The sequence below is a fragment of the Bradyrhizobium sp. JHI2711 genome (assembly GCF_056156565.1).
The window spans coordinates 56,152-111,611 of sequence record NZ_JBPZPT010000005.1; the positions used below are offsets into that span (position 1 = coordinate 56,152).

Annotated in this window: 52 protein-coding genes (2 of these 52 only partly in view); 35 read left to right on the plus strand and 17 right to left on the minus strand. The window is 65.0% G+C overall.

All coding sequences use genetic code 11. The annotated features are described in order from the left end of the window. The 4 genes from ahcY to ACTEK7_RS30940 all read left to right on the plus strand — a co-directional run. Positions 1 to 1,200, plus strand: the 3' portion of a protein-coding gene (ahcY, locus tag ACTEK7_RS30925) for an adenosylhomocysteinase (protein WP_036015760.1). 222 nt of this gene lie to the left of the window's left edge; only the last 1,200 of its 1,422 coding nucleotides appear in the window; the start codon falls outside the window, past its left edge; its stop codon occupies positions 1,198 to 1,200. Positions 1,201 to 1,359: 159 nt separating this feature from the next. After that, entirely contained in the window at positions 1,360 to 2,820 is a 1,461-nt protein-coding gene (locus ACTEK7_RS30930; RefSeq protein WP_225148274.1) for a flavin-containing monooxygenase, read from the plus strand. A gap of 142 nt (positions 2,821 to 2,962) precedes the next feature. Then, the gene (locus ACTEK7_RS30935; RefSeq protein ID WP_225148275.1) at positions 2,963 to 3,625 is read left to right on the plus strand and encodes a nucleotide-binding protein; all 663 of its coding nucleotides are present in this window, start codon (positions 2,963 to 2,965) and stop codon (positions 3,623 to 3,625) included. After that, the gene (locus ACTEK7_RS30940; protein WP_225148276.1) at positions 3,594 to 4,223 is read left to right on the plus strand and encodes a phasin family protein; all 630 of its coding nucleotides are present in this window, start codon (positions 3,594 to 3,596) and stop codon (positions 4,221 to 4,223) included. Before ACTEK7_RS30935 ends, ACTEK7_RS30940 begins: the two co-directional genes overlap by 32 nt. Before the next feature lie 121 nt (positions 4,224 to 4,344). Here the strand turns inward: ACTEK7_RS30940 and ACTEK7_RS30945 are convergent, their stop codons facing one another. Continuing rightward, complete coding sequence (locus tag ACTEK7_RS30945; protein WP_225148277.1) at positions 4,345 to 4,581, minus strand: tautomerase family protein; 237 nt, start codon at positions 4,579 to 4,581, stop codon at positions 4,345 to 4,347. A 15-nt stretch (positions 4,582 to 4,596) separates the two neighbouring features. Then, positions 4,597 to 5,307 carry an SDR family NAD(P)-dependent oxidoreductase gene (locus tag ACTEK7_RS30950; protein WP_036015767.1) on the minus strand — a complete coding sequence of 237 codons (711 nt, stop codon included), beginning with the start codon at positions 5,305 to 5,307 and terminating at the stop codon, positions 4,597 to 4,599. Positions 5,308 to 5,519: 212 nt separating this feature from the next. Here ACTEK7_RS30950 and ACTEK7_RS30955 point away from each other — a divergent pair, with 212 nt between their 5' ends. The 3 genes from ACTEK7_RS30955 (at position 5,520) to ACTEK7_RS30965 (ending at position 7,818) form a co-directional block, all read left to right on the plus strand. Beyond that, positions 5,520 to 6,443 carry a LysR family transcriptional regulator gene (locus ACTEK7_RS30955; protein ID WP_036029935.1) on the plus strand — a complete coding sequence of 308 codons (924 nt, stop codon included), beginning with the start codon at positions 5,520 to 5,522 and terminating at the stop codon, positions 6,441 to 6,443. A 146-nt stretch (positions 6,444 to 6,589) separates the two neighbouring features. Further along, the gene (locus ACTEK7_RS30960; protein ID WP_007612486.1) at positions 6,590 to 6,745 is read left to right on the plus strand and encodes a hypothetical protein; all 156 of its coding nucleotides are present in this window, start codon (positions 6,590 to 6,592) and stop codon (positions 6,743 to 6,745) included. A gap of 143 nt (positions 6,746 to 6,888) precedes the next feature. Next, the gene (locus ACTEK7_RS30965) at positions 6,889 to 7,818 is read left to right on the plus strand and encodes an aspartyl/asparaginyl beta-hydroxylase domain-containing protein (protein WP_036029938.1); all 930 of its coding nucleotides are present in this window, start codon (positions 6,889 to 6,891) and stop codon (positions 7,816 to 7,818) included. 93 nt (positions 7,819 to 7,911) lie between these two features. On the opposite strand, the gene ACTEK7_RS30970 is transcribed toward ACTEK7_RS30965, so the two are convergent. Further along, positions 7,912 to 8,460 (minus strand): Spy/CpxP family protein refolding chaperone, encoded by a 549-nt coding sequence (locus ACTEK7_RS30970; RefSeq protein ID WP_036015773.1) that lies wholly within the window; start codon positions 8,458 to 8,460, stop codon positions 7,912 to 7,914. Between the two features lie 166 nt (positions 8,461 to 8,626). Between ACTEK7_RS30970 and ACTEK7_RS30975 the strand changes: the two genes are divergently transcribed. Continuing rightward, a complete protein-coding gene (locus ACTEK7_RS30975; protein WP_036015790.1) occupies positions 8,627 to 9,085 on the plus strand; it encodes a YybH family protein in 459 nt (152 codons plus the stop codon). 72 nt (positions 9,086 to 9,157) lie between these two features. Here ACTEK7_RS30975 and ACTEK7_RS30980 read toward each other — a convergent pair whose 3' ends face one another. The 3 genes from ACTEK7_RS30980 to galE all read right to left on the minus strand — a co-directional run bounded on the left by ACTEK7_RS30980 (position 9,158) and on the right by galE (position 12,828). Continuing rightward, on the minus strand, positions 9,158 to 9,859 hold the full coding sequence (locus ACTEK7_RS30980; RefSeq protein WP_036029941.1) for a fumarylacetoacetate hydrolase family protein: 702 nt from the start codon (positions 9,857 to 9,859) through the stop codon (positions 9,158 to 9,160). 33 nt (positions 9,860 to 9,892) lie between these two features. Then, positions 9,893 to 11,695: an ABC transporter ATP-binding protein gene (locus ACTEK7_RS30985; protein ID WP_036015777.1), complete on the minus strand. Its 1,803-nt coding sequence runs from the start codon at positions 11,693 to 11,695 to the stop codon at positions 9,893 to 9,895. Positions 11,696 to 11,814: 119 nt separating this feature from the next. Further along, positions 11,815 to 12,828: a UDP-glucose 4-epimerase GalE gene (gene galE, locus ACTEK7_RS30990; RefSeq protein WP_036015779.1), complete on the minus strand. Its 1,014-nt coding sequence runs from the start codon at positions 12,826 to 12,828 to the stop codon at positions 11,815 to 11,817. 126 nt (positions 12,829 to 12,954) lie between these two features. Here galE and ACTEK7_RS30995 point away from each other — a divergent pair, with 126 nt between their 5' ends. Then, a complete protein-coding gene (locus ACTEK7_RS30995) occupies positions 12,955 to 13,992 on the plus strand; it encodes a glycosyltransferase family 4 protein (RefSeq protein WP_225148278.1) in 1,038 nt (345 codons plus the stop codon). 185 nt (positions 13,993 to 14,177) lie between these two features. On the opposite strand, the gene waaF is transcribed toward ACTEK7_RS30995, so the two are convergent. Continuing rightward, the gene (gene waaF, locus ACTEK7_RS31000; protein ID WP_036029947.1) at positions 14,178 to 15,239 is read right to left on the minus strand and encodes a lipopolysaccharide heptosyltransferase II; all 1,062 of its coding nucleotides are present in this window, start codon (positions 15,237 to 15,239) and stop codon (positions 14,178 to 14,180) included. A gap of 158 nt (positions 15,240 to 15,397) precedes the next feature. Between waaF and rfaD the strand changes: the two genes are divergently transcribed. From rfaD to ACTEK7_RS31025, 5 genes are all read left to right on the plus strand, one after another. After that, complete coding sequence (gene rfaD / locus ACTEK7_RS31005; protein WP_036029948.1) at positions 15,398 to 16,378, plus strand: ADP-glyceromanno-heptose 6-epimerase; 981 nt, start codon at positions 15,398 to 15,400, stop codon at positions 16,376 to 16,378. Between the two features lie 13 nt (positions 16,379 to 16,391). After that, positions 16,392 to 17,876: a D-glycero-beta-D-manno-heptose-7-phosphate kinase gene (gene rfaE1 / locus ACTEK7_RS31010; RefSeq protein WP_036029951.1), complete on the plus strand. Its 1,485-nt coding sequence runs from the start codon at positions 16,392 to 16,394 to the stop codon at positions 17,874 to 17,876. Further along, positions 17,873 to 19,159, plus strand: a complete 1,287-nt coding sequence (locus ACTEK7_RS31015; protein WP_225148279.1) for an O-antigen ligase family protein — start codon at positions 17,873 to 17,875, stop codon at positions 19,157 to 19,159. The genes rfaE1 and ACTEK7_RS31015 overlap by 4 nt, the downstream gene beginning before the upstream one ends. Positions 19,160 to 19,243: 84 nt before the next feature. Then, complete coding sequence (locus tag ACTEK7_RS31020) at positions 19,244 to 21,157, plus strand: SDR family NAD(P)-dependent oxidoreductase (RefSeq protein ID WP_225148280.1); 1,914 nt, start codon at positions 19,244 to 19,246, stop codon at positions 21,155 to 21,157. 35 nt (positions 21,158 to 21,192) lie between these two features. Continuing rightward, positions 21,193 to 22,140 carry an NAD-dependent epimerase/dehydratase family protein gene (locus ACTEK7_RS31025; RefSeq protein ID WP_225148281.1) on the plus strand — a complete coding sequence of 316 codons (948 nt, stop codon included), beginning with the start codon at positions 21,193 to 21,195 and terminating at the stop codon, positions 22,138 to 22,140. On the opposite strand, the gene ACTEK7_RS31030 is transcribed toward ACTEK7_RS31025, so the two are convergent. Further along, a complete protein-coding gene (locus ACTEK7_RS31030; RefSeq protein ID WP_225148282.1) occupies positions 22,128 to 23,147 on the minus strand; it encodes an MraY family glycosyltransferase in 1,020 nt (339 codons plus the stop codon). The two genes, ACTEK7_RS31025 and ACTEK7_RS31030, sit on opposite strands and share 13 nt — an antisense overlap. Beyond that, positions 23,144 to 24,103 (minus strand): lysylphosphatidylglycerol synthase transmembrane domain-containing protein, encoded by a 960-nt coding sequence (locus ACTEK7_RS31035; RefSeq protein WP_225148283.1) that lies wholly within the window; start codon positions 24,101 to 24,103, stop codon positions 23,144 to 23,146. Before ACTEK7_RS31035 ends, ACTEK7_RS31030 begins: the two co-directional genes overlap by 4 nt. A gap of 268 nt (positions 24,104 to 24,371) precedes the next feature. Here ACTEK7_RS31035 and ACTEK7_RS31040 point away from each other — a divergent pair, with 268 nt between their 5' ends. From ACTEK7_RS31040 to ACTEK7_RS31065, 6 genes are all read left to right on the plus strand, one after another. Then, positions 24,372 to 25,361 (plus strand): SDR family NAD(P)-dependent oxidoreductase, encoded by a 990-nt coding sequence (locus ACTEK7_RS31040; protein ID WP_225148284.1) that lies wholly within the window; start codon positions 24,372 to 24,374, stop codon positions 25,359 to 25,361. Positions 25,362 to 25,368: 7 nt separating this feature from the next. After that, positions 25,369 to 26,781 (plus strand): mannose-1-phosphate guanylyltransferase/mannose-6-phosphate isomerase, encoded by a 1,413-nt coding sequence (locus ACTEK7_RS31045; protein WP_225148285.1) that lies wholly within the window; start codon positions 25,369 to 25,371, stop codon positions 26,779 to 26,781. Between the two features lie 182 nt (positions 26,782 to 26,963). Beyond that, a complete protein-coding gene (locus ACTEK7_RS31050) occupies positions 26,964 to 27,968 on the plus strand; it encodes a Gfo/Idh/MocA family protein (RefSeq protein WP_036032059.1) in 1,005 nt (334 codons plus the stop codon). A gap of 38 nt (positions 27,969 to 28,006) precedes the next feature. Continuing rightward, positions 28,007 to 29,158 (plus strand): DegT/DnrJ/EryC1/StrS family aminotransferase, encoded by a 1,152-nt coding sequence (locus ACTEK7_RS31055; RefSeq protein ID WP_225148310.1) that lies wholly within the window; start codon positions 28,007 to 28,009, stop codon positions 29,156 to 29,158. A 215-nt stretch (positions 29,159 to 29,373) separates the two neighbouring features. After that, complete coding sequence (gene murJ / locus ACTEK7_RS31060; protein ID WP_225148286.1) at positions 29,374 to 30,900, plus strand: murein biosynthesis integral membrane protein MurJ; 1,527 nt, start codon at positions 29,374 to 29,376, stop codon at positions 30,898 to 30,900. 256 nt (positions 30,901 to 31,156) lie between these two features. Further along, positions 31,157 to 31,552, plus strand: a complete 396-nt coding sequence (locus ACTEK7_RS31065) for a YjiS-like domain-containing protein (protein ID WP_225148287.1) — start codon at positions 31,157 to 31,159, stop codon at positions 31,550 to 31,552. Positions 31,553 to 31,566: 14 nt separating this feature from the next. Here the strand turns inward: ACTEK7_RS31065 and ACTEK7_RS31070 are convergent, their stop codons facing one another. Further along, positions 31,567 to 32,031 (minus strand): hypothetical protein, encoded by a 465-nt coding sequence (locus tag ACTEK7_RS31070; protein ID WP_225142551.1) that lies wholly within the window; start codon positions 32,029 to 32,031, stop codon positions 31,567 to 31,569. Positions 32,032 to 32,299: 268 nt separating this feature from the next. On the opposite strand from ACTEK7_RS31070, the gene ACTEK7_RS31075 reads away from it, so the two are divergent. The 4 genes from ACTEK7_RS31075 (at position 32,300) to ACTEK7_RS31090 (ending at position 37,166) form a co-directional block, all read left to right on the plus strand. Then, positions 32,300 to 32,581 carry a hypothetical protein gene (locus ACTEK7_RS31075; protein ID WP_036015526.1) on the plus strand — a complete coding sequence of 94 codons (282 nt, stop codon included), beginning with the start codon at positions 32,300 to 32,302 and terminating at the stop codon, positions 32,579 to 32,581. Between the two features lie 183 nt (positions 32,582 to 32,764). Then, on the plus strand, positions 32,765 to 35,074 hold the full coding sequence (locus ACTEK7_RS31080; protein ID WP_225148288.1) for a xanthine dehydrogenase family protein molybdopterin-binding subunit: 2,310 nt from the start codon (positions 32,765 to 32,767) through the stop codon (positions 35,072 to 35,074). 129 nt (positions 35,075 to 35,203) lie between these two features. Then, on the plus strand, positions 35,204 to 35,653 hold the full coding sequence (locus ACTEK7_RS31085) for a cytochrome c (RefSeq protein ID WP_057028751.1): 450 nt from the start codon (positions 35,204 to 35,206) through the stop codon (positions 35,651 to 35,653). A gap of 229 nt (positions 35,654 to 35,882) precedes the next feature. Then, complete coding sequence (locus ACTEK7_RS31090; protein WP_109143142.1) at positions 35,883 to 37,166, plus strand: cystathionine gamma-synthase family protein; 1,284 nt, start codon at positions 35,883 to 35,885, stop codon at positions 37,164 to 37,166. Between the two features lie 212 nt (positions 37,167 to 37,378). On the opposite strand, the gene ACTEK7_RS31095 is transcribed toward ACTEK7_RS31090, so the two are convergent. Beyond that, a complete protein-coding gene (locus ACTEK7_RS31095) occupies positions 37,379 to 37,798 on the minus strand; it encodes a CHRD domain-containing protein (protein ID WP_036015536.1) in 420 nt (139 codons plus the stop codon). Between the two features lie 147 nt (positions 37,799 to 37,945). Here ACTEK7_RS31095 and ACTEK7_RS31100 point away from each other — a divergent pair, with 147 nt between their 5' ends. After that, positions 37,946 to 38,869: a c-type cytochrome gene (locus ACTEK7_RS31100; protein ID WP_036015538.1), complete on the plus strand. Its 924-nt coding sequence runs from the start codon at positions 37,946 to 37,948 to the stop codon at positions 38,867 to 38,869. A gap of 137 nt (positions 38,870 to 39,006) precedes the next feature. On the opposite strand, the gene ACTEK7_RS31105 is transcribed toward ACTEK7_RS31100, so the two are convergent. Next, on the minus strand, positions 39,007 to 39,252 hold the full coding sequence (locus tag ACTEK7_RS31105; protein ID WP_018642903.1) for an Lrp/AsnC ligand binding domain-containing protein: 246 nt from the start codon (positions 39,250 to 39,252) through the stop codon (positions 39,007 to 39,009). 102 nt (positions 39,253 to 39,354) lie between these two features. Then, positions 39,355 to 41,334 (minus strand): PAS domain S-box protein, encoded by a 1,980-nt coding sequence (locus ACTEK7_RS31110; protein WP_225148289.1) that lies wholly within the window; start codon positions 41,332 to 41,334, stop codon positions 39,355 to 39,357. Between the two features lie 320 nt (positions 41,335 to 41,654). Here ACTEK7_RS31110 and thiD point away from each other — a divergent pair, with 320 nt between their 5' ends. The 4 genes from thiD to ACTEK7_RS31130 all read left to right on the plus strand — a co-directional run bounded on the left by thiD (position 41,655) and on the right by ACTEK7_RS31130 (position 45,711). Further along, positions 41,655 to 42,455, plus strand: a complete 801-nt coding sequence (gene thiD, locus ACTEK7_RS31115; RefSeq protein WP_225148290.1) for a bifunctional hydroxymethylpyrimidine kinase/phosphomethylpyrimidine kinase — start codon at positions 41,655 to 41,657, stop codon at positions 42,453 to 42,455. A gap of 339 nt (positions 42,456 to 42,794) precedes the next feature. After that, the gene (locus ACTEK7_RS31120; RefSeq protein ID WP_109143147.1) at positions 42,795 to 43,607 is read left to right on the plus strand and encodes a UDP-2,3-diacylglucosamine diphosphatase; all 813 of its coding nucleotides are present in this window, start codon (positions 42,795 to 42,797) and stop codon (positions 43,605 to 43,607) included. 13 nt (positions 43,608 to 43,620) lie between these two features. Continuing rightward, positions 43,621 to 44,664, plus strand: a complete 1,044-nt coding sequence (locus ACTEK7_RS31125) for a glycosyltransferase family 4 protein (protein ID WP_225148291.1) — start codon at positions 43,621 to 43,623, stop codon at positions 44,662 to 44,664. A 63-nt stretch (positions 44,665 to 44,727) separates the two neighbouring features. Then, the gene (locus tag ACTEK7_RS31130) at positions 44,728 to 45,711 is read left to right on the plus strand and encodes a threonine/serine dehydratase (protein ID WP_225114178.1); all 984 of its coding nucleotides are present in this window, start codon (positions 44,728 to 44,730) and stop codon (positions 45,709 to 45,711) included. 187 nt (positions 45,712 to 45,898) lie between these two features. Here the strand turns inward: ACTEK7_RS31130 and ACTEK7_RS31135 are convergent, their stop codons facing one another. Beyond that, complete coding sequence (locus ACTEK7_RS31135) at positions 45,899 to 47,710, minus strand: caspase family protein (RefSeq protein ID WP_225148292.1); 1,812 nt, start codon at positions 47,708 to 47,710, stop codon at positions 45,899 to 45,901. Positions 47,711 to 47,875: 165 nt separating this feature from the next. On the opposite strand from ACTEK7_RS31135, the gene ACTEK7_RS31140 reads away from it, so the two are divergent. From ACTEK7_RS31140 to ACTEK7_RS31150, 3 genes are all read left to right on the plus strand, one after another. After that, the gene (locus ACTEK7_RS31140) at positions 47,876 to 48,319 is read left to right on the plus strand and encodes an RbsD/FucU family protein (RefSeq protein ID WP_036015548.1); all 444 of its coding nucleotides are present in this window, start codon (positions 47,876 to 47,878) and stop codon (positions 48,317 to 48,319) included. A 7-nt stretch (positions 48,320 to 48,326) separates the two neighbouring features. Beyond that, on the plus strand, positions 48,327 to 48,842 hold the full coding sequence (locus ACTEK7_RS31145) for a P-loop nucleotide/nucleoside kinase family protein (RefSeq protein ID WP_225148293.1): 516 nt from the start codon (positions 48,327 to 48,329) through the stop codon (positions 48,840 to 48,842). A gap of 85 nt (positions 48,843 to 48,927) precedes the next feature. Then, positions 48,928 to 49,287: a hypothetical protein gene (locus ACTEK7_RS31150; RefSeq protein ID WP_036015565.1), complete on the plus strand. Its 360-nt coding sequence runs from the start codon at positions 48,928 to 48,930 to the stop codon at positions 49,285 to 49,287. An 11-nt stretch (positions 49,288 to 49,298) separates the two neighbouring features. Here the strand turns inward: ACTEK7_RS31150 and ACTEK7_RS31155 are convergent, their stop codons facing one another. Then, positions 49,299 to 49,652 (minus strand): ADP-ribosylation/crystallin J1, encoded by a 354-nt coding sequence (locus ACTEK7_RS31155; RefSeq protein WP_225148294.1) that lies wholly within the window; start codon positions 49,650 to 49,652, stop codon positions 49,299 to 49,301. Between the two features lie 126 nt (positions 49,653 to 49,778). Beyond that, on the minus strand, positions 49,779 to 51,215 hold the full coding sequence (locus ACTEK7_RS31160) for a hypothetical protein (RefSeq protein WP_225148295.1): 1,437 nt from the start codon (positions 51,213 to 51,215) through the stop codon (positions 49,779 to 49,781). 75 nt (positions 51,216 to 51,290) lie between these two features. Here ACTEK7_RS31160 and ACTEK7_RS31165 point away from each other — a divergent pair, with 75 nt between their 5' ends. Continuing rightward, positions 51,291 to 52,487 carry an MFS transporter gene (locus tag ACTEK7_RS31165; protein WP_225148296.1) on the plus strand — a complete coding sequence of 399 codons (1,197 nt, stop codon included), beginning with the start codon at positions 51,291 to 51,293 and terminating at the stop codon, positions 52,485 to 52,487. On the opposite strand, the gene dgcA is transcribed toward ACTEK7_RS31165, so the two are convergent. Beyond that, positions 52,457 to 53,452, minus strand: coding sequence for an N-acetyl-D-Glu racemase DgcA (gene dgcA / locus ACTEK7_RS31170; protein ID WP_225148297.1), 996 nt, complete (start codon positions 53,450 to 53,452; stop codon positions 52,457 to 52,459). The two genes, ACTEK7_RS31165 and dgcA, sit on opposite strands and share 31 nt — an antisense overlap. A gap of 130 nt (positions 53,453 to 53,582) precedes the next feature. Between dgcA and ACTEK7_RS31175 the strand changes: the two genes are divergently transcribed. Then, on the plus strand, positions 53,583 to 54,716 hold the full coding sequence (locus ACTEK7_RS31175) for an MlaE family ABC transporter permease (RefSeq protein ID WP_225148298.1): 1,134 nt from the start codon (positions 53,583 to 53,585) through the stop codon (positions 54,714 to 54,716). A gap of 2 nt (positions 54,717 to 54,718) precedes the next feature. Beyond that, a protein-coding gene (locus tag ACTEK7_RS31180) for an ABC transporter ATP-binding protein (protein ID WP_225148299.1) crosses the window boundary here: on the plus strand, positions 54,719 to 55,460 show its 5' portion. It continues 41 nt past the right edge of the window; 742 of the gene's 783 nt are visible here — the first part of the coding sequence; the start codon lies at positions 54,719 to 54,721; its stop codon lies beyond the right edge, outside the window.

Here is a 55,460-nt window from a genome sequence, read left to right on the forward strand (position 1 = left end):
GCCGACATCCGCTGGGTCTCCTGCAACATCTATTCGACGCAGGATCACGCTGCCGCTGCGATCGCCGCCGCCGGCATTCCCGTCTTCGCCGTCAAAGGCGAGACGCTGACCGAGTACTGGGACTACACCGCCAAGCTGTTCGACTGGCACGGCGGCGGTCACCCGAACATGATCCTCGATGACGGCGGTGACGCCACCATGTATGTCCATCTCGGTCTGCGCGCCGAGAACGGCGACACCGCTTTCCTCGACAAGCCCGGCTCCGAGGAAGAGGAAGTGTTCTTCGCGCTTCTGAAGAAGCAGCTCAAGGAAAAGCCGAAGGGCTACTTCGCCGGGATCGCCAACAGCATCAAGGGCGTTTCCGAGGAGACCACGACGGGCGTGCATCGTCTCTATGACATGCAGAAGGCAGGCACGCTGCTGTGGCCGGCCATCAACGTCAACGACAGCGTCACCAAGTCGAAGTTCGACAACCTCTATGGCTGCCGTGAATCGCTGGTCGACGGCATCCGCCGCGGCACCGACGTGATGCTGTCGGGCAAGGTCGCGATGGTCGCCGGCTTCGGCGACGTCGGCAAGGGCTCGGCCGCCTCGCTGCGCCAGGCCGGCTGCCGCGTCATGGTCTCCGAGGTTGATCCGATCTGCGCGCTGCAGGCGGCGATGGAAGGCTACGAGGTCGTGACCATGGAAGACGCCGCGCCGCGGGCCGACATCTTCGTCACCGCCACCGGCAACAAGGACATCATCACCATCGAGCACATGCGCGCGATGAAGGATCGCGCCATCGTCTGCAACATCGGCCACTTTGACAACGAGATCCAGATCGCGTCTCTGCGCAATCTGAAGTGGACCAACATCAAGCCGCAGGTCGACGAGATCGAGTTCCCCGACAAGCACCGCATCATCCTGCTGTCGGAGGGCCGCCTCGTGAACCTCGGCAACGCGATGGGCCATCCGTCCTTCGTGATGTCGGCGTCCTTCACCAACCAGACGCTGGCGCAGATCGAGCTGTTCGCCAACAACAAGGACGGCAAGTACGAGAAGAAGGTCTACGTGCTGCCCAAGACGCTCGACGAGAAGGTCGCCCGCCTGCACCTCTCCAAGATCGGCGTCAAGCTCACCGAGCTCCGCAAGGACCAGGCCGACTATATCGGCGTGAAGCAGGAAGGCCCGTACAAATCGGACCACTACCGCTACTGAGCCACCGGTTCGACCAACCATCGACGCAAAGCCCCGGAGCGATCCGGGGCTTTGTTGTTTCGGGGCATGGAATTCAATTCGCTTTGCAGTTGCGGCACGTTGATTGCCGATTGACGGCCAGCAGCGGCAGGCGGACAATCCGCCCCGGCGGAGGAAACCATGCAACAAGAACATTTCGACGTGCTGATCGTCGGCGCCGGGCTATCAGGCATCGGCGCCGGCTATCATCTGCAGACCAAGTGTCCGGCCAAGAGCTACGTCATCCTCGAGGGACGCGATTGCATCGGCGGCACCTGGGACCTCTTCCGCTATCCCGGCATCCGCTCTGACAGCGACATGTTCACCCTCGGCTATTCGTTCAAGCCGTGGACCGATCCGAAGGCGATCGCCGACGGGCCGCAGATCCTGAACTACGTGCGCGAGACTGCTAGCGAGAACGGCATCGACAAGCACATCCGCTTCCACCACCGCGTCAAGCGCGCGGCGTGGTCGACGCCGGATGCGCGCTGGACCGTCGAGGCCGAGCGCATCACGGGCGAGGGCGCGACCGAGCTGGTGCGCTTCACCTGCAACTTTCTATTCATGTGCTCAGGCTATTACAAATACGAAGCGGGCTATACGCCGGAGTTCAAGGGCGTCGCTGATTTCGCCGGCCGCATCGTGCATCCGCAGAAATGGACCGAGGACATCGACTACGCGGGCAAGCGTGTCGTCGTGATCGGCTCGGGCGCGACAGCGGTAACGCTGGTGCCGGAGCTCGCCAAGCAGGCGGAGCAGGTCACCATGCTGCAGCGCTCGCCGACCTATGTGGTGTCGCGGCCGGCGCAGGATCCCGTCGCCAACAAGCTGCGCCGCAACCTGCCGGCGAAGTTCGCCTATCACCTGATCCGCTGGCGCAACGTGATGTGGGGGATGTTCTTCTTCCAGCTCAGCCGGCGCAGGCCGGCGAAGGTGAAGGATCTCATCCTCAAGGGCGTGAGGATCGCGCTCGGCCCGGACTACGACGTCGCGACCCACTTCACGCCGCGCTACAATCCCTGGGACCAGCGGCTGTGCCTCGTGCCCGACGGCGACCTCTTCAAAGCGATCCGCGAGCAGCGCGCCAGCGTCGTCACCAGCGAGATCGACACCTTCACGCATGACGGCATCCGCCTGAAGGACGGCCGCGAGCTGGCGGCCGACATCATCGTGACGGCGACCGGGCTGGTGCTCCAGGTCGCCGGTGGCCTCGAGGTCAGCGTCGACGGCCGCTCCGTCGATTTCGCCAACACGCTGACCTACAAGGGCATGATGTATGCCGAGGTGCCGAACATGGCCTCGGCCTTCGGCTACACCAGCGCGTCCTGGACGCTGAAATGCGACCTCACCTGCGAATATGTCTGCCGCCTCATCAATTACATGGACCGGCACAATTTCCGCCAGTGCATGCCGCACAACGATGATCCCACCATCACCGCGCAGCCTTCGCTCGATTTCACCTCGGGCTACGTGCAGCGCTCGATCGCCAAAATGCCGAAGCAGGGCTCGAAGCGGCCCTGGCGGCTCCACCAGAACTACGCGCTCGACATCGTCTCGTTGCGCTTCGGTCGGATCGACGATGGCGTGATGCAGTATTCCTGATCTTGCTACGTAGGATACCGGGATAGCCTCGCGTTCGCTTGAGACGAATCGCGACTTGCGGTAGTATTTTTTGCGCTGCAAGAAGTTTATTTCCGGCAACGTCTGAGTTCCGCGTCGTTGCCATCTAAGGGGAGCGCAGGACATGCACGTCCTTGCCCTGGTCACGCAAAAAGGCGGAAGCGGCAAGAGTACGCTGTCCGTTGGACTGGTGGTGGCAGCAATGCAGCGCGCTGAGCGCGTCGCTCTCATTGAGGCGGACGCGCAAGGTACGATCTCGAAATGGAAAGAGCGCCGCGATCATCCCTATCCCCGCGTCGAGCGCGTTGCCGATCCTGCCGAGATCGAACCGTTGATCGCGCGGCTGAAGGCCGAAGGCGTCTGGCTTGCCATCGTCGACACAGCTGCCACGACCAACAGCCTGGCGCCGCGCGTCATCGCCTGCGCGGATCTCTGTCTCATCCCGGCGCGCCCGAGCCCGGCCGACATCGAAGCCGCAATTCCTACACTGATCGCCATTCGCAGGCTCAACCGCCGATTTGCCTTCATCCTCAATCAGACACCGACGCGAGGGTGCCGGCTGAGCGAAGCTGCCACATCACTAAGCTCGCTCGGCGTGCTTGCACTCCCGTTTATTGCGCAGCGTAACGATCACCAGGATGCACTCGGAGCGGGATTGGGCGTGACGGAGTTCGCACCGGCGGGCAAAGCTTCGGACGAAATTGTAAGTTTGTGGGGTTGGATCGCGGCGCACTTGGCCGAGGAGTCGGACGATTATGGGAAAGGCGCGCTCAAAGCTGCCTGCTGACGTTGCACGCACCGGGCGTCGCTCGCTGCTGGAACTGGCCGCGGAAGTGAGCCGTGCGGTCGACGAGGGCTTGGCCATGCCGCCGGGCCCAGTCGTCGTCTTCCCGCACGATGCGCCGCAGATCGCGCAAGAAGCACCTGCTCCGATGACTGTTCCGGTACAAGAAGCTACCAGCGTCATCGTTGCAACACCTGAACCTCCGAGCAGCACCACCACTGATCTCATCGTGGACATGGTCAAGGAGTATCAAGCCCGCGCTTTGGACGGCATGAGCACTACGCTCAACTACGCCAACGACCTCGCAAAGTCACGGCTGGCCAGTGTGAGTTCAGAGGCCAATGAAGCCGTCGTCGTGGAAAGCGATCTCATCGACGCGATTGGGACGGCAGCCGAGTGTCGCACCGTCGTGCTCGAACTGATGAAGGTCAATGCAGGCGCGACCTTGGAGTATGCGCGGGAGCTAGGGCGTGCAAAGACTCTGGCAGAGTTGGTTGAGCTGTCGGGCACGCATGCGCGAAAGCAATGCGAGTTGGTCCTGAAGCAAACCGAGTTGCTGAGGTCGCTCGCTCAAAGCATGACAAAGCCCAGTGCCAGGTGATGCAGCTCGCCTGCGCGAAGGGCGGGACCAAAACCCGAGCGGTCGCCGAGATGGCCGGTGACGAGCGGGCTGACGATCGTGCCGAGGTCATGTCATCCTCTTGCGCGCGACGGCGTGCAGATCATCCTGCCTGGGCGGCGCGGTGACGGCGGAATTCCTGCACGGGCAGGCCGCCCCAGCCCCAATTGTCGGTGTCGACCTCCTCGATCACGACGAAGGTGGACTCGAGCGGCTTGCCGAGCACGTCGCGCAGCAGCTCGCTCGAGCCCTTGATCAGTGCGGCCTTCTCCTCCGCCGTGAGCGACGCCGCAACCGGCGCCGTTCCCTCGCGGGTCACTTGAATGGTGACGATGGGCATTGTCGTTCTCCTCGCTCAGTGGCCGGCGCTCTGGCCGCCGTCGACATGCAGAATTTCGCCGGTGACAAAGGAGGCGCCCTCGAGATAGAGCACGGCATCGACGATGTCAGACATCTCCCCCATATGGCCGACCGGGTGCAATGCGTCGAGCTGGGCATGCGTCGCGACCGGGTGCATCGGCGACTTGATGATGCCGGGCGACACCGCATTCACGCGGATGCCGCGCCTGGCGTATTCGATCGCGAGCGACTTGGTCGCGGCGTTCAGCCCGCCCTTGCTCAGCGAGGCCAGCACCGAGGGCACATTCGAATTGGCCTGATCGACCAGCGTCGTCGTGATTTGGACGACGTGGCCAGACCCCTGCTTCTCCATTTCGGCGATGGCAAGCTGCGTGATGTTGAAGAAGCCCGCGACATTGGTGCCCATAACTGCGGCATAGTCCTCGGCCGTGTACTGGGTAAACGGTTTTGCGACGAAGATGCCCGCGTTGTTGACCAGCGTGTCGACTCGGCCGAAGCGGGCGATCGCTTGCGACACCACGCGCTCTGCGGTGGACCGCTCGGCGATGTCGCCTGCAACGGCGAGGACGTCGTCGTCACCCGACGGCTTGATGGAGCGCGCCGTTGCGACGACGCGATAGTTGCGATCGCGAAAACCCTGGACCAGGGCGGCGCCGATACCCTGCGATGCACCGGTGATGATGGCGACCTTCTGCTCGATACCCATGACGGGCTCCTGTTGTTGGCTTGAAAACCTGCGCCAGCGGCGGCTGGCTTGGGCGTTGAGGTACGCTGCGGCGGCTTGCTTGCGAATATCCGCTGCCCGGCAGACACTCTTTCGCGACGCGAACGAATGCCGGATCGATCCTTGCGGAGGTTGTCGCAGCCGGCGCAAACGCCTAGCTTTCAGCCGAAATCTCAGGGGGCTGCGGCGAGCGCATGGATCGTCTGGACGCGATGAAGGTGTTTGTCCTTGCGGTGGACGAGGGCAGCTTGGCTGCCGCAGGACGCAAGCTCGGCCGATCGCCGGCTGCGGTGAGCCGCGCCATCGCCTTTCTGGAGCAGCGGGTCGGCGCCGAGCTGCTGCACCGGACGACACGCTCGATCAAGCTGAGCGAGGAAGGCGAGCGTTATGTCGCGATCTGCCGCCGCGTGCTCACCGATCTGGAGGAGGCCGAGGACATCGCGGCCGGACCGCGCACGGCTCCGCGTGGTCTGCTCACGATCACCGCTCCGGTGGTCTCCGGCGAGATGGTACTGCGGCCGATCCTCGACGCGTTTCTCGACGCCTATCCGACCGTATCGGCAAAACTCCTGCTGTTCGACCGTGCGGTCAATCTGATCGAGGAAGGCGTCGATATCGCGCTTCGCATCGGTCCGCTGGCGGATTCGGCGATGTTGGCGATGCGGGTCGGCGGGATCAGCCGCGTCGTGGTGGCAGCTCCCCGCTACCTGAAACAACATCCGCGCATCACCGAGCCGGGCGATCTCGCCAAACACCAGATCGTCGCGATGGCGCATCTGCCCAATTCCTGGACCTTTGCGCCGCAGCCGGGCTCATCGGCGCCGCGCACCGTGCAGTTCACCCCGCGGCTCGTCGTCAACAGCACCTATGCGGCAGTGGCCTCCACTGTGGCCGGGCGCGGCGTGGCGCGGATGTATTCGTACCAAGTGGCCGAGCAGGTCTCGCGCCGCGAGCTCGAGATCGTGCTGGCGGACGACGAGGATCCGGAGATGCCAGCGCATCTGATCTGCCCGCAGGGCCGGCTTTCGGTGCCCAAGGTGCGCGCCTTCACCGACTTCGCCGTGCCCCGGCTGAAGAAGCAGTTTGCGCTGCTGAAGCAGAGCACCAAGGCGCGTTGAGCCGCTTCATGCCCGCGCAATGCGCGTTTTCGCGTATACGGCGGGGCGGCTGAATCGGCGATGGTTCCTGAACGGTTAACGCCGATTTAACGGATGAGTCCTAGCCTGTCTCGGCCGGGGTTACGCGCAAGGCCGAGGTGAACCCAATGGAAGCCCAGAGAATAGCGGTCGACGCCGTCGTCGCGCTGACCGATTGCGACCGCGATGCCGTCATCGCCTTCATCCGCCGCCTCTACCTCGCCGGCGTCACCGACCCCAAACGCCTGACCTTCAAGGGCCTGCAGGCGCTGTCGCGGGCCTGATTCGGCTCGTTTCGGCCGGTTTTGACCCCAGTTTCAACCCTTGCTCTCCCCGGCGTGATTGCAACCCACCGGCGAATATCTTGCCGCTCCGGCCGGGTCGAGCTACACGACACCCCGGCTGGGTCACTTGGGGGGTTGGGGAAATGTTGAAACAGCTTTTTGCGCCGCAGCTCGTCATTTTGTACGTGCTTGCGGCTTCGACGATTTACGTCCACTTCCGCGGCAAGCAGCGGCTGCGCTTCGCGCGCCAGCTCGGCGATCACTCGACCTATCTCGCACCTTACAATGTGCTGATGTATGCGGGCTCGGCGGTGCCGAACAAGCCGGTGATCTCGGTCGATCAGTTTCCGGAGCTGAAGCCCCTCCGCGAGAACTGGGAGACCATCCGCGACGAAGCCGTGCGCCTGTTCGATGAAGGTTTTATCCGCGCGGCGGCGAAGAACAACGATTGGGGCTTCTACTCGTTCTTCAAGAGCGGCTGGAAGCGGTTCTACCTGAAATGGTACGACGACTTCCTGCCGTCGGCGAACACGCTGTGCCCGACGACGGTGGAGCTACTCAAATCGATACCGAGCGTGCATGGCGCGATGTTCGCGATGCTGCCGCCCGGCGGCAAGCTCGGCGCTCACCGTGATCCCTTCGCCGGCTCTCTGCGCTATCACCTCGGCCTGGTCACGCCGAACTCGAACAAGTGCCGGATCCTCGTCGATGGCGTCGAATGCGTCTGGCGTGATGGCGAGGCCTTCATGTTCGACGAGACCTTCATCCACAGCGCCGAGAATGCGACCGACGTCAACCGCATCATCCTGTTCTGCGATGTCGAGCGCCCGATGAAGTACGGCTTCATGACCGCGATCAACCGCTGGGTCAGCCATCACATCGTCAAGGCGTCGGCGACCCAGAATGTCGACGGTGAGCACGTCGGCGTGCTCAACAAGGTGTTCGGCAAGCTCTACGAGATCCACCTCGCCAGCCGCAAGGTGAAGGAGTGGAACCGCAACGTCTACTACACGCTGAAATACGCGCTGGCGGCGCTGATCCTCGGCCTCATCGTGTATTCGGCACTGAACTGAGGCAAATGCGCGGGGCGGATCAGCGAAGCTTGGTCGGCCGTTGCCTCATCTCGATCCGCCCTAGCGCGATCGTCTGATCTCGGTCGGCATTGTCTAGTGATGGTGCTTGTGCTTGTGCCCTGCGGAGCCGTCGGGACGCTGATAGCCCCGTAACTCTGCATATCGCTGCATCTGGCTCTGATCGAGCACGGCAGCGGTTGAGAGGTGGTATTTGAGGTGGCTCTCGCGGAGCTGCCCCTGAGTTTCGGCAATGGCGCCAATGCTGGTCTTGAGCGCTTCCGATGTGACCCTGCGGGAAGAGAAGAGGTCTTCCAGCGCTCTCTCTTGCTCGACGAGCTTGTTACCCAGCGGAACGGCTTCCTGTTTCATGGCATCGAACAGCCGTTGAACCTCGGCGCGCTGATCGGCGGTCAGGCCGAGACGATCACTGAGCTCGAGGACGTGGCTGGGACCGGGATATCCATTGAGCTCCGCAGCGAGAGCCAGGCCCATACCGCGTCCGGCGCGGAGATCGTCGATCTGTTGCTGTGACAGCGCCTTGATGGGGCGCTTCTCAAGGCCGGCATAGGGTTGACTGGACTGCGCGCCGGCTGTGCTGCCCGTGAGGAGGAGGGAGGCTGCAAGCAGAAGGACGCGGTTCATGAATCTGGCTCCCACAAAATGGAGCCGGCCGATGTCGAAGCATCGAACCCGGCTGTGACGTGACACCTGTCGCGATCGAGTGATCCCGGAGCACAAATCTTGCTGGATCGTCCGGCCCATGGCAACAAAGATCGCCGTGATTGAGTTGCCGAATGTGGAGCAGGTGATGGCCTCTTTGCCGACCGCGAATACTGAGATCACGCAGTTCTTCCGCCGATGGCTGGACACCTTCGCGGGTTATGTCCGAGAGGTCGATTACGCCTCGGCGCGGCCGCTCTTCGATCCGGACGTGCTCGCCTTCGGCACCCATAGCGACGTCATCCCCGGCCTCGATCAATGGGTCAAAACCCAATGGGACAATGTCTGGCCGAAGACGACCGACTTCCGTTTCGTCCTCGATCAGACCTCCGTTCTGGCATCACCGGACGGTATGATGGCAACCGTCGTCGCGCCGTGGACGAGCACGGGCTATCATCCCGATGGCAGCACGTTCGCGCGCCCAGGCCGCGCGACGATGGTGTTTTCGAGGAACGGCGATGGCTGGCTGTGCGTGCATTCGCACATGTCGCTCAATCGCGGTGTGCCGCAGGCGAGCCACGCCAATCGGCCGGTAAAGGCCTGGTAGCTCGACCGCGTGCACGATCGACATGCAAAAGGCCCCATTCCGGGGCCTTTTGAGTTCGAGCTGCAGCGAGCCTTATTCCGGCTGGCCGATGCTGACCTTCAGCGTGCCGATGCCGTCGACGCCGCATTCGAGCTTGTCGCCAGGCTGGAGCTGCGACACGCCGGCGGGCGTGCCGGTCATGATGATGTCGCCGGCGGCGAGCTTCACCTGCTGGGAGAGCTGCCAGATGATCTCGGGCACGTTCCAAATCAACTCGGTGAGGTCGCCCTTCTGCGCTTCCTTGCCGTTGACCGTCAGCCAGATCTTGCCCTTGGAGGGATGGCCGATCTTCGAGGCCGGCTGCAGCGCGGAGCAGGGCGCCGAATAGTCGAACGACTTGCCGATCTCCCACGGGCGCTCCTTCTTGCGCGATGCGATCTGGAGATCGCGCCGGGTGAGGTCGATGCCGACAGCGTAGCCGTAGACGTGGTCCAGAGCCTTGTCGGCGGGAATGTTCAGTCCACCGCTCTTCATCGCGACGACCAGCTCGACCTCGTGATGCAGATCCTTGGTCAGAGGCGGATAGGGAATGGTGGCGCCGTCGGGCACCAGCATGTCGGCATGCTTGGCGAAGAAGAACGGCGGTGCGCGCTCGTCATTGCCCATCTCGCGGATGTGCTCGAGATAGTTGCGGCCGACGCACCAGATGCGGCGTACCGGATAACGGCCGCTCTCGCCGACGACGGGAAGCGAAGCCTGGGGCGGAAGCGGGATGACGTAGGAGGCGGCGTTCATGCGGGTCTCGCTGCTCTTGAGGTGGAACGAACTCTATGCGGTTGCGCTGATCGGCGCCAGAGCGCCGGCGTCGTGATGCTGCAGGCGGAAGAACGAGGCATAGCGGCCGCCGCGACGGAGCAGCTCGTCATGGCGGCCCTGCTCGACGATCTCGCCGCCTTCGACAACCAGGATGCTGTCTGCGTGCATGATGGTGTGCAGGCGGTGCGCGATCACGATGGTGGTGCGGTTCTGGCAGAGATGCTCGATCGCCTCCTGCACCTGCCGCTCGGATTCGGAATCGAGCGCGGCAGTGGCTTCGTCCAGGAGGATGATCGGCGCGTTCTTGAGCAGCGCGCGCGCGACCGCAATGCGCTGGCGCTGTCCGCCCGAGAGCTGGGTGCCGTGCTCGCCGACGGGCGTGTCGTAGCCGAGCGGAAAGCCCGTGATGAAGTCGTGCGCGCAGGCCGCCTTCGCCGCCTCGACGATCTCGTCCTCGCTGGCGTCCGGCTTGCCGAAGGCGATGTTGTTGCGAATGGTGTCGCGGAACAGATAGACGTCCTGGCCGACATAGGCGGTCTGGGCGCGCAGTGATTTGCGCGAGACCGACGAGATCGGCTGGCCGTCGATCACGATGTCGCCCTGCGTCACCTCGTAGAAGCGCAGGAGCAGGCCCAGCACGGTCGACTTGCCGCCGCCGGAGGGGCCGACCAGCGCAGTCACCTTGCCGGGCTCCGCGACGAAGCTCATCCGGTTGAGCACCGTCTCGCCCGAGCGATAGGAGAAACTGACATCGCGCAGCTCGATACGGGCATCTGTCAGCTTCAGCGCCGGCTTGTCATCGTCGGACTGCTCGCTCGCGGGGCTGTCGACGACCTCGAGCAGCATACGGGCGCCGACGAGCTGGCTGTTGAGATCGATGTTGAGCCGGGCCAGCCGCTTGGCCGGCTCGGTCGCCATCAGGAATGCGGTCATGAAGGAGAAGAACGCGCCGGGCGTGGCGTTCAGCGCGACCACGGCATAGCCGCCATACATCAGGCAGCCCGCGACGGCGAAGCCGCCCAGCATCTCCATCAGCGGGTTGGAGCGGTTGGCGACGCGGGCCATCTTGTTGGCGTTGCGTTCGACGACCGCGATGTTCTCGTCGATGCGCCTCTGCATGGTCTCTTCGAGCGTGAACGCCTTGACGGTGCGGATGCCCTGAAGCGATTCCTGCATCGTCTCCATGATGTCGGCGGTGCCGGTGAACTGGTTGAAGGCGAGGCCCTTGATGCGCTTGACCAGCTTGCGCAGCACCAGCATCGCCGGGGGCACTGCGACGAGGCCGATGAACGACATCAGCGGATCCTGCCACACCATCACGCCGATCATGGCGAGCAGCATCAGGAGGTCGCGCCCGACGGCGTTGACCAGCATGTTGAGGACGTCGGTGATCGACTTGGCGCCGGCGGTCAGCCGCGCCAGGAATTCGGAGGAGTGCCGCTCGGAAAAGAAGCCGACGCTCTCGCGCATCAGCTTGGCGAACAGCTGGCGCTGGTTGGTGGCGAGGATGGCGTTGCTGATCTTGGTCAGGATCACCATGTGGCCGTAGGTCGCCACGCCTTTGATGAAGAGCAGAACGACCGTGATCCCCGAAAACATCGCGATGCCCGGGATGTTCTTGTCGACATAGGCCTGGTTGATGACCTGGCCGAGCACGTAGGTCGCGCCTGCGGTCGCACCGGCCGCCAGCGCCATCAGCGCGAAGGCCACGAGGTAGCGCCGCCAGTAGATGATTCCCTGTTCCGTGATCAGGCGGCGAATCAGGACCGCTGCCGCGTAGGGATCGTCGGTGATTTTCTTTGGAAACTGGGCCATCCGGTGTCCATTGACGGCGCAGGACAAAAGCCTGCCCGCGCGTCAGGGATCGATGGGCCTCTGTGCCCGCTCAAGCCGGGTTTTTCAAGCCCAATTAAGGGCTTGCGCTTGGGATGATTCTAGGCGGAGGCGGCGTGGCGGAGCTCGCCGTGGCGCTCGCGGAACAACTTGTCCTCCCAGGCCAGCGCATGGGCTGCGATGGTCTCGAGGTCGTCGTATTGCGGCCGCCAGTCGAGCAGGCTGCGGATGCGGCTGGTGTCGGCGACCATGGTCATGATGTCGCCGGGCCGGCGCGGGGCGTATTGCACGGCGAAGCTGCGGCCCGAAACCCGGCGCACCGCGTCGATGGTCTCCAGCACCGAATAGCCGCGGCCATAGCCGCAATTGAGCGTGGACGAGGCGCCGCCATTGCGCAGATAAGCGAGTGCCGAGCGATGGGCCTGCGACAGGTCCGTGACGTGGATGAAGTCGCGGATGCAGCTGCCGTCCGGGGTCGGATAGTCGGTGCCGAACACGTCGATCTTGGCGCGCTGGCCGGTGGCGGCTTCCACCGCGATCTTGAGCAGGTGCGTGGCGCCGACGGTGGCTAGCCCAATGCGCGCCTGCGGATCGGCGCCGGCGACGTTGAAGTAACGCAAGGTCACGTATTGCATGCCGTAGGCGGCTGCAACGTCGTGCAGCATGATCTCGGTCATCAGCTTCGAGGAGCCGTAAGGCGACAGCGGCCGCGTCGGCGCGTGCTCGGGCACCGGCACCTGGTCCGGATTGCCGTAGACCGCAGCGGTCGAGGAAAAGATGAAACGGCCAATGCCGCGCTTGACCGCGACGTTGAGCAGGTTGCGCGCGGTGGTGAAGTTGTTGCGGTAATAGCCGAGCGGATCGCGCATCGAATCCGGCACGACCACCGAGCCTGCGAAATGGATGATGCTCTCGATGTCGTGCTGGGCGATCACGCCTTCGAGCAGGTTCTCGTCGCCGGCATCGCCGATGAACAGCGGCACGCCTTCGGGAAGGTAGGCCGAGAAACCGGTGGAGAGATCGTCGATCACGACGACGTCCTCGCCGGCTTCCGCCAGCGCCAGGACCGTATGACTTCCAATATAGCCGGCGCCGCCGGTGACTAGCACAGTCATGATCTCACCCGTCTTCGATCAACGCGCAAGGCTAGCGCTTGCGTGGTGAAGAGGGGGTATCGGAGCGGCTGAACTGGTCACTATGCTTAATGTTGCGTATAGGGACTTTGCGAAATGGAGTGTGACGTGGCGGGTTTCCCCGGCGATCTCGAATTGATCGTGCCAAATCTGCACAGGCGCTATTCCGGGGTCACCGCGACCAACCGGATGGTGGCGCCGCGGCTGGCAAAGCTGTACCGCGCCGCCTGGTTCGGCTCGGACGCGCCGGCGGGGATCGCGCGCCTGAGCATCGGAGATCTCCTCAAGCTCTGGCGCCGCAAGCGGCCTGTGATCTGGCATGCGCGCCGCAACAACGAGATGATCGCGGGCGTTGGCTTGCGCGCGCTCGGCTGGCCGCTCAAGCTCGTGTTCACCTCGGCGGCGCAGCGGCACCATAGCTGGATCACGCGCTGGCTGATCCGACAGATGGATGCGATCATCGCGACGAGCGACATCTCGGCCTCGTTCCTGAAGGTGACGGCGACGGTGATCCCGCACGGCGTCGACACCGACGTCTATGCGCCGCCCCAGGACCGCGCTGCGGCCTTTGCCGAAAGCGGCCTGCCGGGCCGCTACGCCATCGGCTGTTTCGGCCGCGTGCGGGCGCAGAAGGGCACCGACCTGTTCGTCGATGCGATGTGCCGGCTGCTGCCGCGCTATCCGGATTTCACCGCTGTCATCGTCGGGCAGGTGACGGCCGAGCAGACGCCCTTTGCCAACGACCTGAAGAAGCGCATCGAGGCAGCAAACCTGCAGTCGCGCATCGTCATCACCGGCGAGCTGCCGATCGAAGCAGTGCAGCGCTGGTATCAGCGCCTGACCATCTACGCCTTCACTTCGCGCAACGAAGGCTTTGGTCTGACGCTGATCGAGGCGATGGCGGCCGGCAGCGCGCTCGTGGCCGCACGCGCCGGCGCGGCGGAGCTCGTCGTCGAGGATGGTGTCACCGGCGTGCTGATCCCGACGGGAGATGCCGACGCGCTCGCTGCGGCGCTCGAGCCGCTGATGCGTGATGTGGCTGCGGCGACCGCGATGGGTGAGCGCGGGCGGGCGCGGGTGCTCGAGAAGTTCAGCCTCGATGCCGAGGCGGCGCGGATCGGCGCGGTCTATCGGCCGCTGCTCTGAGGCCGTTTTCGTCTGTCGCAAACAAAACCGCGAAAACAACCCCATGCACAGTAGCCGGGGTCAGCAAAATCAAGGAGTTGGCGGAGAGTTCGAGAGATTGCGGATTTTTCGAACGAATTTTGACTCGTCGGGCAAAACAGTGGCAGGATGTCATCATCGGCCCGAGCCACGATCGCCTCAGTTCGTCACCCGCTTCCCGCTTCCCCCAGCACCCTCTCCGCAATCCCCACCACCTCGCTTGCCGCAATATTCCGCATGCAGCGGTGGTCGTTCACCTTGCAGACCGTGCTCTGGCAGGGCTGGCAGGACAGCTTTTCCTTGTCCTGCACCAGTGTCGCGGCGAGGCCGTTCAGCGGGGCCCAGAGATAGGGGCTGGTGGGACCGAAGATGCCCATGGTCGGCGTGCCCAGGGCGGCTGCGATGTGCATCAGGCCGGAATCGTTGGAGATGGCAACGCCGGCGGCGGCCATGGCGAGGATGCCGTTGCGCAAGTCCGAGCCGGTGAGATCGCGGACGCCCGGGCCGCCGGCGGCGACGATCTCCTGGGCGAGCTCCTTTTCGGCGGGACCGCCGACCACCCAGACCTCGAGGCCGCGCTCGACCAGCAGGCGGGCGGCTTCGGGATAAGAGGTCCAGCGCTTGGAGACGCCGACCGAGCCCGGGGCGAGTGCCACCGCAGCGCCGGCACCGAGACCATTGGCCTCGCGCCACCGGGCGATCTCCTCGGCCGGGACGCGCAGTTGCGGTACCGGCCATTCCGCGGGCAGGGGCGCGCCGTCGGGCTGGGCGAGGGCGGCGTTCTTGTCGATGAAGCGGGGCAGCTTCTTCTCACCCCAGCGCCAGCGGTTGAGCAGGCCGAACCGGAACTCGCCGACGAAGCCGATCCGTTCAGGAATACCGGCGAGTGCCGGCGCGATGGCCGCTTTCCAGGTCCGGGGCAGCACCAGGGCAGTGCCGTAATTCTGTTTCCGCAGCAGCCCTGCCAAGCCGAACTGGCGTGCGACGGCCAGCCGGCTGCGCGGCATATCCCAGACGATGCCGGCGCGCACCCCGGGCATGTAGTCCACCAGCGGGGCGCACAGGGAGGTGGTGAGGAGATCGACCGGCCGGTTCGGCCAGCGCTCCTTCAGGACCCGCACGACGGTGTGATTCCGCACGAAATCGCCGATCCACATGTAGGGGACGATCAGGATCGGGCGTGTGTCGCTCCGATCTGCATCACTACCAAGTTGCGAATCAATATTCATTCGTTATGAGGGCCGACCACGTGCCGATATGGCGGCTCGGTTAGCCGCTCCGGGCCGGCAGGTAAAGGCGGCAGAAGAGCAATCCCAAAACAGCTTACACTTTGGCGGATCATGCGCTAGGGCAGGATCGGGCACCTAAAATCGGGCAGGTAGGTGGAATGTTGCTGGTGACCGGCGGGGCCGGTTTTATCGGATCGAATGTCGTGGCCGCGCTGAACGAGGCCGGTCGCAGCGACGTCGTGATCTGCGATCTCCTCGGAACCGAAGGCAAATGGCGCAATCTCGCCAAGCGGCAGCTTGTGGATATCGTTCCCCCGACCGAGCTGATGGACTGGCTGAAGGGCCGCAAGCTGGAGGCCATGATCCATCTCGGGGCGATTTCCGCGACCACGGCGACCGACGGTGATCTCGTCGTCGAGACCAATTTCCGCCTGTCGATGCGCCTGCTGGACTGGTGCACGATGAATGCCGTGCCGTTCATCTACGCGTCCTCGGCGGCGACCTATGGCGACGGCACGGAAGGCTTCGACGACGATTCCTCGCTGCCGGCGCTGAAGAAGTTGCGGCCTATGAATCTCTACGGCTGGAGCAAGCACCTGTTCGATCTCGCTGTCGCCGAACGTGTGGCGCGCGGCGATCGGCTCCCGCCGCAATGGGCCGGCCTGAAATTCTTCAACGTGTTCGGGCCGAACGAATATCACAAAGGCTCGATGATGAGCGTGCTGGCGCGGCGCTTCGACGACGTCAGGGCAGGCCGCGTCGTGCAGCTGTTCAAGTCGCATCGCGAGGGCATCGCCGACGGCGATCAGCGTCGCGATTTCATCTATGTCGACGATGTCGCGCGCGTGGTTCTTTGGCTGCTCGCGACGCCGTCGGTGTCCGGCCTGTTCAACGTCGGCACCGGCAAGGCGCGCAGCTTCAAGGACCTCATGCTGGCTGCCTATGCGGCGCTCGGCACCAGTCCCAACATCGAATACATCGACATGCCCGAGCAGATCCGCGGCGCTTACCAGTATTTCACCCAGAGCGAGGTCGATCGTCTGCTCCGCGCCGGCTATAACGGCGGCTTCACGACGCTCGAGGACGCGGTGAAGGCCTATGTCGGGGATTATCTCGACCGGCCCGACCGCTTTCGCTGAGGCCCTTTCGACCATGCCGACGCCCATTCTCGATTTCGATGCCCTCGCGCAAGCCATCTCAGGCCGTACGGTGCTGTGCATCGGCGACATCATGCTGGACGAGTTCGTCTACGGCGAGGTGTCGCGGATCTCGCCGGAAGCGCCGGCGCCCGTCATCGCCGCCCAGCGCAGCGAGATCCACGTCGGCGGCGCCGGCAACGTCGCGCGCAACGTCGCTTCGCTCGGCGCGCGCTGCATCTTCGTCGGTCTCATCGGCGAGGACGAGGCCGGCACGCGGCTCGAGGCCGCGCTCAATGATCAAGCCGGCATCGAGAGCGTGCTGGTGCGCGACGCCTGGCGGCCGACCACGCGAAAAGTCCGCTTCGTCTCCGAACATTTTTCCACGCACATGCTGCGCGCGGATTGGGAGCAGGCGCTGGCTGCGTCCGACGAGATCGAAACGAAGTTGATCGACGCGATCCTGCCGCAGATCGCGCGCGCCGACATCGTGCTGCTGTCCGACTATGCCAAGGGCGTGCTGACGGCTCGCGTGATCCGCCACACCATCGATGCCGCGCGCAAGCTCGGCAAGCCCGTCATCGTCGATCCCAAGAGCCTGAACTGGGCGATCTATCGCGGCGCCACGCTGCTCACGCCCAACCGCAAGGAATTCTCGGAAGCGACCCGCAGCCGCGCCGACACGGTGCAGAGCATCGTCGAGGCCAGCGAGGACGTGATGCGGCTCGCCGATTGCGAGGCGATCCTGGTCACCCAGGGCGAGCACGGCATGACCTTGGTGCCGCGGAATGGCGGGGCCGTCCACGTGCCGGCCGTCCCGGTGAAGGTGCGCGACGTCTCGGGCGCCGGTGACACCGTCGCCGCTGCGGTTGCGGTGTCGCTCGCGGCCGGCGCGGACTGGGACACGGCACTGCGCATGGCCAACGCCGCCGCCGCCGTCGCGGTCGGCAAGCAGGGCACCGCCAGTGTCAGCGCGGCCGAGCTGCGACGCAAGATCCTGCCGCATGCCACGCTCGCGGCCGAAGAGAAGATCGTGCTCGACCCGGCAGCACTCGACGCGCAGCTCGCCGAATGGAAAAGGCAGGGCCTGCGCGTCGGCTTCACCAACGGCTGTTTCGACATCCTTCATCCCGGCCACGTCAAGGTGCTGACCGCGGCGCGCGCCGCCTGCGACCGCCTGATCGTGGGGCTCAACAGCGACGCCTCGGTGCGGCGGCTGAAAGGTGCCGATCGTCCGGTCCAGGACGAGCGCGCGCGTGCCGAGGTGCTCGCCGCACTGGAGGCCGTCGATCTCGTCGTCATCTTCACGGAAGACACGCCGATCGACCTGATCACCAGGATCAACCCCGGCGTGCTGGTGAAGGGCGGCGATTACACACGCGAACAGGTCGTCGGCCATGAGGTGGTCGAGGCCGCGGGCGGGGCGGTCGTGCTGGTCGACATCCTCCAGGGCTTCAGCACGACGGCGCTGGTTCATCGCGCCCGGGGAGGGGGCAAGTGACGGCGCTCGCACGCGAGACCCCCGGCCAGATGTTGCGGCGGCGCCTGCGCAGTCCGGCGGCCTGGCGTGAAACAGTCGATCTGTTTGCGATCCTGACTGCGGCCTCGCTGCCCTGGTCGACATCGCTTGCGGGGATCTTCAACGCGCTGATGCTGATCTGCATGGTGCCGTTCCTCGATCTACGCGACTTCCTGCAGTCCTTGAAGCGTCCGATCTGCATTGCGCCGATCGCGCTGGTCGTTCTCGCGCTGCTGGGGACGCTGTGGTCGGACGCGGCCTGGGGTGCGCGCTTCTACGCGGTCAATCCGACCGTCAAGCTGCTCGTGCTGCCGGTCCTGCTCTATCATTTCGAGCGCTCGCCGCGTGGCCACTGGATATTCATCGCCTTCCTGGTGTCCTGCGCCTTGCTGTCGGTGATGTCCTGGCTGGTCGCCTTCTACCCGAACCTCGCGCTCAAGACCGATCCGCCCGAGCGCGGCATCTTCGTCAAGAACTACATTGACCAGAGCCAGGAATTCGCGCTTTGCGCGGTGGCGCTCGCCTATCCGATCGTGATGCTGTTGCGCGAGAAGCGATACTGGTTCGCCGCGTTGCTGACGGCGCTGGCGCTTAGCTTCTTCATCAATATGACCTTCGTGGTGGTGTCGCGCACCGCGCTCGTCACCATTCCGATCATGTTCGGCGTGTTTGCACTGCTTCACCTCAAATGGCGCAGCATCGCGATCATCTCCGGCGCGCTGCTCGTCGGCGCCGTTCTCGCCTGGCAGGCCTCGCCGCAATTGCGCCACACCGCCGAGAGGTTTACCACCGATTACACCGGCTATGTGGAACGGGGCGAGGCAACCTCCATGGGCATGCGGCTCGAGTTCTGGCGGAAGTCGCTCGGCTTCTTCGCGGAGGCGCCGATCCTGGGGCACGGCACCGGTTCGACCCGCGGGTTGTTCGAACGCGTCGCGACGCCCGCCGGTCAGCGGCGGGCGTCAGCCGAGGTGATCGGCAACCCGCACAACCAGACGCTGAACGTTGCGGTGCAATGGGGCGCGATCGGCGTCGCCATTCTCTACGCGATCTGGATATTGCATCTGCGGTTGTTTCGCGGCGACGGGATTGCCAATTGGATCGGACTCCTAGTCGTGGTGCAGAACGTCTTTACCTCGCTGTTCAACTCGCATCTGTTCGACTTCCACGAGGGCTGGATGTACGTCATCGGAGTCGGCGTTGCCGGAGGCATGGTGATCCGGGCACAACAGGTTCGGACCAAGACGGCGGAAGCGGGTTCCTGAGCGGTCGCGCGGCTGGCAAGTCTTGTCGAGATGGGCTATCAGCGCGGTCAGGTTGCATCTAACTGGGTTTTCATCGGTCGGCGGATGACGCGACTTACGCATCTCACCTCGCGCAATTTCCTGATCGCGCTCCACGACCTGCTGGCGACCACGGCAGCGCTTTTTGCCGCCTTCTATCTGCGATTCGAGGGTGGCGACGATTTCTACGCTCGATTGCCGCTGCTGTTCCAGATCCTGCCCTACTTCCTCGCCTTCAGCGTGGTCGTGTTCTTCTTCTGCAATCTGACCACGACGAAATGGCGTTTCATCTCGCTGCCTGACGCGCTGAACATCATTCGCGCGGCGACCGTGCTCACGGTTGCGCTGCTCGTGCTCGACTACATCCTCGTTGCCCCCAACGTTCGCGGCGCCTTCTTTCTCGGCAAGGTGACGATCGTCCTTTACTGGTTTCTCGAGATCTTCTTCCTCAGCGCGCTGCGCATGGCGTACCGCTACTTCCGCTATACGCGGGTGCGGCGTCACGCGAGGGGCGGGGAGGCCGCGCCGACGCTGCTGATCGGCCGCGCCGCGGATGCCGAAGTGCTGCTGCGCGGCATTGAGAGCGGAGCGATCAAGCGCATCTGGCCGATCGGCGTCTTGTCACCATCGCCTGCCGATCGGGGCCAGCTCATTCGCAACGTGCCGGTGCTGGGCGGCATCGACGACGTCGAGGATGTGATCTCGGATTTCGCCAAGCGCGACAAGCCCATCGCGCGCCTCATCATGACACCATCGGCTTTCGAGCCGGAGTCGCATCCGGAATCGATCCTGATGCGGGCGCGCAAACTGGGTGTGATCGTGAGCCGGATGCCCTCGCTGGAGAGCGGCGATACGCCAAGGCTCACGGCGGTTGCGGTCGAGGACCTCCTGCTGCGTCCGAGCGAGAAGATCGACTATGCTCGCCTGGAGGCCTTGATCAGGAGCAAGGCCGTGATCGTCACCGGCGGCGGCGGCTCGATCGGATCCGAGATCTGCGAGCGTGTGGTCGCCTTCGGCGCGGCACGTCTCTTGATCGTGGAAAATTCCGAGCCGGCTCTCTACGCGGTCACCGAGGCGCTGGCCGCGCGTGGTGCCACCGCACAGATCGAAGGCCGGATTGCCGACATTCGCGACCGCGAGCGCGTCATGCGCCTGATGGCCGAGTTCAAGCCCGACATCGTCTTCCATGCCGCGGCGCTCAAGCACGTGCCGATCCTCGAGCGCGATTGGAGTGAGGGCGTCAAAACCAACATCTTCGGTTCCATCAACGTCGCGGACGCCGCCGTTGCCGCCGGCGCCGAGGCGATGGTGATGATCTCTACCGACAAGGCAATCGAGCCGGTGTCGATGCTCGGCCTCACCAAGCGCTTTGCCGAAATGTACTGCCAGGCGCTCGATCGCGACCTCGCAGCCGGAGCGAACGGCAGCAAGCCGCCGATGCGGCTGATCTCGGTCCGGTTTGGCAACGTGCTGGCCTCGAACGGGTCGGTGGTGCCGAAGTTCAAGGCCCAGATCGAGGCCGGCGGGCCGGTGACGGTAACTCATCCCGACATGGTCCGTTACTTCATGACCATCCGCGAGGCCTGCGATCTCGTCATCACCGCGGCGACGCATGCGCTTGGGACGCAGCGTCCCGACGTCTCGGTCTACGTGCTCAACATGGGCCAGCCGGTGAAGATCGTCGATCTCGCCGAGCGCATGATCCGCCTGTCCGGGCTGCAGCCGGGCTACGACATCGAGATCGTGTTCACCGGCATGCGGCCGGGCGAGCGCCTGCACGAGATCCTGTTTGCCTCGGAGGAGCCGACCCGCGAGATCGGCGTGCCCGGCATCATGGCCGCGCAGCCGAACGAGCCGCCGATGCAGACGCTGCGCAAATGGAATGCGGCGCTTGAGCAGGCGATCGCGCGCGACGATCGCGCCACCATCAGGACCATCCTGAAGGATGCCGTGCCGGAATTTGGATCCACGGCGGCCTGACCATTGTTGCGCAATCCAGCGCTCGGGGAGCGACGATGAGCGAACGCAAACCGGTCGTGCTGGTGACAGGAGCGAGCGGCTTCATCGGCCGTCACCTCGGGCAGGCGCTGGTGCGCAAGGGATGGTCGGTCCGCCCCGTCGTCCGCAAGCGGCAGGGCATCGACGGCGAGGTCGTGATCGAATCGATCGGCCGCGACACCGACTGGCAGGCCGCGCTCGAGGGGGTGGAGGCGGTGGTTCACCTTGCCGCGCGCGTGCATCACAGGCGCGAGGAGCATGCAGCCCAGCTCTACCAGGACGTCAACACCGCCGGCACGGTGCACCTGGCGCGCTGCGCGGCGAGGGCGGGCGTGCGCCATTTCATCTTCATCAGCACCGTGCTGGTGCATGGCCGCAGCAACGAGGGCAGGGCCCCGTTCAGCGAGAACGACGTCCCGACGCCGCGCGGCCTCTACGGGACGTCCAAGGCGGCGGCCGAGGCAGGCCTGAGGACGCTCGCGGGCGAGAGCGACATGAAGATCTCCGTGATCAGGCCGCCCATGGTCTATGGCGCGAGCGCCAAGGGAAGTTTCGCTCTGTTGACGCGCGCGATGAACCTTGGGGTGCCGTTGCCGTTCGCCGCGATCCGCAATCGCCGCGCCTTCCTTGCCGTGCACAACCTATCGTCCTTCATCCTGCACCGGCTCGCTCATCCAGATGCGGCCGGCCATTTCGAGATATTCCTGCTCGCCGACAGCGAGCAGTTCTCGACGCCCGAATTCATCGCGCGTCTGGCTAAGGCCTCCGGCAAGCGCCCGCGACTGTTCGGCGTGCCGCCGGGCCTGCTCAGCGCGCTTTTCCGAATGATCGGCCGGCAGGACATGCATGACAGCCTGATCGGCTCGCTTGAGCTCGACGTCTCCAAGGCGCTCGCGACCGGCTGGCGGCCGGAGGTTTCGCTCGATGAGGGGCTGCGGCTCGCCGTGTCGGCTCAGGACGCCTGAGGGCGGGAGAAGCGGCGCAGCAGGAGGGCGACCGCGATCGCGCCGGCGATCAGCGCGGGCAGCGTGACGGCCACCGTCGCGGCGCGAACGGCGAGGATCGCCAGCCCTGCGAGCACGAGGTTAAGCAGGAAGACTTCGCCGCTCACCCGGGACACCGAGAAACCGTTGTCGGTCGCGCGCTGATAGAAATGCGAACGGTGCGCCGACCAGAACGGCTCGCGGCGCGCGATGCGCCGAAACAGCGTGGTGGTGGCATCGGCGAGGTAGTAGGCCGGCAGCAGCAGCGCCGCAGCCGCTTGTCCGTGCCAGGCGAGCTCGAGCAGGCACCAGCCGAGCAGGAGGCCGATCGGCAGGCTGCCGACATCGCCCAGGAAGACTTTTGCGACAGGACGGTTGAACGGCGCAAAGCCGAGCATGGCGCCGCACAGCGCGGTGGCGATCAGCACGGCCGGCCATGGGAGATCCCCGAGCATTCCCAGCAGCAGCAGCGCAGCGGTGATCGGAACGACTTCCGCCACCGTCATCAGGTCGAGCCCGTCCATGAAGTTGACGAGGTTCACGAACCAGACGCCGGCAAGGACGATGAGGCCGCGCTCCAGCGCGAGCGGCAGCGCCGGCACGATGCGCGCGGTGTCGGGGGCGGTGAACACCACGGCGCCGACGCAGGCGGCCTGCAGCACCAGGCGCACCAGCACGGGCAGCGATACGATGTCGTCGACGAAGCCGACCAGCGCGATCACGATTGTCGCAGCGACCAGCGCCGGCGGGATCGCGACATTGGCGGAGACCCCCCACAGCGAGGCAACGATCAGCGTCGCGGCGATCACCGCGATGCCGGCGCCCTGCGGGGTCGGGACGCGATGGGAGGACCGCGCATTCGGCCGCGCCAGCGCGTAGCGCTGCAGCAGGGGGCGGCTGGTCCAGGTCACGAGCGCCGAGATCAGCGCGGCCGCCGCAACGGCAAGCAGCAGGGCCGCGCCGGCGAGCGCATCGGCAGCCGAATTCACTCCGGCACTCCGATCGGGGCCGACCCTTGCGCGGCTTTCTCGGCGCTGAGGATCCAGACCAGGCCGCCGACTGCCCCGACCAGGAAGAACACGGCGCCGAACAGCAGCGAGACGTTGACGCCCTCGTTGGCGGAAAGTCCCGCGAAACCGAACGCAAGGCTCATCGTGGCCTCACGCACGCCCCAGCCGGCGATCGAGATCGGCATCATCGTGATCAGCATCACCGGCGGCACGAGCAGAAAGACGTCGCTGAAGCGAACCGGGGCCCCAATCGACTGCACGACGCACCAGGCGATGACGACGGCGAGCACGTGAACGAGGACCGACAGGATCGCGACGACGGGGCCGCGGGTGCCGCTGAAGATCACGCGATTGGCGATGACGGCGCAGGCGTGGATGTGATGCGTTGCCCACCAGGTCTTCAGCCAGCGCCATTTCAGCGCGCCGAAGATCATGAAGCCGAGGCCGCCGGCGAGCGCCAGGAGGTCGACGAGCAGCAGTGCCGAGCGACCGTGCGGATCGGTGATGAGGGTGTAGCTCCAGGGCAGGCTGGCGACGATCAAGATCGCGAGCGCGACTAGGCCAATGGCGCGGTCGACAAAGATCGAGTAGGTCGCCGTGCGCCAGCCCGCGCCGGCGCGGGCGACCAGCCACAGGCGCACCGCATCGCCGCCGATCGCCGACGGCAGCGTCTGGTTGAAGAACGAGCCGATCACGTTGTATCGCATGGCGCGGCCGAGCTCGAGCGGCGCGCCGCAGGCGGCGCTGATCTCGCGCCAGCGCAGCACGCCGACGAAGATCTGCAGGAACGTGACCGCGATCGCCACACCGAGCCAGAACAGGCTGGTCAGGGTGAATCGGGAAAACAGCTCGGACAGGTCGACCTTGCGCAGCGCCAGATAGAGCAGCGCCGCGGAAATCAGGATCTTGGCCGTCGACAACAGGATTCGGCGCATCTCGTCCGCATGAACAGGGTTTGCTAAGATTTGGAGGCAACCCGACGCGAGGCGCCGAATTCGGCCGCTTTGGTATGGTTTTGGCGCCGATCTTGCAATAGCCGTCGTTAAGGAGGCGTCGTTAAGGAGGCGTCGTTAAGGAGGCGTCGTTGAGGAGCCGTCGTTAAGGACGCCGTGAGGAGATCGCGTGAAGGAGCGGGGAGCCTATTGCGACCCCGTCGAGGTGGCGGCTAGACAGGATCGGGCGAGGGATCACCCAGGGAACAGGATGACGGATCAGGCGATTTTGGTCACGGGTGCGGCCGGCTTCATCGGCTTCCACGTCGCCCGGCAGCTCCTGGGCGAAGGTCGCGCCGTCGTCGGGCTCGACAATCTCAACAGCTATTACGATCCGGCGCTGAAGAAAGCGCGCCTTGCTCTGCTCCGGGACCAGCCGCGCTTCTCGTTCATCGAGGCCGATCTCGCCGACCGCGAGACCATGGCGGCGCTGTTCGCGCAACATCGTTTTGCCAAAGTCGTGCATCTGGCCGCGCAGGCCGGCGTGCGCTACTCGATCGAGCAGCCGCAGACCTACGCCGATTCCAATCTCGTCGGCTTTCTCAACGTGCTGGAGGGCTGCCGCAACAAAGGCTGCGGTCATCTGGTCTACGCCTCGTCATCCTCCGTTTACGGCGCCAACACAAAACTGCCATTTGCGGTTGCGGACCGCACCGACCATCCGGTCAGCTTCTACGCCGCGACCAAGAAGGCGAACGAGGTGATGGCGCAGTCCTACAGCCATCTTTATCGCCTGCCGGTCACGGGGCTGCGGTTCTTCACCATCTACGGGCCATGGGGCCGCCCCGACATGGCCATGTTTCTGTTCGCGAGCGCCATCATGGCCGGCAAGCCGATCCGGCTCTTCAACCATGGCAAAATGCGCCGCGATTTCACCTATATCGACGATGTGACGCGCGTCGTGTCCAAGCTGATCGATCTCGTGCCTGCGGACGATCCGGCTGCCGCAAATGCGCCGTCAAAGCTCTACAATGTCGGCAATCATCATCCGGAGGAACTGATGCACGTCGTCGGTCTTCTGGAGCGGGAGCTGGGCCGGACGGCGATCAAAGAATTGCTGCCGATGCAGCCGGGAGATGTGCTGGAAACGTTCGCGGATGTCGAGGATCTCTCGCGCGACACCGGCTTTGCACCGTCAACGCCGATCGAGCATGGGGTTCATAACTTCGTCACCTGGTATCGGGACCATTTCAAGGTTTGAGATCACGATGGACAAACGCATAATCCCCCTGATCATGTGCGGCGGTGCCGGCACGCGGCTGTGGCCCGCTTCGCGCGAGGTTCGGCCCAAGCAGTTCCTGCCGCTGTTCGGCACGCGCTCGACGTTCCAGGACACGCTGCTGCGCGTGTCCGATCCCTCTTTGTTCGACCGGCCGATCGTCATCACCAACGCCTCCTATCGCTTCATGGTGCTGGAGCAGCTCGCCGAGATCGGCATCGAGGCCGACGTGATCCTCGAGCCGATGCGGCGCGATTCCGGCCCTGCCATCGCGGCCGGCGCGGTGTTCGCGCAGAACCGCGCCAGCGAGGCGATCGTGCTCGCGCTCGCCGCCGATCACGTCGTGCAGAATAATGCCGCCTTCGTCGCCGCCTGTCGCGAGGGCCTCACCGCCGCGAATGCCGGGCGCATCGTCACCTTCGGCGTCAAGCCGGAGCGGCCGGCCACCGAATACGGCTACATCAATCCGGGCGAGGTGATCTCGGGCGAGGTGCAGGCGGTTGCGCGCTTCGTCGAGAAGCCGGATGCGGTGAAGGCCTCCGACTACGTCAATTCGGGCTATCTCTGGAACAGCGGCAACTTCATGTTCCCGGCGAGCGTGCTGCTCGACGAATATCGCAGGGTCGATGCGGCAAGCGTCGAGGCCGTCACCAATGCCGTCAACAATGCCGGCCGCGATCTCGGCTTCGTCACGCTGGAGCCCGAGGCGTTCGGCGCGGCCAAGGCGATCTCAATCGACTATGCGGTGATGGAGAAGACCTCGCGCGCCGCCGTCGTGCCGGTGTCGTGCGGCTGGTCCGACGTCGGCTCATGGCATGCGGTGTGGGAGCTGTCGGAGAAGGACGCGCAAGGCAATGCCGCGCACGGCACCGCCGTGTTCGAGGATTCCCGCAATTGCAACGTCACCACGGATTCCGCGCTGGTCGCGCTCGAAGGCGTCGACGATCTCGTCGTCGTCGCGACCGCGGACGCGGTGCTGGTCTCGCGGCAGAAGGATGCCAACGGGCTGAAGCGCCTCGTGACGAAATTGAAGTCGGTCGCGCCGAAAGTCACCGAAGAGCATCTCAAGGTGCACCGGCCCTGGGGCAGCTATCAATCCGTCGACAATGGCGAGCGCCACCAGGTCAAGCGCATCGTGGTGAAGCCGGGCGGGCGGCTGTCGCTGCAAAAGCACCATCATCGTGCCGAGCACTGGATCGTGGTCCGCGGCACGGCGCAGGTCACCGTCAACGAGACCGTGAAGACGGTGCACGAGAATGAGTCGATCTACATCCCGATGGGCGCCGTCCACCGGATGGAGAATCCCGGCAAGATCCAGCTGGAGCTGATCGAGGTCCAGACTGGAAGCTATCTGGGGGAAGACGACATCATCCGGATTGAAGACGACTATCAAAGGTCGTAACCAGCAAACTCCGAATCACGCGACCCGGGCCGAGAAGCGGTATCTCTTTCGGCCTAAGGCCCGGGGAACGTGTAACTTTTTGAATCAAATCGTGTCCGGCCCGCCAGGGCGGCATTCGCCACAAATGTGGCGTCCGTGCTAGAAGCGGCCCGGGGATTTGCGTTGAATCGGGGTTTGCTCAGATGACTTCCAGGGGATCTGCACCGGCAAAGGCCGGCTTGCGCGTCGGTGTCATTGGCGCGGGCGTGATGGGCAGCAACCATGCGCGCGTGCTCAGCGGCCTGCCCGGCGTCAGCCTCGTCGGCGTCGTCGATCCCTCGCCGGCGCATCGTGCGCGGGCCACGGAGCTCGCCAATTGCGAAAGCTTCGAGACGCTTGACCAGCTGTTCGCCGAAGGCGTCGATGCCGTCACCATCGCGGCACCGACCCATCTGCATCACGAGGTCGCGCTCGCATGCATCGCCAAGAACATCCATGTGCTGGTCGAAAAGCCGATCGCATCCACGGTGGAAGAGGGCCGCGAGATCGTCGCCGCCGCGCACAAGGCGGGCGTCACGCTGATGATCGGCCATGTCGAGCGCTTCAATCCGGCGGTCGCCGCGGTCAAGCAGGCGATCGCGGGCGAGGACATTCTCTCCATCGCGATCACCCGCGTCGGCCCGTTCCCGCCGCGCATGTCCAATGTCGGCGTCGTCATCGATCTTGCCGTGCACGACATCGATTTGATCCGCTGGTTCACCGAATCCGACATCGTCGAGGTGCAGCCGCAATTGTCGAGCGCGGTCGCCGAGCGCGAGGACATCGCGCTCTTGCAGTTCCGCACCGAGAGCGGCGTGCTCGCCCACATCAACACCAACTGGCTGACGCCGTTCAAGGCGCGCAGCGTCACGGTCGCAACGCGCGGCAAATACGTGATGGGCGATCTCTTGACGCGCCAGGTCACCGAATGCTTCGGCTTCAAGCCGGACGGCAGCTACTCGATGCGGCATCTGCCGGTCGGCCATGACGAGCCGCTTCGCGCCGAGCTGATCGCGTTCTTGAAGGCAGTACGCAACGGCGAGACGCCGGCGGTGACGGGCGACGAGGGCGTCGCCAGCCTCGAGATCGCCACGCAATGCCTGGAGAGGCCCTCGCGTCCTGCGGCGACGTCACCCGCGCGCAAGGGGCCGCGCCGCGTCGCCGGCTGATCCCTTCCATGTCGACCGCTCAAACGTCACAAGGCGTCATGAACCAGCACTTGCGTTCCGAACCCATTCCCTTCATCGACGTCGCCTCGCAGCGCCGCCGGCTCGGCGCCTCGCTCGATGCGGCCGTGAAGCGCGTGATGGACCATTGCCAGTTCGTCAACGGGCCGGAGGTCTTCGAGCTCGAGAAGCAGCTTGCGGCCTACTCAGGCGCCAAGCACGTGATCGGCTGCGCCAGCGGCACCGACGCCATCCTGATGGTGATGATGGCCAGGAATGTCGGGCCCGGCGATGCCGTGCTGTGTCCGTCCTTTACCTTCATCGCGACCGCCTCGCCGGTGGCGCGGACCGGCGCGACGCCGGTCTATGTCGACGTCGACGAGACCACCTTCAACATGAGCCCGGAATCGCTCAAGCGCGGCATCGCCACCGCTCGCAAGGCCGGTCTCAAGCCCGTCGCGGTGATTCCGGTCGATTTGTTCGGCCAGCCCGCCGATCACGATGCCATCGCCGAGATCGCCAGGGCCGAGGGCCTGTTCGTGCTCGACGACGCCGCGCAAGGCTTTGGCGCGAGCTACAAGGGGCGCAAGCTCGGCACCCTCGGCCACGCCACTGCGACCAGCTTCTTCCCGGCAAAGCCGCTCGGCTGCTTCGGCGACGGCGGCGCCATCTTCACCGATGACGACGAGCTCGCCGCCACCTTGCGCAGCATCCGCGTGCACGGGCAGGGCGTCGACAAATACGACAACGTCCGCCTCGGCCTGACCGGCCGGCTCGACACTATGCAGGCCGCGGTCCTCATCGAGAAGCTGAAGATTTTTGACGACGAGATCGCCGCCCGCAACAGGGTCGCGGAGCGCTATGCGCGTGGCCTGTCCAACGTGGTCACCGTGCCGCGCATCGCGCCGGGCAATACCTCAGTCTGGGCGCAGTACACCATTCGTCTTCCCAAGGGTATCGACCGCGACGGCTTCGCTGCCGCGCTGAAAGCCCAGGGAGTGCCGACCGCGATCTATTACGGCAAGTCGATGCACCAGCAGACCGCCTACAAACAGTACCCGGTCGCCGAGGGCGGATTGCTCGGTTGCGAGAGCCTGTCGCAGGACGTCATCAGCCTGCCGATGCATGCCTACCTGACCGAGGCCGATCAGGAGCGAATCATCGCCGCTATCAGCGGCGCGCTGGCGGGCTAATTTCTTATCCTCTCCCCTTGCGGGAGAGGTTGGCTTCGCGAAGCGAAGCCGGGTGAGGGGTCTCTCTCCGTACGGCATGCGCTGAGAGATACCCCTCACCCGATTGAGTCTGTATCTGCCTGCGGTGCTGCCCTCTCCCGCAAGGGGAGAGGGCGCAGTAATGCGCATCGCAAGATGCATCGACCTCCGTCCGATAAGTCTCTACAACAATCCGCATGCTCGGACGCATCTTCACGGTCGGTGGTTACACGCTGCTGTCGCGGCTGACGGGGTTTGCCCGCGACATCATGCTCGCGGCGATCCTCGGTGCCGGGCCGGTGGCCGACGCCTTTTTCGTGGCGCTGCGGCTTCCCAACCATTTCCGCGCGATCTTCGCCGAGGGCGCCTTCAACGCCGCCTGGGTGCCGGCCTATGCCCATGTCCATGGCGAGAAGGGGGAGGCGGCGGCAAAGCTATTCGCCGACCGCATCTTCACGCTGCTCCTGGCCTCGCAGGTGGTGCTGCTGATCGCCGCCTGGCTGTTCATGCCGCAGGCCATGAGCATCCTGGCGCCAGGCTTTGGTGAGGATGCCGAGCAGCGCAAGCTCGCGATCGAGTTGACCCGCATCACCTTTCCCTATCTGCTCTTGATCACGCTGGTGACGCTCTATGGCGGCATGCTCAACGTGATGCAGCGCTTTGCCAGCGCCGCGGCCGCTTCGATCTTCCTCAACGTCGCGATGATGATGACGCTGGCGGTTGCCGTCTGGTTTCCGACCGCAGGCCATGCCGCGGCCTGGGGCGTGCTGATCTCCGGCTTCCTGCAATATTTCCTGCTCGCGGGCGATCTCGCCCGCCATGGCGGCCTGCCGCGCTTTGCGCCCTTGAAGCTTGATGAGGACGTTCGCGGCTTCTTCAAAGCGCTCGGACCTGCGACGCTGGGCTCGATGGGCACGCAGCTCGCGCTGTTCGCCGACACCATCATTGCGACGTTCCTGCCCGCCGGTGCGCTGTCGGCGCTCTATTATGCCGACCGGCTCAACCAGCTGCCGATCGGCGTCATCGGCATCGCCATCGGCACGGTGCTGCTGCCGGAGATGTCGCGGCGGATCACCGCAAACGACCACGACGGTGCGCTGAGCGCGCAGCGCCGTGCCTTCGATTTCACGCTGCTGTTCTCGATCCCGTTCGTCGCGGCCTTCCTCACCGTGCCCGATGCGATCATGCGCGCACTGTTCGCCCGCGGTGCGTTCTCCAAGGCCGATGCCGCCGCCGCCGGTGCGACGCTCGCGGCCTATGCCATCGGCCTCATCCCGTTCGTGCTGATCCGCAGTGCGGTCGCGACCTTCTATGCCCGCAAGGATACCGCAACGCCGGTCCGCGCGTCGCTGACCGGCATCGCCGTCAACGTCGCGCTGAAGGTTGCCTTGATGGGATCGCTCGCCCAGATCGGTCTCGCGCTGGCGACCGCCGTCGGCGTCTGGACCAATCTCTTGCTGGTGCTGTTCTTCGCTGTGCGGCGCGGCTTTCTCGTGCTCGACCGCGCCTGGCTGCTGTCGCTCGCCAAGTTCTTGCTAAGCGGCCTCATCCTCGCCGCCGCGTTCTGGCTGATTGCACGTTTCAGCGGCCCCTGGTTGGGCGCGATGCACTTCCGGGATGAGTTGATGCTGGTCCTGCTCGCCGTCGGCGGCACGATCGTCTACGCGCTCGCGATCCTCGTGCTGTTCGGCCGCAAGTGGCTGGTCTCGCTGCTGCGTGGCTAGAGAGCACGGCATTCGCCTCCAGGCTGCAGCCAACATCGGCACATCTCTTGATTTTGCGCGATTGCGGTGGTAGGAGTCGCTCATGATCAAATGCTCGCGCAAAGTCTCCAGCAATCACATCACCCGCTTCGGCTGGGCGGTGGGAGGAGTCGTGCGCTAGGATTTCGACGACATCTTTTCCACCAGGCCCCGCCGGCATCGGACGGGGCCTTTTGTTTGGCCACGCTCCCTGCCGGCTCAACAGCAGGAGCGTCCGATGCCACCACAACTGACCAGCATTTCATCCGAGGCCGAGCACGATGCCGCAGTGCTTCGCCTCGATCGATCCATTGCGCTCGCGAAGCAGGCCATGGACGAGGTTCTGGCGGCAGCGGCTCGTCTCAACGTGTCCGTTGCAACGCCGGGCCAAGCCTTGTCGGGGAGAGAAGCTGCCGCAGCCGCGCCGGCGCAAAGCCTCCTGGGCCTGCTCAAGCGATATTGGTCTGCTCTTGGGAAGTGGCGCCTGCACCCGCGGTGCAGTTTGCTGGATCTGAGCGACAGGGAGCTGATGGACATCGGCCTGACGCGCGCCGAGATCAACTATCTCGCACCTGGGCGGGAGATCGATGCGCTCAGAGATAGTACGAGGTATCTGTTGAGCCGCGGGATGTGAGTAATCGACGATCCTCACGCCGGCATATGACCTGCCGCGCGCGGGTTGAACTCGGCAAGGTCTGGCTCAATCCAGCCGTGCCGGGCCTCCCGCGAGAACAGCGCTTCGCGGCTCCAGAAACGTAAGAGTACATCCTTTTCGGTTGCCGGGGACGCCAGCACCGCGTTGCAGGCGGCGACAATGTCGCGGCGGCCGACCTCCGCAAGAATTCCTTCGATGATCATCAAGAAAGCCATCGTAATCGTGTGGTGATAGCCACGCACATCGTCGTTCACGCCGCCAGCGGCAACATTGTAGGCGCGGATCATCTCGGGGAGTTCGACCCGCCAGTCCCGAGCCGGATCAGTGGCGAGCAAGTAGCTCGTCACGATCAGATGTTCACGATGGCTGAAACGTGCCCCCGGAAGTGTACGCGCGAGGAAGCCCTCGCTCAGTTCGGCGACCTCTGCAGCATCCGTGCAGCTACGTCTGTTGCTCATGGTGGCGTCCCATGTTACCGTGGTACCAAGGTAACATTCTAGAACGGAAAAGGCAAATTGGGATCGGTCAACTCGGCCGCCCAGGCTCTGCCTCTGTGACAACAATCGTTCCTCGGTCAGAGCGTCGACCCCCGCAGGCGTCCGAACGAATCCAAGATTCACCTGGTCTCTGAGGACGTGAGTTGCAGGGCTGGAGACCGATGCCCGAGCAAGTCCGGCAATGGCATGATGCGACTAAACCCCCGTCTTCCGATCGAGGTCACACATTATGAACTCAGAAGCTCACAAACATTCAGTCCAACGCGTACAGACGGGAGTTCGGATCGAGAAGCGCATTCTCAAGGTCGCGAAGGGCCTCGCCGAATACCTGGATATGAGCCTCGGTGATTTGCTGGAGGGCGTTCTCCTGCATTCGTTCGAAGGCAAGACTCCGTTCGAGCCTGCGACGCTGCAACGCATTTCGACGCTGAAAGATTTGTACGGGCTGACGCTCACGGCCTCCGATGCTCATCAGCTATTTGAAGCTCGGGGTGAGCACGAGAACAGCTAAGTGGGAGCGCTTGGCTCTCGCCGTCAACGTCACACGATCACGCTGGGACCTTGCCGAGCATTCCCGTGAGGCACGCGTGGCGCGATTGAACCTGCGACCCCTGCGCCCGCCTAAACCCGTTTGCCTTGCCAGTTTTTCCACGGCAATATGCCCACAAAACAACCATGAGAACGGGAAGATAAAATGGCGGCTCCCATCAAGTTCGGCGTTGGCCAAAGCGTGCTGCGCAAGGAGGATGACGCGCTCATCCGCGGCAAGGGCCGCTATACCGACGATTACGCGCCGCAGGCCGCGCTCCGCTGCCTGGTGCTGCGCTCGCCGCATGCGCATGCCAAATACAGCATCGATGCGAGCCGCGCGCTCGGCCTGCCGGGCGTTGCGCTGATCCTGACGGCCGACGACGTCGGGGATCTCGGCAATCTGCCCTGCCTGTTCAACCTCGAGACCGATCCGTTCACCGGCCCGCCTTACCCGATCCTGGCCAAGGACGAGGTGCGCCATGTCGGCGACGCCATCGCCTTCGTGGTCGCCGAGACCATCGACCAGGCTCGCGACGCGATCGAGGCGATCGAGGTCAAATGGTCGCCGCTGCCCGCGGTGACCGGCGTCGTCAACGCCGTGAAGAAAGGCGCAGCCTTGGTCTGGCCGGACAAGCCGGGCAACGTGCTGTTCGACGTCTCGATCGGCGACAAAGCGGCGACGGAAGCTGCCTTCGCGAAAGCGCATGCGGTCGCCGAGATCTCCATCGTCAATCCGCGCGTGGTTGCAAGCTTCTTGGAGACCCGCGCTGCCGTCTGCGAATACGATTCCAAGCGCGACCATCTGACGCTAACGGTCGGCAGCCAGGGCAGCCACCGCCTGCGCGACATCCTCTGCCAGAACGTGCTCAACATCCCCACCGACAAGATGCGGGTGATCTGCCCCGACGTCGGCGGCGGGTTCGGCACAAAGCTGTTTCCGTATCGGGAATATGCCCTGATGGCGGTCGCCGCACGAAAGCTGAAGAAGGCGGTGAAGTGGGCGGCCGATCGCTCCGAGCATTTCATGGGCGATGCGCAGGGCCGCGACAACGTCACCACCGCCAAGATGGCTCTGGCCGAGGACGGCAAGTTCCTCGCGATGGATTGCGACCTCATGGGCGACATGGGCGCGTATCTGTCAACCTTCGGGCCCTACATCCCGCATGGCGGCGCCGGCATGCTGCCGGGCCTCTACGACATCCAGGCCTTCCATTGCCGGGTCCGCACGATCTTCACCCACAGCGTGCCGGTCGACGCCTATCGCGGCGCGGGCCGGCCCGAAGCTGCCTATGTCATCGAGCGCCTCGTCGATGCCTGCGCGCGGAAGCTCGACATGACGCCGGATGCGATCCGCCGCAAGAATTTCATCCCGCCGAAAGCGCTGCCCTACAAGACCGCGACCGGCAAGGTCTACGATTCCGGCGACTTCGCCGCGCACCTGAAGCGCGCGATGGAGATAGCGGAATGGAAGGAATTCCCCAAGCGCGCCAAGGCGGCCAAGAAGGGCGGCCTGATCCGCGGCATCGGGCTTGCGAGCTATGTCGAGATTTGCGGCGTGATGGGTGAAGAGACGGCCAACGTCCGCCTCGATGCCAATGGCGACGTCACCGTGCTGATCGGCACGCAATCGAGCGGGCAGGGCCATCAGACCGCCTATGCGCAGATCGTCGCCGAACAGTTCGGCGTGGCGCCCGAGCGCGTGCATGTCCGGCAGGGCGACACCGACGAGATCGCAACCGGCCTCGGCACCGGCGGCTCGGCCTCGATCCCCTCCGGCGGCGTCAGTGTCGAACGTGCCACGCGCGAGCTCGGTTCGAGGCTGAAGGAGATCGCGGCGCAGGCGCTGGAAGCCAGCGCGGGCGACCTCGAAATCTCCGAAGGCGTGGTGCGGATCGCCGGCACCGACCGCTCGATCTCGTTTGCCGATCTCGCCAAGCGGCCCGGGGCCGATCCGTCGAAGCTGAACGGCAGCGCGACCTTTGCCAGCGCCGACGGCACTTATCCCAACGGCACCCATGTTGCCGAGGTCGAGATCGATCCGGCGACCGGCATCATCAAAATCGTCAACTACGTGATCGTCGACGATTTCGGCAAGACGCTCAATCCGCTGCTCTTGGCCGGCCAGGTGCATGGCGGCGCCATGCAGGGCATCGGCCAGGCCTTGATGGAGCAGGTGGTGTATGGACCGACCGACGGGCAGCTCATCACCGCGACCTTCATGGACTATGCGCTGCCGCGCGCGGCGGACGGGCCGGCCTTCGTGTTCGAGACCCACAACGTGCCCTGCAAGACCAATCCGATGGGCGTGAAGGGGGCCGGCGAGGCCGGCGCGATCGGCTCCTGTCCGGCCGTGGTCAACGCCATCGTCGATGCGCTCTGGCGCGAGTACAAGATCGACCACATCGACATGCCGGCAACGCCCGAGCGGGTGTGGGTTGCGATCAGCGAGCATCACCGCCGTCACAGCTTGTGAAGCCGCGCTTCCCGCGCGCACGGGAATAAACCCGCCGCGCGGGGTTCTACCCATGATGGGTCCCGGCTTCGCGCGAAGCCGGTGACAGTCTCATTCCCCGAACGTCTCGAGAGCCGGAGAAACGAACCAATGAAACGGACGATGATTGTCGCGGGCGCCCTCGTGCTGGGCGCGGGCGCCGTCATGGCGCAACAGGAGATTGCCGTCCAGCAGGACAATCTGATGCGGGCAATCGCCAAGAATCAGTATGGCGTGCTTCAGAAGATGAGCAAGGGCGATATTCCCTTCGACAAGAAGGCTGCCGATGAGGCCATCGCCAGCATCGAGGCCGATGTTGCCAAGATCGCCAAGACCTTCGAGATCAATCCCAAGCAGGATGTCGTCAACGCGACCTATGGTTCCTCGCCGAAGGTCTGGCAGAACAAGGCCGATTTCGATGCCAAGATCCCGCCGGTGCAGAAGGCGATCGCCGACGCCAAAGGCAAGATCACCAATGTCGCGGGCCTGAAGGCGGCCTACACGGCGATCAACGACCGCTGCAATGATTGTCACGAAACCTATCGCGTGAAATTGAAATAGCGGGCGCAGTTAACGGGCTACCAAGGACTTCAGAAGGGCGGTTGCGAAAGCAACCGCCTTTTTCTTGACCGCGGCCCGCAGGAACTTCCGTCCGCAAGGCCTGACGGATTGCCGCGAGAGCGGCTATCCTTGCGCCAACGGCCGTGCGCTCACACGAGTCTCCTCCCGGCATCCTCACGTCGGGATTCCCAGCGCGCGGCGAGCACCTCGATCAACAGCGAGACAGGCCATGGCAAAACCGTTCCCCTCCAAGACCCATATCGGCAATCATATGCTGCATCCGGAAACCCTGATGCTGACCTATGGCTATGATCCGCAATTGTCCGAGGGCGCCATCAAGCCGCCGGTGTTCCTGACCTCCACCTTCGTGTTCAAGACCGCCGAGGATGGCCAGGACTTCTTCGACTACGTCGCCGGACGGCGCGAGCCGCCGGAAGGCATGGGCGCCGGCCTGGTCTATTCGCGCTTCAATCATCCCAATAGCGAGATCGTCGAGGACAGGCTCGCGATCTACGAGCGCACGGAGAGTTGCGCGCTGTTCTCGTCCGGCATGGCGGCCATCGCAACCACGATTCTGGCCTTTGTTCGCCCGGGCGATGTCATCCTGCACTCGCAGCCGCTCTATGGCGGGACGGAGACGCTGCTGACGAACACGCTTGCGCGCCTGTCGATCGGCGCCGTCGGCTTTGCCGACGGCATCGACGAGACGGCGGTCAAGCAGGCCTCGGAGGAGGCCATGGGCAAGGGGCGGGTTTCGATGATCCTGATCGAGACGCCGGCCAATCCGACCAACGGCCTCGTCGACATCGCAATGATCCGCCGCATCGCCGATTCCATCGGCAAGGCCCAGGGACATACGCCGGTCATCGCCTGCGACAACACGCTGCTCGGGCCGGTGTTTCAGCGGCCGATCGAGCACGGCGCGGATCTGTCGCTGTATTCGCTGACAAAGTATGTCGGCGGTCATTCCGACCTGATCGCGGGCGCCGCGCTCGGATCGAAGGCGATCATGAAAGGCATCAAGGCGCTGCGCGGCGCCATCGGCACCCAGCTCGATCCGCATTCGTGCTGGATGATCAACCGCTCGCTCGAGACGCTCAGCCTGCGGATGGAGAAGGCCGATGCGAATGCGCGGCTCGTGGCAGACTTCCTGCGCGACCATCCGAAGGTCGCCAGGGTGCACTACCTCGGTCACCACGAGCAGGGCTCGCTGTCCGGCCGTGTGTTCGCGCGGCAATGCCTGGGCGCGGGCTCGACGTTCTCGTTCGACATCGTCGGCGGCAAGGAGGCGGCGGTGAAATTCCTCAACGCGCTGCAGATCCTCAAGCTGGCGGTGAGCCTTGGCGGCACGGAATCGCTCGCAAGCCTGCCGGCGACGATGACCCATTCCGGCGTTCCCGCCGACATCCGCCAAAAGATCGGCGTGCTCGATTCCACGATCCGGCTGTCGATCGGCATCGAGAACCCGTCGGACCTGATCGCCGACCTCGCGCAGGCGCTGAACGCGGCTTGAGCACGGTCAGAGTCGTAGCGTCGTAGCCCGGATGGGGCGCAGCGAAATCCGGGGACCTGTCCGCAACGCGCAGGGCTCCCGGATTGCACCAACGGGCGGCGCTTCGCGCCGACCGTTGGCTCCATCCGGGCTACGAAGTTGCTTGGAATCGAAAAGGCCGGACGCTCCCTCCTTGCGTCCGGCCTTTCCGCGACGAAGCCCGCGTTTTCGCTTTACTTCGTCACCTGACCGCGGATCTCGCCGGCCGGGTTCGCCGCGGTATGGATGTTGATGTAGTACTTGCCGCCGAGCAGATCGGCGGCCTGCGCGTCGGTGAGCGTGGCTTCGCCCTTGACCGGGCTCGAGGCTGCATTCGGGATCGGGACCGCGACGCCGGCGTTCTTGCCGGCTTCGGCAGGCCCGTGGAAATGCGCGGCGGTGGCGGGGCCCGAGAGGCCGGAATAGGTGACGGTCCAGGACAGCTTCTTGCTGGCAGCGTCGTAGTCCAGATCGGCCGTTCCGGTCGCGCTGCTGGTGTTGGCGGGGACTTCGGATTTGCCGTCCAGCGTCGCCTTCAGTTTCTCCGCGCTGGCCGGGGCGGCGAACGCAACGGCGGCTCCGAGTACCAGTGTGGCAAAAACGGCTTTGGTCATGGCTTTCTCCTGTTGACGCCTGATTGCTTTTCAAACAGTGCGTCATGCGGTTTATTCCGGCATTACATCCGGGCCGTCTAAAATATTCGTGGTTGGATCGAGCGCGGCATGACCCTTAAGTTCGCGCGTTCACGATGGAATGATCGAATGTTGCGACGAACGCTCCTTGCCGCCCTGATCGCCGCCGCCGCGGCGTTCGCACTCTATTGGTGGTTGACCGCCCCGGCCGTGCTGGCCTTGCCGGCGCCGACACGCAACCCCGATCTCGCCAACGGGCAGGAGCTGTTCAACGCCGGCGGCTGCTCGTCCTGTCATGCCACCCCCAATCAGCCCGATCGCCTGCGGCTCGGCGGCGGGCTGGCGCTGGGCTCGCCGTTCGGGACGTTCTACGTCCCCAATATTTCCCCCGATCCCGCCTACGGGATCGGCCGCTGGAGCGAGGCCGATTTCGTCAACGCCGTGATGCGCGGCATCTCGCCCACGGGCACGCACTATTTCCCCGCCTTTCCCTACACGTCCTATCATCTGGCCAGTGTCGACGACGTCCGCGATCTCTTTGCCTATCTGAAGACGCTTCCGTCGGTGTCCGGCACAGTGGGCGACCACGCGCTGCCGTTTCCGTTCAACATCCGCCGCAATGTCGGCATCTGGAAGCTGCTGTTCATGGACACCGCGCCGTTCGTCGCGGACGCCGCGCGCTCGCCGCAATGGAATCGCGGAGCCTATCTCGTGAACGCTTTCGGCCATTGCGCCGAATGCCACAGCCCGCGCAATGCGCTCGGCGGCATCATCGCCAGCCAGCGCTTTGCCGGTGGGCCCAATCCCGAAGGGGAGGGCTGGGTGCCCAACATCACGCAGCAGGGCATCGGCAACTGGAGCGAGAAGGATATCGCGGATTTTCTCGAGACCGGCGACCTGCCCGAGGGCGACAGCGCTTCGGGCGCGATGCGGGCGGTGATCAAGAATCTGGCGCAACTTACCGCGGAAGACCGCGCCGCGATGGCCGCCTATCTGAAGTCGCTGCCGCCGGTGCAGGGACCGACACCGCCCAAGCGCAAGGAGGGCGGCTAGCGCTGCCGGCGCTTCGGCCGTTGTTTTGCGCGTGATCTAAAGCGCGATGAGATTGGGATGAATCATCATCGCGCTTTAGGTTGTTGTTTACGCATGATCTTTCCGGAAAACCGCTTCGCACTTTTCCGGATCATGCTTTAGCCGGTGCCGAACGCCTTGAAGGTGATGATGGTGAGAGTGTCCTGGATGCCCGGCAGCACCTGCACCTTCTCATTCACGAAGTGGCCGATGTCGGTATCCTTGTCGACGTAGAACTTCACCAGGAGGTCGTATTGGCCGGCCGTGGAGTAGATCTCGGAGGCGATCTCGGCTTCGGCAAGCGCATTGGCCACCGTATAGGACTGGCCGAGCTTGCACTTGATCTGAACGAAAAAAGGAACCATCGCGGGCACTCCGAAAGCGTATTCTTCCGGCTAATAGGCCAAAACCGGCTGGATTTAGCAAGCGAACTTGCTGGATCATCCGAGGTGCATTCGGGCGCGATGCTAGGATGGGACCACTGCGGCGGCCAATGCATCCCTCAGGCGCTGGGCGAGCTCGACCTTGCGGTAGGGCTTGGTCAGCACGACCGCTCGCGCCTGCGCGCGGCCCTGCTCGACCAAGGTCTCCAGCGCGTAGCCCGAGGTGAACAGGACCGGCAGGCCGGGACGCACCCGCCGCGCCTGATCGGCGAGCTCCCAGCCGCTCATGCCGCCGGGCATCACGATATCGGTGAACAGCAAGTCGATGCCGGGATCGCTCTGCAGCTGCTGCAAGGCATCCTTGCCGTTGACCGCGGCGACGACGCGATATCCGAGCGCTTCCACCCTGCGAATGACGGAGGAGCGGACGAACGGATCGTCCTCGACGATCAGGACCGTCTCGTAGCCTCGCGGCGCCGTGTCCTCGCCGTCGGGAAGATCGGCTTGCGACCTACCGGTGCTCGCGCGCGGCAGGTAGATCCTGGCCGTGGTCCCAAGGCCAGCCTCGCTGTAGATCGAGACATGGCCGCCTGATTGCTTGGCAAAGCCATAGACCATGCTGAGGCCGAGGCCCGAGCCCTTGCCGACCTCCTTGGTGGTGAAGAACGGCTCGAACGCGCGAGCGGCGACCTCGGGCGTCATGCCTTCGCCGTCATCGGTAACCGCGATCAGGACGTAGCTGCCGGGTGCGACCTCCCGGTGAACGGCACCGTCATCATCCTCGATCGTGATCAGCTCCGTGGCAAGCGTGAGGTGGCCTCCCGATGGCATGGCATCCTGCGCGTTGAGCGCGAGATTGAGCACGGCGGATTCGAGCTGGGCGCGGTCGGCAAAGGCCAGGATCGTGCCGGGCCCGGAGGTCGTCCTGATCTCGATGTCTTCGCGCAAGGTGCGCTTGAGCAGCTTGAACATGGAATCGAGCAGGCTCCGGCAATCGATCGTCTGAGGCCGCAGCAATTGGCGGCGGCTGAAGGCGAGCAGGCGCTGCGTCAGCTCGGCACCCCGTTCGCCCGATTGGCAGATGTCGTCGGCAAAGCGCCCGAGGTCGGGCCTCGCCTTTAGCTGCTCGCTCAGGTGCTCGGCATTGCCGATGATGACGGTCAGCAGATTGTTGAAGTCATGCGCGATGCCGCCGGAGAGCTGACCGACCGTCTCCATCTTCTGCGCCTGCTGAAGCTGCTGCTCGGTCAGCTTGCGCGCGGTGAGGTCGTGGACGATGCCGACGAAGATCAATTCGCCGTCCTGCCGCGCCTGGCCGACCGACAGCTCCATCGGAAACGTCGTGCCGTCCTTGCGCAGGCCGACGGCCTCGCCGCTGGTCGCGAAATGCCGCACCTGGCGCTCGGATCCTGCATCCGCCTCGGGCATCAGCATGCCGACGTTGCGGTTCATCACCTCGTCGGCACGGTAGCCGAACAAGCGCTCGCAGGCCGGATTGAACAGCAGGATGCGGTCCTGCGCATCGAGCAGGATGACGCCGTCGACCGCGGTCTCGACGATCGCGGTGAGGCGCGCCACGCTCTCGCGCATCGCGCGCTGGGCGTCGCGGACCTGCTGCAGCAGCAGCGTGGCGTCGCGGCTCTTGATTTCCTCCTCCTCGAGCGCGGCCTGGACCTGTCGCAGCTCGAACGGCGAGGGGATCGTGAGGATCTTCGGCAGCAGCGGCCAGAGCGCGGCGGCGGTGAAGACCGACGCGACCGCCGTGGCGGCCTTGAGCATGCCCTCGATGCCGTAGATCGGAACCCAGAGCGTATAGATCGACAGCACGTGGGTCAGGCCGCACGCCATGATGAAGATCGCGAACGCCCAGTAGACCCAGCCGAACTTGAGGTCGCGCCGCTTGGTGACGAGAATAGCGAGGGCGAACGGGATCGAGAAATAGGCAGCGGCAATGCTGGCGTCGGAAACGACGTGAAGCCAGATCAGCTGAGGCTCCCACAACAGGCAGATGCCGTGCGGCGACAGCATGGACGAGTCGAGGAGACGTTCGAAGAAGGCCCACATCGTTCCACCCCAAGGAGTCTTGTTCAGGTGGCTTGCGGGGCCGGCGGCCCGCAACATGGGGGCGCTGGACGGTTCCACCACCTGACGTCTCGCGTAACCGGCGAAGCACGCTAAGGTACGCGACTATAGCAAGGGTCCGGCGCCGTTGCATTTTCAAGCCCCCATCATTTCGGGCCTTGGTCCGCGCGGTGTCCGACTGATTCGCAAGGCGCGCAATCGGTTCGCGAATCACGCCTGGCGGCGGCCCGGCGCGCTTGCTGACGTTCCACGGTCGCGCTACGAGAGGCCATGGCGGCCTCCTCAAGCACATGTCTCCCGCGATGACGACCCCGGTCGCACTCACCATCGCCGGTTCCGATTCGAGCGGCGGCGCCGGCATCCAGGCGGACCTGAAGACCTTTGCCGCGCTCGGCGTCTATGGCGCCTCCGTGATCACGGCGTTGACGGCGCAGAACACGCGCGGCGTGACCGGCATTCACGCGGTGCCGGCCGGGTTCGTCACCGAGCAGATCGACGCGGTGTTCTCCGACCTCGACATCGGTGCGGTGAAGATCGGCATGGTGGCCCAGGCCGCCAGCATCGATGCCATCGCGGCCGCGCTGTCGCGCTGGTCGCCGCGGCATGTCGTGCTCGATCCCGTCATGGTGGCGACCTCCGGCGACCGCCTGCTCGCCGCTGAAGCCGTCGACGCCCTGCGCGCCAGGCTGATGCCGTTGGCTGCCGTGATCACGCCGAACCTGCCGGAAGCTGCGGCCCTGCTCGATGCACCGGTGGCGGCGAGCGAGGCCGAGATCGAAAGCCAGGGACGCCGCCTGCTGGCGCTGGGCTGCCGCGCCGTCCTGATCAAGGGCGGGCACGGGGAGGGCGCCGAGAGCACCGACTATCTCGTCACTGCCGAGACCGCGATCGCGCTCGCCGCGCCGCGTGTGGCCACCCGTAACACCCATGGCACCGGCTGCTCGCTGTCCTCCGCCATCGCGGCCGGGCTGGCCAGGGGCGAGGACCTCGAGGCCGCCGTGCGCAACGCCAAGGCCTGGATCAGCGCCGCGATCGCCGCCGCCGACCGCTTCAGCGTCGGCCACGGCCACGGGCCGATCCATCATTTCCACAAGTTCTACTGAGGCGGGCACCTGAACGCGCGCCCCATCCTTCGAGACGACCGCTTCCAGCGGTCTCCTCAGGATGAGGCTAAGCAGCACTGTGCCCGTTGAAGCTAGGGCCGCACACTCGGTCCTCATCCTGAGGGCCCGCCAAGGGCGGGCGTCTCGAAGGATGTGCCGCGGGGAGGTTTGCCTCAGAGAAGAGCGGGGGCTTGCGCCCCTGCGGCGCCATGTCGCCTGATTGTCGCATGCGACTGATATTCGCGGGGAGGGCGAGGCAAGGCGTGATTCGTATTTGAAGGTGCCTCAAGGGTTCAATCGGTCATCCCCCTGTCACGGGACATTGTTACAGGCTGGCGCATGGGAAGTTACGATGTGAGTGACGAGAGCCCGGAGCGGCGCTTTCGCACGTTGTTCATCTCCGACGTCCATCTCGGGGCCCGCGGTTCACAAGCCGATCTTCTGCTCGACTTCCTGCGCTACCATGATGCCGATACGATCTATCTCGTCGGCGACATCGTCGACGGCTGGGCGCTGAAATCGAGCTGGCACTGGCCGCAATCGCATAACGACCTCGTCCAGAAGCTTTTGCGCAAGGCGCGCAAGGGCGCCAAGGTCATCTACATTCCCGGCAATCACGACGAGTTCCTGCGCAACTATTACGGTACGCATTTCGGCGGCATCGACGTGGTCGAGAACACGGTTCACACCGGCGCCGACGGCAAGCGCTATCTCGTCATTCACGGCGACATCTTCGATCTCGTGGTGCAGAACGCGCGCTGGCTCGCCCATCTCGGCGACAAGGCCTACGACTTCGCGATCCAGATGAACCGCCTGGTCAACTTCTTCCGCCGCCTGTTCGGCGTGCCCTATTGGTCGCTGTCGCAATGGGCCAAGCAGAAGGTCAAGAACGCCGTCAACTATATCGGCGCGTTCGAGCAGGCGCTCGCCGCCGAGGCGCGGCGTCACCAGGCCGACGGCGTGATCTGCGGCCACATCCACTACGCCGTGATCCGCGACGAGGCCGGCATCCGCTACATGAATTGCGGCGACTGGGTGGAGAGCTGCACCGCCCTGGTCGAGCATGACGACGGCCATTTCGAGATCATCACCTGGGCGGATCAGTTGCGGAAGCCGGAGCAGGTGCCACAGGTCGCAGCTAGAGCTGCATAACAAGGACCACTTGATGCGCATCCTGGTCGCGACCGACGCCTGGCACCCGCAAGTCAACGGTGTGGTTCGGACGCTGACCAAGCTCTCTGACGCTGCAAAAGCGCTCGGCGTCGAGTTCACGTTCCTGACGCCGCAATCGTTCCGCACCTTCGCGATGCCGAGCTATCGCGACGTGCGCCTCGCCATGCCGCGCCCGGCCCGGATCGCAAGGCTGATCGAGGAGGCACGTCCCGACAGCATCCACATCGCGACCGAAGGGCCGATCGGCCTGATGGTCCGCCGCTATTGCCGCCAGCGCAAGCTGCCGTTCACGACCAGCTTCCATACCCGCTTTCCCGAATATGTCCGCGCCCGCGTGCCAGTGCCGGGCTCGCTGATCTGGCGGGCGCTGCGGCGCTTCCACAGCGCCAGTCGCGCCGTGATGGCGGCGACGCCGGCGCTCGCGCGCGAACTGACCGAGCGCGGCTTCGACAATGTCGTGCTGTGGCCGCGCGGCGTGGACACCACGTTATTCCACCCGCGAGTCATCGATCTCTGCCTGCCGGCACCCGTGTTCCTGTCGGTCGGCCGCGTCGCAGTCGAGAAGAATCTCGAGGCGTTCCTCGACCTCGACCTACCCGGCACCAAGGTGGTCGTCGGCGACGGCCCGGCGCGCGCCTCGCTGGAAGAGGCCTACCCCGATGCGATCTTCCTCGGCGAGAAGCACGGCGACGAACTGGCGGATATCTACGCGGCCGCCGACGTGTTCGTGTTCCCGAGCAAGACCGACACTTTCGGCCTGGTCCTGCTGGAGGCGCTCGCGAGCGGCCTGCCGGTCGCGGCCTTCCCCGTGAAGGGTCCCCGCGACGTGATTGGCGATGCGCCGGTGGGCGCGCTCGATCACGATCTGCGCAATGCCTGCTTCGCCGCGCTCGATATCTCCCGGCAGGACTGCGTCGCGTTCGCCGCCAATTACACCTGGGAGGCCTCTGCAACGGTCTTTATCGACAGCATTTTGGCGGTCGGGGCGGTGCTGCCCGGTCGGAACGCCGCGGAACAGCCGCGTTTCGTGGCTTGAGGCAAGAAATCCTCTCGCGGAGGTGTCTTGCCCGGGCCTGATCGGCCGCGATAGCATTCCGCCATGACCGAACAGGCCCTTCCGGTCGGCCCTGCCGACATCGATGCCGCAGCGCGCGTGATCGCGCCTTACGCCATCCGCACCCCGCTGTTGTCCTTCCCCGTGCTCAACGAGCGCGTCGGTGCGAAAGTGTTCCTGAAGCCGGAGATGCTTCAGCGCACCGGCTCGTTCAAGTTCCGCGGCGCCTTCAACAAGGTGTTCTCGATCCCGCAGGACAAGCGCGCCGGCGGCGTCGTTGCGTTCTCCTCCGGCAACCACGCCCAGGGCGTGGCGGCGGCGGCAAAGATCCTCGACATGCAGGCCACCATCGTGATGCCAGCGGATGCGCCGCTGTCGAAGCGCGAGCGCACCAAATCCTACGGCGCCGAGGTCGTGCTGTACGACCGCGACAAGGACGACCGCGAGGCGATCTCGCGCGGCATTGCCGAGAAGCGCGGCGCGACGCTGGTCAAACCCTACGACGATCCGTTCGTGATCGCAGGGCAGGGCACCGCCGGCCGCGAGATCGCCGAGGACATGGCAACGCTCGGCCTCGGCCCCGACATCGTGGTGGCGCCGGCCTCCGGCGGCGGCTTGATCGCGGGTGTCGCGACCGCCGTGAAGGCGCGCTATCCGCAAGCCGAGATCGTGGTCGCCGAGCCCGAGGCCTTCGACGATCACGGCATTTCACTCAGCGCAGGCCATCGCGAGCCGCATCCGCCGGCCGGCCGCACCATCTGCGATGCGCTGATGGCCCTGATGCCGGGCGAGATGACGTTTGCGATCAACAGCAAGCTCTTGGCGCGCGGCGTCACGGCGTCGGACAAGGAAGTCGGCGCGGCGGTCGCCTTTGCCTATCGCGAGCTGAAGCTGGTGGTGGAGCCCGGCGGCGCGGTGGGGCTTGCTGCGCTACTCGCGGGCCGCCTTGATGTGGCCGGCAAGAACGTCGTCATCGTGCTGTCAGGCGGCAATGTCGATGCGGAACTGTTCGCGGAGCTGGTGGCCTGATCGTCATTCCGGGGCTCGCGCAGCGAGAGCTATGATGCGCAATTGCGCATCTGAGAATCCATAACCACGATCGGGAGTATGGATTCCGGGCCTGCGCCTTACGGCGCATCCCGGAATGACCAAGAACAGACATGAAGAAGGGGCAGAGCGTTTCCGCTCTGCCCCTCTGTCGTCTCGCTCGCCGCAATCAGTGCGTGAAACCGCCGCGACGGTTGCCGCCATTGTTCATGCTCGGCGCTTGGTTCATCGACTGCCGGAAGTTGTTGTTGCTGCTGACCATGCGGCTCGGCATCGTGTTGAGCTGCGGGCGGGTGTTCTGCACGTTGGTCTGCACCTGCACCTTCTTCACCGGGTTATTGTTGAGCTTGACGATGCCGGTGTTGCCGTTGTTGAGCCGGATCGGGCGGTTCGGAGTCTGCACGTTGACCGGCTTCGACTCGATGTTCGGGCCACCCTTGCCGACATTCACCGGCATGGTCACGATCTTGCCCGGCTTGATGGTGCCGCCATTCGGCATGGTGCTGGTCGCAGGCAGGGTCACGATCTTGCCGATGCCGACCTTGCCGTTGACCGTGTTGGTCGGCGCAGGCAGCGTGACGATCTTGCTCGGGGTCTGCGGCGGCGTGCCGTTCTGCGGGTTCGGCTGGTTGTTGCCGGCAGGCAGGGTGACGATCTGGCCGCCATTGCCGAGCTTGCCGACGACATTGCCGTCGAGCGGCTTCTGCACGACCGGCAGATTGCCGTTCACCTGCGCGCCATTGCCCTGCTGCATCAGCGGCATGTATTTGGGCTGGCCGAGATTGCCGATCTTGATCGCCGGAGCAATGGTCTGCGGCGCCAGGAACTTGGTCGCCTGCATCAGGGGGATCTGCTTCGGCTGCACCTGCAGCTTCAGCGCGACCTGCGCATAGGGACTGTTGCCGTAGCTGTCATAGAAGCTCTTGTAGGCGAGCGGCGAGTTGGCGAGCACCGCCTTGTGCCAGGCCTGCGAGATCAGGATGTTGTTGAGCAGCCAGCGGATGTGGTCGCACAGCGGGTCGTGCGGGTACATCCGGATGAACTCCTGATAGTACTCCGGACGGCCCTCGGACACGACGTAGTCATAGGCCTGGCGGGTGGAGCGGCTCGGCAAATTGGAGGCCATCTGCACGACCGGCGCTTTCACCGGCGCGCGGTTGGCGGCAACGGCGGTGTCACCAAAGAAGGTGAAGTCGCTCGTCAATGACGAGCTCTCCCACGGAATCTGCGCGCCGCTGGTGGTCTGGTTGACCTGCAGGCGCACGCGCTTGAACAGCTGCTCGATCGGCACGTTGGGCTCGCGCGCGACGTTCAGGAACGCCTGTGTGTACGGGCTGTGGCCATTGGTGCCGTCGAGCGCCTCGGCACCTGGCGCGGTCGAGTAGCCGACGATCGAGCCGTTCGGCGCATCGACGATTGCCAAGCCTCGGCCGGCGTCGTTGATTTCAGGGAAAGGGTTGTTGCGGCAGGCATCGAGGATGACGATGCGCATGCGGCTCGGGATCGTCTCCAGCGTCGACATCACGTCGACGAGGCGCAGCGAATTGTTGACCAGTTCGGTCGGGCTGGAGACCTTGGCGTCGACCGGAACGAGATAGTTCTCGCCGGCGAGCTGCACGCCGTGACCGGCGTAATAGACCATCGCCACCGTGTTCGGACCGCGCGAGGCGACCTTGGCGGAGAAGTCCTGGACGACGCGGAGCATGTCGTTCTGGGTCAAGTCGGTCGCGGCGACCACTTCGAACCCGGCGGAGTTCAGGAACTGCGCCATCGACTGGGCGTCATCGTCGGGATTCGCAAGCTGCGGCGCGTTCTGGTAGTTGGCATTGCCGATCACCAGCGCCACCCGCTGCTCCGGGCCTTGCAGCGCGGTGGGGGCAGGCTGCACGGGGGCGACTTGCGCGGAAACGGGCCCGCAGGCGAAGCCGAACAGGCTTCCCAGCAGGCTCGCCGTCATGAAAAAGGGCTTTAGGCGGAACATGGCGTGCTCCTTTGGCACTCATCTCGATGCGAGATTGGTTGCGCGCAAGCTTGGCCGCGTTCGACCCTTGCGGTCCGTGATCCCTGTCACCATGCTGGCCTCCGTGATCTGAATCACGCTCGGAACCTGTTATGGTTAGCGATCGATTGGGAGGACGTCCGCCACATGCTGAAATCGATCGATCCGATCCTCACCCCCGATTTGCTCTGGCTGCTCGCCGCGATGGGCCATGGCGACGACCTCGTGTTCGTCGACGCCAATCACCCCGCCACCCGGATCGCGCAGAGCACCTCGTCGCAGCGCCTGATCCAATTGCCGGGCATGACGATGGAAACTGCCATCCGGGCCATCATGTCGGTCTATCCGCTCGACGATTTCGATCCCGATCCGGTGCGTGTGATGATGCCGGTCGACGATCCCGACCGCGTGCCCGAGGTGCAGCGCGCCGTGCTCGCGGAGATCGCACGTGCGGCTGGCCGGCCGGTCACGCCCGGCAAGCTCGCGCGTCCCGATTTCTATCGCGCGGCAGCGGCAGGCTTTGGCGTCGTGCAGGTCGGTGACAGCAGGGGCTATGGCTGCTTCCTGATCAGGAAGGGCGTGATCGGTTAGGAATATCATGAAGCATCCATCCTCACTGATCGTGTTCGGCGGCCTTCCAGGTACCGGTAAGACGACGATCGCTCGCGAACTCACCGCCAGGCTGGCGGCAACCTATCTTCGTATCGATGCGATCGAGCAGCCGTTGCGGGACGCAGGTTTCATCGTCGGCGCAGCCGGCTATGCCGTTGCCAACACGCTCGCCGCCGAAAACCTCAAGCTCGGGCGCATCGTCATCGCGGACTGCGTCAATCCCGTGCTGGCAAGCCGCGCCGGATGGCGGCAGACTGCCTTGCGAACCGGCGCAGGCATCGTCGAGATTGAAGTGATTTGCAGCGAACCGGCGTTACACCGGCAGCGCGTGGAAAACCGGCTGCCCGACATTGACGGTCACAGGGTTCCAACCTGGGATGACGTCGTGAGCCTGACTTACGAGCCGTGGGATCGGGAGCACTTGGTGCTCGATACGGCCGAGAGTTCGCTCGAACATGTCCTGGACCGCGTTGAAGCGCATGTGCGCGAGAAGATCGGCTAGTCGTCTTACTGGCGTTTGCTGGGACGAAACGCCTCGCACTCGAATTTGAGTGGCCTTCTCGCATCCGCCTGTCTATCGTCGATTCATGTCTCGCCTTCTGTGTCTCTTCGTTGCTGTCGTCCTGTCGCTGCTGCCCGCTGTGGCACCGGCCGAGCCCGTGCAAAAGCGCCCCAAGCCGGTCTGGAAGGGCTACGGCTTCCTGCCGGGCTATCGGCAGCCGCTCAGCAACAGCATCCCGCTCTACAAGCAGAAAGACGCCATGCGCCGCCTGTCGCGCGCCGACCGGCGCCATTGGTACATCGACCCGGTTCCACAATATTATCGCTGGGACGGCGAGTGGCACTATTTCGGTCGCCCCGGATTCAACGGCGGCCGCTACAACGGCGGCAGCTATGGCCCGTGCTGGACGCGCACGCCGATCGGTCCGATCTGGAATTGCGGGTGAGGCGCTGACAGTCAGGGAAAGCTGCGGACGACCTCGATCAAGCCGACGATTGCGGCATTGAACGCATCGAGGTCCTCGGCCGGAATCCAGTACTCCAGATGTGAGCGTCCGCCCGCTTCCTGCGCATCGTATTTTTCGATGAAGCTGCGCTTGACTGCAAAACGGGTCACGAAGCCCGATCCGCTCGCCGGGACATTCCAGTCCCGCGCGATCTTGATGGCGTAGTCTTCGGTCAGCACCGGATAGAAGATCGGCTGGTCGGGCAGGCGCGGCGGAAACGCGCGCATGCCGGATTGCTGGATCAACTCCAGCTCTTTTGGACCGACGGGCCGCCAGAGAGTGAGGGCATCTTCGGTGGGGGACATGGGCGTGAGGTCCAAGATCGACCGTCGTCGTTGCGAGCGCAGCGAAGCAATCCAGAATCCTCCGCGGAGACAGCCTGGATCGCTTCGCTGCGCTCGCAATGACGGTGTGGGGGGAGTGCGCGCCCCTTACGAAAAGAACGCGATCTTCTCGGCCTGGGTCATGCGGCGGATCGGGGCGAGCGGGTCGTTGGCCGGTGCGCGGGGTTTTTGCAAGATGCCGCTGGCGAGGATGGTGGCGCCGAGCGAGGCGTCGGACATGGACGCGGACATGGACGCGGGCAGGGGCGAGGGCATCGGCAGCGTCGCGGTCGGGGCTGCCGCCAATGATGCTGCGGCCGCCACGGCGGGCGCCTGCTGCTCCATCACTTCGGCGGCGGCTTCCGCGATGGCGTCGGTGAGGCGCGCGAGCGAGTCCAGCGCGATCGGCGCGTCCGCGGCGGGCTCTTCGGCGATGGCTGCGAGGACAGGCTCGGCTGCGACCGGCTCCGGCTGTTCGGTGGCAATAGGCGCCACGACATCCGAGAGCGCCGGCTCCGGCGTCGCGGCTGCCATCTCCACCGGCTCGATGATCTCGTCAAACTCGGGATCGGGCGCGGCCATCTCCATCGCGATGGCCTCGAGGATGGCTTCGTCCTCGGCCTCGGCTGCGGCGTCGAGCGAGAACTCCTCGCTTGCTTCCGTCAAGACCTCCGGCTGAGCGGCCGGCTCTTCAAACGCGACGGCTTCGAGCTCGGCATCATCAGGCGCGAGGTTTTCGAGCGCCGCGCTTTCGGCAGGGATTTGGCTTTCGGCCGCGATCCCCTGTGCGGCAGCCGCGTCCATGGCCTGCTCGGCGATGGCGGAGGTTTCAGCGACGGCCGCTGCTTCGACGGCCGCATCGAGTTCCGGAGCTGCCGCGATCTCTTCGCGCGTCTCCGTAAAAGCCACGGATGCATCGCCCGCCATCGCCGCCATCTCGACGGGCGAGGCTGCTGCGACTGATGACGGCGCCTCCTGCGTCGGAGCCGGAGCGGCCTGTGGCGTTGCGTCGCCGTCGAGCTGCTCGACGCGGTCCTTCAGCAGATCGAACGCAGCCTTGAGCTCGATCCGGGGATCGAGGGTCGAGATCTGCCCGCAGGCGGCCTCGATCGAGGCGAGCTGCGAATCAATGAGGTCGCAGATTCGCCCGTCGGCGCCGATCTCGCGCCAGCGCCAGGAGATCTCCTTGATGATGCGCACCCCGCGCGGGATCGGCGCGAGACTCGCCTCGATCGCGCCGGGATCGAACGCGGCGAGCGCGATCGTCTCGGCCTCGCGGATGGCGCGGCGGATCTCGACCAGCGCCTCGGGCAGGCGGTCTTCGACGACTGGTTGCCGCTGTGCCGCAAGGGTTTCCTCGATTTTGGCGACCGCATCCAGCACCATGCGCGTGTCGGCATTGCGGTTGCGCTTGGCATATTCGCCGAGGAACCAGCGGCCGCGCGCGGTCTCCATGAAGGCTTCGCGGATCGCGTCGTAATCCTGCTCGTTCGGCGCGGCCGCGCGGGCAGACATGGGCGAGAGGGCGAATGCTTCGTTGGCCATGACAATCTCGTCGCGCAAATCAGTGCGCGTTACTGTAACGATCACCACGATATCGACCGAATCGCAATTGGTTTGATGCAGTCCGAATCACAAATCCCCATCGCGGCAGCGACGAAGCGGCGATTCGCCGTGGGCCTCGCCGTGTTCTATTCGGCCTTCTTTGCGGTCCTGGGCACGCATGTGCCGTTCTTCCCGGTCTGGCTGAAGGCGATCGGCATTGACGCTGTCTGGATCGGCATCATCGCCGCGCTGCCGGCGATCACGCGCTTCACCACGCTGCCGCAAGTGACCGCCTTTGCCGAAAAGCGGCAGGCCATTCGCGCCGCCATCATGGTGTCGGCGCTGGCCACCGCGATCGGATTTACGATGGTCGGCCTGCAGCAGCAGCCGCTGGCGCTGTTCCTGGTCTACGCGCTGACCTGCATGGTGTGGACGCCGACGATGCCGCTGACCGATGCCTATGCGTTGCGCGGTGTCGCCCGCTACGGGCTCGATTACGGACCCCTGCGGCTGTGGGGGTCGGCGGCGTTTGCCGCCGGCTCGCTCGCCTGCGGCTATCTCGTCGACGTCGTCGCTCCGCGCGACCTGATCTGGGTCATCGTCGCCTGGGCCGTCGTCGCGGTTCTCGCCAGCCTGCTGCTGCAGCCGCTCGACGATCTCAGGCGGAGGACGCCGGAGCGGCATGCCGGCAAGCCGCTGCTGCGCGATGCAGCCTTCTGGGCCGTGATCGCGTCGGCGGCGCTGATCCAGAGCAGTCACATCGCCTTCTACACCTTCTCGGCCATCAACTGGCAGCTCCAAGGCATCAGCGGGCTGACCATCGCGGTGCTGTGGACGCTGGGCATCATGGCAGAGATCGTCGTGTTCGCGCTGTCGCCGCGCTTCTCGCTGCAGCCGTCCACGCTGATAGCCATCGGCGGCGTGATCGCCGTGCTGCGCTGGATCGTCACCGCGAGCGAGCCGCCGCTCGTGCTGCTCGCGATCGCCCAGCTCGGCCACGGCTTCAGCTTCGGCCTGACCATCGTCGGCACCATGAACCTTTTGGTGCAGCGCGTGCCTTCGCATCAGATCGCGCGCGGGCAGGGCTATTACGCCGCCTGCAACGGGCTCCTGGGGGCGGCGACGTCGATCGCATCAGGCGCGATCTACGCCCGCATCGGCGACAATGTCTATTACGTCATGGCCGCGATGGCCGCTGCCGGCGCCATTCTGATCTGGTCGGCGCGGCATCGCCTCACGGCTCAGCCCCAGAGCGAAACATCCGGCGGGTAGACCAGGCTGCCGTCATAACGCAGGCCGTGGTCGCGGTCGCGCGCCAGCAGCAAGGGGCCGTCGAGATCGACGAAGCGCGCCTGGGGCGTCACCAGCATCGCCGGCGCCATCGACAGCGAGCTCGCGACCATGCAGCCGATCATGATCTCGAAGCCGAGCGCCCGGGCAGCATCGGCCATGGCCAGCGCCTCGGTGAGGCCGCCCGTCTTGTCGAGCTTGATGTTTACGGCGTCGTAGCGTTCGCGCAAGGGCGCAAGCGAAGAGCGGTCATGCACGCTCTCGTCGCCGCAGACGGCGAGGGGGCGCTTGATGCGCGCCAGCGCTTCGTCGCGGCCTGCCGGCAGCGGCTGCTCCACCAGGGTGACGCCCGAAGCGGCGCAGGCGGCGAGATTGGCTTCGAGATTGGCCTCGGTCCAGGCCTCATTGGCATCGACGATCAGCTCGGCCTCAGGGGCGGCCTTGCGCACGGCCGCGATGCGTTCCGGATCGCCGTCGCCGCCGAGCTTGATCTTGAGCAGCGGACGGTGCGCCGCTTTGGCGGTCGCGGCTGCCATGGCCTCTGGGGTCGCTAACGAGATCGTGTAAGCCGTGGTGCGCTCTTCCGGGGCCGGGCGGCCCAGCAGGTTCCAGGCGCGCAAGCCCGCCGCCTTCGCCTCGAGGTCGATCAGGGCGCAATCCAGGGCGTTGCGGGCCGCACCTGATGGCATTGCGGCCTGGAGGGTCTCTCGCGTCAGCCCGCCCGCGACGGCCTCCTGCATGGCCTGGATCGCGGCCAGCGTCGCCTCCGGCGTCTCGCCGTAGCGGGGATAGGGCACGCATTCGCCGCGGCCGGTCAGGCCGCCCCGGCTGACCTCCGCCACGACCGTGACGGCCTCGGTTTTGGCGCCCCGACTGATGGTAAAACTGCCGGCGATCGGGAAGCGCTCGATTCGCGCCGCCAAAGCTGCAAATTTCATGGAAGTCATTTTGAACTCTGGCGAAATCTGAACCTGCTAGTTACCTCTAGCAACTAACATTAACCCTTGGGGATACCTTCTCTGGGTAAGGGCGCGTGCGCAACCATCTGATTTTCTCCGCCCCGGCACGGGAGCGGACATGAGTGGCGATCCGAAGCTGGAACGGATTGCCAAGGGCAACGCCCTGGCACTGTGCGCCACCGGCACCTGGACCGCGAGCTTTGCGCCGGTCCTGGAGCGGATGGTCGCCGACGCCGAGAAGCTTGCAGACACCCCGCAAAGCATCTTCATCGACGTCTCCGAGGTCGCCAAGCTCGACACGTTCGGCGCCTGGCTGATCGAGCGGCTGCGCCGCAGCCTGACCAAGGGACCCGTCGAGGCCCAGATCGCGGGCCTCTCCGCCAATTATTCCAGCCTCGTGGACGAGGTGCGGCGGGTCAGGGGGGCGGCGGTGGTCGACAGCGACCCGATCACCATCTCCGGCATGCTGGAGCAGATCGGACGGGCCGTGGCCGGCGTCGCCGGCACGGTGGCGGGCCTCGTCGACATGCTGGGCGCCGTGCTCGCGGCGTGGTTTCGCGTCCTGATCCATCCGCGCTCGTTCCGCCTGACCTCGACCGTGCACCACATGGAGCAGGTCTGCTGGCGCGCGGTGCCGATCATCGTACTGATCACCTTCCTGATCGGCTGCATCATCGCGCAGCAAGGCATTTTCCATTTCCGCAGGTTCGGTGCCGACATCTTCGTCGTCGACATGCTCGGCGTGCTGGTGCTGCGCGAGATCGGCGTGCTCCTGGTCGCGATCATGGTCGCGGGCCGTTCGGGCAGCGCCTACACCGCCGAGCTCGGCTCGATGAAGATGCGCGAGGAGATCGACGCGCTGCGCACCATGGGGTTCGATCCGATCGAGGTCCTGGTGCTGCCGCGCATGATGGCGCTGGTGCTGGCGCTGCCGATCCTCGCATTCCTCGGCGCCATGGCCGCGCTCTATGGCGGCGGTCTGGTGGCCTGGCTCTATGGCGGCGTCCAGCCCGAGGCCTTCCTGCTGCGCCTGCGCGACGCCATCTCGATCGACCATTTCATCGTCGGCATCGTCAAGGCGCCGGTGATGGCCGCCGTGATCGGCATCGTCGCCTGCGTCGAAGGGCTCGCCGTGCAGGGCAGCGCGGAATCGCTGGGTCAGCACACCACCGCGTCGGTGGTGAAGGGCATCTTCTTCGTCATCGTCATGGACGGCATCTTCGCCATCTTCTTCGCCTCGATCGGGATGTGACGATGGCAAGAGAAACTCAAAGCGAGATCCAGGACCCGATCATCCGCGTCCGCGGCATCACCGTGCAGTTCGGCGCCACGCGCGTGCTGGACGGGCTCAACCTCGACGTCAAGCGCGGCGAGATTTTGGGATTTGTCGGCCCCTCGGGCGCGGGCAAGTCGGTGCTGACGCGCACCATCATCGGCCTCGTGCCGAAGGTCGCGGGCTCCATCGAAGTGTTCGGCGTTGATCTCGATTCCTCGAGCACGACGCAGCGGCGCGACGTCGAGCGGCGCTGGGGCGTCCTGTTCCAGCAGGGCGCGCTGTTCTCATCGCTGACCGTGCGGCAGAACATCCAGTTTCCGATGCGCGAATATCTGCGCGTCTCGCAGCGGCTGATGGACGAGATCACCATGGCCAAGCTCACCATGGTCGGCCTCAAGCCCGAGGTCGCCGAGCGTTTCCCGTCCGAACTCTCCGGCGGCATGATCAAGCGCGTGGCGCTGGCGCGTGCGTTGTCGCTCGATCCCGACCTCGTCTTTCTGGACGAGCCGACCTCCGGCCTCGATCCGATCGGCGCGGGCGACTTCGACGAGCTGGTTCGGACCCTGCAGCGCACTTTGGGGCTGACGGTTTTCATGGTAACCCACGACCTCGACAGCCTATACACAGCATGTGACCGCATCGCCGTTTTAGGGAACGGTAAGATCATTGCGGCAGGGTCGATCGCCGACATGCAGGCCTCGCAGCATCCCTGGCTGAGGC

Excerpts from the sequence above, each read along its gene's own strand:
- ACTEK7_RS30930 (WP_225148274.1), top strand. The coding sequence starts at position 1,360 with ATGCAACAAGAACATTTCGACGTGCTGATCGTCGGCGCCGGGCTATCA.
- ACTEK7_RS30935 (WP_225148275.1), top strand. The coding sequence starts at position 2,963 with ATGCACGTCCTTGCCCTGGTCACGCAAAAAGGCGGAAGCGGCAAGAGT.
- ACTEK7_RS30940 (WP_225148276.1), top strand. The coding sequence starts at position 3,594 with ATGGGAAAGGCGCGCTCAAAGCTGCCTGCTGACGTTGCACGCACCGGG.
- ACTEK7_RS30945 (WP_225148277.1), bottom strand. The coding sequence starts at position 4,581 with ATGCCCATCGTCACCATTCAAGTGACCCGCGAGGGAACGGCGCCGGTT.
- ACTEK7_RS30950 (WP_036015767.1), bottom strand. The coding sequence starts at position 5,307 with ATGGGTATCGAGCAGAAGGTCGCCATCATCACCGGTGCATCGCAGGGT.
- ACTEK7_RS30955 (WP_036029935.1), top strand. The coding sequence starts at position 5,520 with ATGGATCGTCTGGACGCGATGAAGGTGTTTGTCCTTGCGGTGGACGAG.
- ACTEK7_RS30960 (WP_007612486.1), top strand. The coding sequence starts at position 6,590 with ATGGAAGCCCAGAGAATAGCGGTCGACGCCGTCGTCGCGCTGACCGAT.
- ACTEK7_RS30965 (WP_036029938.1), top strand. The coding sequence starts at position 6,889 with ATGTTGAAACAGCTTTTTGCGCCGCAGCTCGTCATTTTGTACGTGCTT.
- ACTEK7_RS30970 (WP_036015773.1), bottom strand. The coding sequence starts at position 8,460 with ATGAACCGCGTCCTTCTGCTTGCAGCCTCCCTCCTCCTCACGGGCAGC.
- ACTEK7_RS30975 (WP_036015790.1), top strand. The coding sequence starts at position 8,627 with ATGGCCTCTTTGCCGACCGCGAATACTGAGATCACGCAGTTCTTCCGC.
- ACTEK7_RS30980 (WP_036029941.1), bottom strand. The coding sequence starts at position 9,859 with ATGAACGCCGCCTCCTACGTCATCCCGCTTCCGCCCCAGGCTTCGCTT.
- ACTEK7_RS30985 (WP_036015777.1), bottom strand. The coding sequence starts at position 11,695 with ATGGCCCAGTTTCCAAAGAAAATCACCGACGATCCCTACGCGGCAGCG.
- galE (WP_036015779.1), bottom strand. The coding sequence starts at position 12,828 with ATGACTGTGCTAGTCACCGGCGGCGCCGGCTATATTGGAAGTCATACG.
- waaF (WP_036029947.1), bottom strand. The coding sequence starts at position 15,239 with ATGAATATTGATTCGCAACTTGGTAGTGATGCAGATCGGAGCGACACA.
- rfaD (WP_036029948.1), top strand. The coding sequence starts at position 15,398 with ATGTTGCTGGTGACCGGCGGGGCCGGTTTTATCGGATCGAATGTCGTG.
- rfaE1 (WP_036029951.1), top strand. The coding sequence starts at position 16,392 with ATGCCGACGCCCATTCTCGATTTCGATGCCCTCGCGCAAGCCATCTCA.
- ACTEK7_RS31020 (WP_225148280.1), top strand. The coding sequence starts at position 19,244 with ATGACGCGACTTACGCATCTCACCTCGCGCAATTTCCTGATCGCGCTC.
- ACTEK7_RS31025 (WP_225148281.1), top strand. The coding sequence starts at position 21,193 with ATGAGCGAACGCAAACCGGTCGTGCTGGTGACAGGAGCGAGCGGCTTC.
- ACTEK7_RS31035 (WP_225148283.1), bottom strand. The coding sequence starts at position 24,103 with ATGCGCCGAATCCTGTTGTCGACGGCCAAGATCCTGATTTCCGCGGCG.
- ACTEK7_RS31040 (WP_225148284.1), top strand. The coding sequence starts at position 24,372 with ATGACGGATCAGGCGATTTTGGTCACGGGTGCGGCCGGCTTCATCGGC.
- ACTEK7_RS31045 (WP_225148285.1), top strand. The coding sequence starts at position 25,369 with ATGGACAAACGCATAATCCCCCTGATCATGTGCGGCGGTGCCGGCACG.
- ACTEK7_RS31050 (WP_036032059.1), top strand. The coding sequence starts at position 26,964 with ATGACTTCCAGGGGATCTGCACCGGCAAAGGCCGGCTTGCGCGTCGGT.
- ACTEK7_RS31055 (WP_225148310.1), top strand. The coding sequence starts at position 28,007 with ATGAACCAGCACTTGCGTTCCGAACCCATTCCCTTCATCGACGTCGCC.
- murJ (WP_225148286.1), top strand. The coding sequence starts at position 29,374 with ATGCTCGGACGCATCTTCACGGTCGGTGGTTACACGCTGCTGTCGCGG.
- ACTEK7_RS31065 (WP_225148287.1), top strand. The coding sequence starts at position 31,157 with ATGCCACCACAACTGACCAGCATTTCATCCGAGGCCGAGCACGATGCC.
- ACTEK7_RS31070 (WP_225142551.1), bottom strand. The coding sequence starts at position 32,031 with ATGAGCAACAGACGTAGCTGCACGGATGCTGCAGAGGTCGCCGAACTG.
- ACTEK7_RS31075 (WP_036015526.1), top strand. The coding sequence starts at position 32,300 with ATGAACTCAGAAGCTCACAAACATTCAGTCCAACGCGTACAGACGGGA.
- ACTEK7_RS31080 (WP_225148288.1), top strand. The coding sequence starts at position 32,765 with ATGGCGGCTCCCATCAAGTTCGGCGTTGGCCAAAGCGTGCTGCGCAAG.
- ACTEK7_RS31085 (WP_057028751.1), top strand. The coding sequence starts at position 35,204 with ATGAAACGGACGATGATTGTCGCGGGCGCCCTCGTGCTGGGCGCGGGC.
- ACTEK7_RS31090 (WP_109143142.1), top strand. The coding sequence starts at position 35,883 with ATGGCAAAACCGTTCCCCTCCAAGACCCATATCGGCAATCATATGCTG.
- ACTEK7_RS31095 (WP_036015536.1), bottom strand. The coding sequence starts at position 37,798 with ATGACCAAAGCCGTTTTTGCCACACTGGTACTCGGAGCCGCCGTTGCG.
- ACTEK7_RS31100 (WP_036015538.1), top strand. The coding sequence starts at position 37,946 with ATGTTGCGACGAACGCTCCTTGCCGCCCTGATCGCCGCCGCCGCGGCG.
- ACTEK7_RS31105 (WP_018642903.1), bottom strand. The coding sequence starts at position 39,252 with ATGGTTCCTTTTTTCGTTCAGATCAAGTGCAAGCTCGGCCAGTCCTAT.
- ACTEK7_RS31110 (WP_225148289.1), bottom strand. The coding sequence starts at position 41,334 with ATGTGGGCCTTCTTCGAACGTCTCCTCGACTCGTCCATGCTGTCGCCG.
- thiD (WP_225148290.1), top strand. The coding sequence starts at position 41,655 with ATGACGACCCCGGTCGCACTCACCATCGCCGGTTCCGATTCGAGCGGC.
- ACTEK7_RS31120 (WP_109143147.1), top strand. The coding sequence starts at position 42,795 with ATGGGAAGTTACGATGTGAGTGACGAGAGCCCGGAGCGGCGCTTTCGC.
- ACTEK7_RS31125 (WP_225148291.1), top strand. The coding sequence starts at position 43,621 with ATGCGCATCCTGGTCGCGACCGACGCCTGGCACCCGCAAGTCAACGGT.
- ACTEK7_RS31130 (WP_225114178.1), top strand. The coding sequence starts at position 44,728 with ATGACCGAACAGGCCCTTCCGGTCGGCCCTGCCGACATCGATGCCGCA.
- ACTEK7_RS31135 (WP_225148292.1), bottom strand. The coding sequence starts at position 47,710 with ATGTTCCGCCTAAAGCCCTTTTTCATGACGGCGAGCCTGCTGGGAAGC.
- ACTEK7_RS31140 (WP_036015548.1), top strand. The coding sequence starts at position 47,876 with ATGCTGAAATCGATCGATCCGATCCTCACCCCCGATTTGCTCTGGCTG.
- ACTEK7_RS31145 (WP_225148293.1), top strand. The coding sequence starts at position 48,327 with ATGAAGCATCCATCCTCACTGATCGTGTTCGGCGGCCTTCCAGGTACC.
- ACTEK7_RS31150 (WP_036015565.1), top strand. The coding sequence starts at position 48,928 with ATGTCTCGCCTTCTGTGTCTCTTCGTTGCTGTCGTCCTGTCGCTGCTG.
- ACTEK7_RS31155 (WP_225148294.1), bottom strand. The coding sequence starts at position 49,652 with ATGTCCCCCACCGAAGATGCCCTCACTCTCTGGCGGCCCGTCGGTCCA.
- ACTEK7_RS31160 (WP_225148295.1), bottom strand. The coding sequence starts at position 51,215 with ATGGCCAACGAAGCATTCGCCCTCTCGCCCATGTCTGCCCGCGCGGCC.
- ACTEK7_RS31165 (WP_225148296.1), top strand. The coding sequence starts at position 51,291 with ATGCAGTCCGAATCACAAATCCCCATCGCGGCAGCGACGAAGCGGCGA.
- dgcA (WP_225148297.1), bottom strand. The coding sequence starts at position 53,452 with ATGACTTCCATGAAATTTGCAGCTTTGGCGGCGCGAATCGAGCGCTTC.
- ACTEK7_RS31175 (WP_225148298.1), top strand. The coding sequence starts at position 53,583 with ATGAGTGGCGATCCGAAGCTGGAACGGATTGCCAAGGGCAACGCCCTG.